The organism is Kitasatospora sp. NPDC058170, from assembly GCF_042883905.1.
Lineage (GTDB): Bacteria > Actinomycetota > Actinomycetes > Streptomycetales > Streptomycetaceae > Kitasatospora.
On sequence record NZ_JBHVUV010000035.1, the window covers coordinates 56,489 to 98,820 of the forward strand.

The 42,332-nt window shown below is 74.8% G+C and carries 23 protein-coding genes (1 of these 23 cut by a window edge); 11 read left to right on the forward strand and 12 right to left on the reverse strand.

Annotated elements, in window-relative coordinates:
- The 3 genes from ACFVVX_RS31830 to ACFVVX_RS31840 all read left to right on the forward strand — a co-directional run.
- Positions 1-1,403, forward strand: the 3' portion of a protein-coding gene (locus ACFVVX_RS31830) for an acyl-CoA dehydrogenase family protein (RefSeq protein WP_387950714.1). 412 nt of this gene lie to the left of the window's left edge; the window shows 1,403 of its 1,815 coding nt (coding positions 413-1,815); the start codon falls outside the window, past its left edge; the stop codon is at positions 1,401-1,403.
- 69 nt (positions 1,404-1,472) lie between these two features.
- Complete coding sequence (locus ACFVVX_RS31835) at positions 1,473-1,673, forward strand: acyl carrier protein (RefSeq protein WP_387950747.1); 201 nt, start codon at positions 1,473-1,475, stop codon at positions 1,671-1,673.
- On the forward strand, positions 1,670-4,207 hold the full coding sequence (locus ACFVVX_RS31840; protein ID WP_387950715.1) for an acyl-CoA dehydrogenase family protein: 2,538 nt from the start codon (positions 1,670-1,672) through the stop codon (positions 4,205-4,207). Before ACFVVX_RS31835 ends, ACFVVX_RS31840 begins: the two co-directional genes overlap by 4 nt.
- A 93-nt stretch (positions 4,208-4,300) precedes the next feature.
- Here ACFVVX_RS31840 and pyrB read toward each other — a convergent pair whose 3' ends face one another.
- On the reverse strand, positions 4,301-5,206 hold the full coding sequence (gene pyrB / locus ACFVVX_RS31845; protein ID WP_387950716.1) for an aspartate carbamoyltransferase: 906 nt from the start codon (positions 5,204-5,206) through the stop codon (positions 4,301-4,303).
- Positions 5,207-5,314: 108 nt separating this feature from the next.
- On the opposite strand from pyrB, the gene ACFVVX_RS31850 reads away from it, so the two are divergent.
- Positions 5,315-6,253, forward strand: coding sequence for a LysR family transcriptional regulator (locus ACFVVX_RS31850; RefSeq protein WP_387950717.1), 939 nt, complete (start codon positions 5,315-5,317; stop codon positions 6,251-6,253).
- A 211-nt stretch (positions 6,254-6,464) separates the two neighbouring features.
- On the opposite strand, the gene ACFVVX_RS31855 is transcribed toward ACFVVX_RS31850, so the two are convergent.
- The 8 genes from ACFVVX_RS31855 to ACFVVX_RS31890 form a co-directional block, all read right to left on the reverse strand.
- Entirely contained in the window at positions 6,465-7,733 is a 1,269-nt protein-coding gene (locus tag ACFVVX_RS31855; protein ID WP_387950748.1) for a sugar ABC transporter permease, read from the reverse strand.
- A 53-nt stretch (positions 7,734-7,786) separates the two neighbouring features.
- Positions 7,787-8,566: an ATP-binding cassette domain-containing protein gene (locus ACFVVX_RS31860; RefSeq protein ID WP_387950719.1), complete on the reverse strand. Its 780-nt coding sequence runs from the start codon at positions 8,564-8,566 to the stop codon at positions 7,787-7,789.
- 112 nt (positions 8,567-8,678) lie between these two features.
- Positions 8,679-9,785, reverse strand: coding sequence for a substrate-binding domain-containing protein (locus tag ACFVVX_RS31865; RefSeq protein ID WP_387950721.1), 1,107 nt, complete (start codon positions 9,783-9,785; stop codon positions 8,679-8,681).
- Positions 9,786-9,992: 207 nt separating this feature from the next.
- Positions 9,993-11,000: a LacI family DNA-binding transcriptional regulator gene (locus ACFVVX_RS31870; RefSeq protein WP_387950723.1), complete on the reverse strand. Its 1,008-nt coding sequence runs from the start codon at positions 10,998-11,000 to the stop codon at positions 9,993-9,995.
- Positions 10,997-12,775: a glycoside hydrolase family 36 protein gene (locus tag ACFVVX_RS31875; protein ID WP_387950724.1), complete on the reverse strand. Its 1,779-nt coding sequence runs from the start codon at positions 12,773-12,775 to the stop codon at positions 10,997-10,999. The genes ACFVVX_RS31870 and ACFVVX_RS31875 overlap by 4 nt, the downstream gene beginning before the upstream one ends.
- A gap of 2 nt (positions 12,776-12,777) precedes the next feature.
- Positions 12,778-13,605 carry a carbohydrate ABC transporter permease gene (locus tag ACFVVX_RS31880; RefSeq protein WP_387950725.1) on the reverse strand — a complete coding sequence of 276 codons (828 nt, stop codon included), beginning with the start codon at positions 13,603-13,605 and terminating at the stop codon, positions 12,778-12,780.
- On the reverse strand, positions 13,602-14,534 hold the full coding sequence (locus ACFVVX_RS31885) for a carbohydrate ABC transporter permease (RefSeq protein ID WP_387950727.1): 933 nt from the start codon (positions 14,532-14,534) through the stop codon (positions 13,602-13,604). The genes ACFVVX_RS31880 and ACFVVX_RS31885 overlap by 4 nt, the downstream gene beginning before the upstream one ends.
- The gene (locus ACFVVX_RS31890) at positions 14,531-15,877 is read right to left on the reverse strand and encodes an ABC transporter substrate-binding protein (RefSeq protein ID WP_387950728.1); all 1,347 of its coding nucleotides are present in this window, start codon (positions 15,875-15,877) and stop codon (positions 14,531-14,533) included. The genes ACFVVX_RS31885 and ACFVVX_RS31890 overlap by 4 nt, the downstream gene beginning before the upstream one ends.
- Before the next feature lie 217 nt (positions 15,878-16,094).
- Between ACFVVX_RS31890 and ACFVVX_RS31895 the strand changes: the two genes are divergently transcribed.
- Positions 16,095-18,083, forward strand: coding sequence for a hypothetical protein (locus tag ACFVVX_RS31895; protein ID WP_387950729.1), 1,989 nt, complete (start codon positions 16,095-16,097; stop codon positions 18,081-18,083).
- Between the two features lie 114 nt (positions 18,084-18,197).
- Here ACFVVX_RS31895 and ACFVVX_RS31900 read toward each other — a convergent pair whose 3' ends face one another.
- A complete protein-coding gene (locus ACFVVX_RS31900) occupies positions 18,198-19,643 on the reverse strand; it encodes a glyceraldehyde-3-phosphate dehydrogenase (RefSeq protein ID WP_387950731.1) in 1,446 nt (481 codons plus the stop codon).
- Positions 19,644-19,923: 280 nt separating this feature from the next.
- Positions 19,924-20,268 (reverse strand): acyl carrier protein, encoded by a 345-nt coding sequence (locus tag ACFVVX_RS31905; RefSeq protein ID WP_387950733.1) that lies wholly within the window; start codon positions 20,266-20,268, stop codon positions 19,924-19,926.
- A gap of 102 nt (positions 20,269-20,370) precedes the next feature.
- On the opposite strand from ACFVVX_RS31905, the gene ACFVVX_RS31910 reads away from it, so the two are divergent.
- The 6 genes from ACFVVX_RS31910 to ACFVVX_RS31935 all read left to right on the forward strand — a co-directional run bounded on the left by ACFVVX_RS31910 (position 20,371) and on the right by ACFVVX_RS31935 (position 38,400).
- Positions 20,371-23,538 (forward strand): amino acid adenylation domain-containing protein, encoded by a 3,168-nt coding sequence (locus ACFVVX_RS31910; RefSeq protein WP_387950735.1) that lies wholly within the window; start codon positions 20,371-20,373, stop codon positions 23,536-23,538.
- Positions 23,535-26,201, forward strand: coding sequence for a beta-ketoacyl synthase N-terminal-like domain-containing protein (locus ACFVVX_RS31915; protein WP_387950737.1), 2,667 nt, complete (start codon positions 23,535-23,537; stop codon positions 26,199-26,201). The genes ACFVVX_RS31910 and ACFVVX_RS31915 overlap by 4 nt, the downstream gene beginning before the upstream one ends.
- Complete coding sequence (locus ACFVVX_RS31920; RefSeq protein WP_387950739.1) at positions 26,198-29,686, forward strand: amino acid adenylation domain-containing protein; 3,489 nt, start codon at positions 26,198-26,200, stop codon at positions 29,684-29,686. The genes ACFVVX_RS31915 and ACFVVX_RS31920 overlap by 4 nt, the downstream gene beginning before the upstream one ends.
- A 5-nt stretch (positions 29,687-29,691) precedes the next feature.
- On the forward strand, positions 29,692-35,922 hold the full coding sequence (locus ACFVVX_RS31925; RefSeq protein WP_387950741.1) for an amino acid adenylation domain-containing protein: 6,231 nt from the start codon (positions 29,692-29,694) through the stop codon (positions 35,920-35,922).
- Positions 35,919-36,947 carry a MupA/Atu3671 family FMN-dependent luciferase-like monooxygenase gene (locus tag ACFVVX_RS31930; RefSeq protein WP_387950742.1) on the forward strand — a complete coding sequence of 343 codons (1,029 nt, stop codon included), beginning with the start codon at positions 35,919-35,921 and terminating at the stop codon, positions 36,945-36,947. Before ACFVVX_RS31925 ends, ACFVVX_RS31930 begins: the two co-directional genes overlap by 4 nt.
- 97 nt (positions 36,948-37,044) lie before the next feature.
- On the forward strand, positions 37,045-38,400 hold the full coding sequence (locus ACFVVX_RS31935; RefSeq protein WP_387950743.1) for an MATE family efflux transporter: 1,356 nt from the start codon (positions 37,045-37,047) through the stop codon (positions 38,398-38,400).
- Positions 38,401-38,487: 87 nt separating this feature from the next.
- On the opposite strand, the gene ACFVVX_RS31940 is transcribed toward ACFVVX_RS31935, so the two are convergent.
- Positions 38,488-42,012, reverse strand: coding sequence for an amino acid adenylation domain-containing protein (locus ACFVVX_RS31940; RefSeq protein ID WP_387950745.1), 3,525 nt, complete (start codon positions 42,010-42,012; stop codon positions 38,488-38,490).
- Positions 42,013-42,332 lie beyond the last annotated feature (320 nt).

The window sequence follows — 42,332 nt, forward strand, 5'->3', positions numbered from 1 at the left end:
TGGTGCTCGGCCGCGCCTGGGGCACCGCAGGCATCAGCGAGGAGGCGGCCGGCAGCGACCTGCTGGCCACCGCCACCCGCGCCGCACCGGTCGACGGCGGCTTCCTGCTGAACGGGCGGAAGTGGCTGGTCGGCAACGGCCGGCGATCCTCCTTCGCCACCGTGCTCGCGGCCTCCGACCCGTCCTTCGGCCTGTTCCTGCTCGACTTCGACGCCCTCGACTTCGACGCCCTCGGCTCCGACGCCCTCGGCTCCGACTCCCTCGGCTCCGGCGGGGTGCGGCGGCTGCCCAAGGTCCGCACCCACGGCCTGCGCGGCCACGACCTGAGCGGCTTCACCCTCGACGACTGCCCGGTCGGCCCCGACGCCGTGCTCGGCCGCCCCGGACGCGGCATCGAGATGGTCTCCGGCATGCTCCAGTACACCCGGACCCTGGTCGGCGGCATGGGCCTCGGCGCGGCCGACACCGCCCTGCGGATCGCCCTGCGGCACGCCCGCGAGCGGGTCCTGTACGGCGAACCGGCCCTGGAACTGGCCCCCGTCCGGGCGCTGCTGGCCCGCGGCTTCGCCGATCTGCTGGTCGCCGAGTGCACGGCGCTGTCCGCCGCCCGCGCGCTCGACGTGGCCCGGCAGCGGATGCCGCTGTGGTCCGCGGTGGCGAAGTACCTCGTCCCCGGGCTCTGCCTGGACAGCATCGGCGCCTGCGGCGAGGTGCTCAGCGCCCGCGCCTACCTGCGTGAGGGCGTGGCGGGCGGCGCGTTCCAGAAACTCAGCCGCGACGCCGCGATCACCCCGGTCTTCGAGGGCACCGAGCTCGTCCAACTGGACACCATCCGCGCCCAGTTGCTCAGCCGGGCCCGTCGCTCCGGCGGCTCCCCCGCACTTCCGCTGCCGCTGCTGTTCGGCTTCGGCGACCCGGTACCGCCGCTGGCGCCCCGGGAGCAGCGCCCCTCGCTCACCTACGGCGGCACCGACGAGGTGCTCGACCTCCTCGACGAGGCCGTGGCGGCGCTCGCGGACGATCCCGAACTCGCCTCGATGGCGCGGACGTTGCTGATGGTTCGGGACGAGACCCGGGAGACCTTCCGCACCCTGTCCGAGGTCCGCGGCGCCGATGCCTACGAGGCCGCCCGCCGGCACTGCCTGGTGCACGCGGGCGCCTGCTGCCTGCACACCTGGCTGCAGCGCCGGACCGCCCTCGGCGGCCTGGCCGCCGACCGCGCCTGGCTGAGCGTGGCACTGCGCCGCGTCCTCGCCCGACTGGGCCTGCCGGTCGGGCCGGACCGCGAGTCCGAGCACCGACTGGTCCACCGACTGCAGCAACTCGACGACGACGACCGCGCGTTCTCCCTCGTCCCCCTGCGGCTGGCCCCGCAGTACCGAGGCCCCGAACGAACAACCTAGGAGGACCCCATCACCACCGGACACCAGGACGCCGTCACCGGGTCCACCGACAGCTGGCTGCCGGGCCTGATCGGGGAGCTGCTCGGCGTCGATCCGCAGGAGATCCCGCTCGACCGCCCGCTCGGCGAGCTCGGCATCGACTCGCTCACCGCCGCCCAGCTCTCCGTCGAGGTCGAGGAACGCGCGGGCCTCACCATCCCGCTCGAACGCTTCCTCGGCGACGAGACCATCGGACAACTGCTCGCCCAGGCCGGGGAGTCCGCCGCATGACGCCGACCGGAGAACCGACCGCAGACCGGACGCCCCGCGCCCACGCCGTCGACGTGATGAACCGCGCCGGGGCCACCCACCGCACCCTCGACGCCGAGGTCGAGCTGGTCCGCCGCGAGGCCCGGCGCCGGTTCGGCGGCCTGGTCCTCGACACCGCCAACCCCGGCACCCACTTCCGCAACCGCGAGAACCGGCCGATCGACCGCCGGGTCTTCCGACAGGCGGGCGAACTCGGCCTGTTCGGCTTCTCCCTGCCGGTCGAGGCGGGCGGCGCCGGGCGCGACAAGCTGGCCTGGGGTGTGGTGGTCGAGGAGCTCTCCCGGCTCTCCCGCGACCCCGGCCTCGCCGTGCTGATCGACATCAGCGTCGAGATCACCGAGCTGATCCTGTCCAGCGGCAGCCCGGAGCTGATCGGGCGCTACGTCCCCGACCTGGTGGCCGGCCGGCGCTTCGGCGTCCAGGGCGCCTACGAGAACCGGGACCCGTACGACTACCGGTCCACCGCCCGGCTCGACGGCGACACCTGGGTGCTCAACGGCGCCAAGCGCTTCATCGCCGGTGCCTGCTTCGCCGACCTGTTCGTCCTCTTCCTGCGCGAGGAGGGGTCCAACGACATGCTCGCCTTCGCGGTCGAGAAGGACGACCCGGGCGTCAGCGCGGTGCCCCTGGACACCATGGGCCTGCACACCATGGGCCTGGGCCAGGTCCTGCTGGACGACGTCCGGCTGCCGCAGTGGCGGCTGGTCTGGCGCGCCGACGCGCTCAGCGAGCTCAACACCTATGCCCGCATCCGGCGGACCATGAGCGCCTGCGGCGTGCTCGGCGCCCTGGACGGCGTCACCGAGGCCTGCGTCGAGGCGCTCGCCGACCGCCGCCGCACCGGGCGCCGGGTGCTCGACCACACCAACGTCGAACGCTCCGTCGGCGAGCTGCGGATGCTGCTGCAGACCTCCCGCGCCGCCGTCCACCGGGCGCTGGACGGCACCCGCTCGCCCGACCGGGACCCGCACTTCGACGAGTTCGCCACCGTCGCCAAGCACCACGCCGCGGAGTGCGCACTGCGGGTCGGCCAGGTGGTGATGGGCCTGCAGGGCGGCGAGGCGTACATGTCCGCGTTCCCCTGGGAGCGGTTCATGCGCGACGTCCTGGGCCTGATCTCCGGCCAGGGCTCGCAGGAGATGCTGCTGGTCCAGCTCGGCCAGCGCACCATCGTGGGCCTGGAGGGCCGGCGGGTCCGCGAGGAGGCCGCCGAGCGGAACGTCGCCAAACTGGCCGACGCCTGGTGGGCGCTGCACGCCGCCACCACCGCCGAGCCCTCCGAGGCCACCCGGGCGGTGGTCGCGGCGGCCCGGCTCGACGACCTCGACGGCCTCGGCGCCGACGACCGCGCCCGCTGCGCCGCGTTCCTCGACCGCGCTCACGCCCTGGTGGCGGCCGTCCGGGCCGGCCGGGCCCCGGACGCACTTCCGCCCGGCCCGTCCGGCCTCGCCGGCGGGCGCCCGGCCGAACTGGCCGCCGGGGCCCGGGGCCTGCTCGCCTGCGCCCTCGCCCGGGAGACCGGCCTGCTGACCCGGCTGCTGGAACCCTGCACGGTGGCGGAGGCCGTCGGGGACCTGCCCACGGGCCTGACCAAGGGCCTGACCAAGGGCCTGACCGAGGACCTGCTCGACGTCCTGCTCGACGTCGGCGTCGTGCGCCGGGACACCGACGGCCGCCACCTCGTCGACCCCGGCCTCGAACGCGTCCTGATCGGCGGCCCGCGCACTGGCGCGTTCGCCGCCCGGCTGCGCCGCGCCCTGGCCGGGGGCGCCCGCCTGCACGCCCCGGCCGCCTCCGCACCGGGCCCTGCCGCCCCGGCCGCCTCCGGACCGGGCAGCCCTTCCCTCGGTGCCCGCGAAGCCGTGCCCGGCTGCGGCGACGAGGCCGCCGCCACGGCGGACGCCCTGGTCACCACCGCCCTCGGGCAACTGGAGGGCCTGACCGCCCTGCTGGAGCGCCCCGGCGCCCGGATCGGCTGCGCCGCGGCGGACGGCGGACGTTCCGCCGCCGCACTGGCCCGCCAGATCCCGTTCGTCCCGGTGCTCTCCCTGGAACCGGCCCGCCCGACCGACGGCACGACCGGCGACCCGGCCGCCACCCCGACGAAGGCCCCGACCGACGGCACGACCGGCGACCCGGCCGACGGCACGGTCGAATCCCGCCCCGGCAGCGCCGCCGACTTCACGCCGGACGACGGGCTCGCCCTCGCCTGGCTGCCCGCCGCCACGCTCGGCGCCGACGCCCTCGGCCCCGCCGTCGACGCCGCCGCCGGGGCGCTCCTCCCCGGCGGCTGGCTGCTGCTGCCCTGCCCGCTGCTGCCCAGGCGCCCCCTCGGCGCCGCCGCCGCCCGGCTCGACCTCGCCCTCACCGGCGGCCGCGCCCCCGCCCCCGCGGAGCTCGAGGCCGCCCTGCGCTCGGCCGGACTCACCCAGCTCCGCACCCCCTGGTCCGACCCCGCCCTGGGCCTCACCCTGCTCGCCGCCCGCCGCCCGTAGGCGGACAGCCGTGGACGGGCCCGTGGCCGGCGCTCCCCCGGGGGCGCCGGCCACCCCGACCGGCCCCCGACCAGCAACCCCGACCGCCCCGCGTCACCCCGACAGCAGCTGCCGCAGCACCGCCATCCGGACCGGCACCCCGTTGGCGACCTGCTGGAAGTACCCGGCCCGGGGGTCGGCATCGACGTCCACCGCCAACTCGCCGGTACGCGGCAGCGGATGCAGGACGAGAAGGTCCTCGGACGCCCGCCGGAGCAGCGCCCGGGTGACGGGCGGCAGCTCCGGCGCCAGTCCCGCCGGCCACCGCTCGCGCTGCGGCCGGGAGACGTAGAGGACGTCGAGGCCGGGCAGCACCTCCGCCGGTTCTTCGGCCCTCGCGGTCGGAACACCCCGCCCGTGCACGGCGGCCACCACCTCCTCGGCCGGCTGCAGGTCCGCGGGCGCGATCCAGGTCAGCTCGGCACCGAAGCGGGAGAGCGCGAGCGCCAGCGAGTTGGCGGCCCGTCCGAACCGGAGGTCGCCGTAGAACCCCACCCGCAGACCGTCGAGCCGCCCGAACCGCTCCCGCACGGTGAACAGGTCGTAGAGCGTCTGGGTGGGGTGCTCCCGCCCGCCGTCCCCGCCGTTCACCAGCGGAACGGCCGCGACGCCCGCCGCCTCGTGCGCCGCGCCCGCCCGCGGGTGGCGCAGCACGATCAGTTCCGCGTAGCTCTGCACCACCCGGACGGTGTCGGTCAGCGACTCGCCCTTCGCCGCGCCGGACAGCGCCGGATCGTCGAACCCGATGACCCCCATGCCGAGCCGCTGGGCCGCCGAGGCGAACGAGAGCCTGGTCCGGGTGCTCGGCTCGAAGAACAGCAGCGCGGCGATCCTCCCGGCGAGCTCGGTCCCGCGGACGCCCTCGCGCTTTATCCGGGCCGCGTTGTCGAGCACGGCGGATATCTCGTCGTTCGCCAGGTCGTCAATACTCAGAATATTTTTCACGATCATTCCACCCATTCCTGGAATCCCCGCAGATCGGCAGGATTGCACCCACTCCGACCTGCCCTTATGATCCTGTGGCCCGCCCAGGTGCCACCCGCTCCGCCATATCCGCTCGGGGGACCAGTGAATATCCGCAGACTCCAGGTCTTCCTGGAGATCCTGGAGGCCGGCAGCCTTTCCGCCGCGGCCCGGCGGCTGCGGGTGAGCCAGCCCACGGTCTCCCAGCACCTGCGCCAGCTGGAGGAGGACCTGGACACCGAACTCCTCCACCGCGGACCGGGCGGTCTGCGCCCCACCGACGCGGGCACGGTCCTGGCCGGCTACGCCCGCGACCTCGTCCGGCTCACCGCCGAGGCCCGCGAGGCCACCCGCGCGGCGGGCCGCGCCGACAGCGGGGTGCTCTCGGTCGGGGCGACGACCACCGTCGGCAGCTACCTGGTGCCCCCGCTGCTGCAGGCCTTCCGGCGGCGCTTCCCACAGGTCGCGGTGGACCTGCACATCGGCAACCAGGAGGACATCGCCCGGCGGCTGCTCTCCGGTTCCTGCTCGATCGCCCTGGTTGCCGGCCGGCTGCGGGAGGACCGGCTGGTCCAGCTCCCGCTCTCCCAGGAGGAACTGGTCCTGGCCGCCGGACGCGGCCACCGGCTGCACGGCCACCGGATCACCCCCGCGCAGCTGGCCGGTGAGGTGTTCCTGCTCCGCGAGGCCGGCTCCAGCGACCGCCGCGCCCAGGAGGAGACCCTCGCCCTGTGGGGCCTCCAGCAGGCCCGGACCGCCCAGGTCGGCTCGGCCGAGGCCATCAAGCGGCTGTTGGAGACCGGTCACGGCGTGGCACTGCTCTCCCGCCCCGCCGTCCACCGCGAGCTGGCCGGCGCCGAACTCACCCGGCTCGACGTGCACCCCGCCCCGCCGCGCCGCCTGATCTCGGCCGCCTACCGCGCCGACCACGCCCTCACCGTCACCGAGCGCGCCCTGCTCGCCCTGGCCCGCGAGGCCGCCCCGGCCACCCCTGCCACTCCCGCCTCCCCGTCCGCCCCGGCCTCCCCCCGCTCCGACAGCTGACCCCCACCGCCCGCGAAACCGCCCGCGACACCTCCGGCATCCGGTCCCCGCCTCCCCTCCGCACCCGGCCCGCCGACCGCGGGACCGTCCGGAGACGAGGCTGCCCGATCGGCGCGGCGCCCGGAACGGCCCATCGGCCGGGGCCTTCAGCCCATGTGTCAGCGGCTATGGCCCCGGCCGATCGGCCTCGACGCCCCTCGGTGCTGTCCGGTCAGGCCCGGCCGGCCGCCTTCTGGGTGCGGCGGGCGAGCGAGTCGACGACCACCGCGGCCAGCAGCACCGCACCGGTGATCATGAACTGGATGGCGTTGCTCAGCCCCTCGATGTTCATCCCGGACTGGATCGAGCCGATCACCAGCGCACCGAGCAGCGCCGACCAGGTGCTGCCGCGCCCGCCGAACAGGCTGGTCCCGCCGATGACGGCGGCCGCGATGGCGTTCATCAGCAGGTTGCCGCCGCCGGAGGTCTGGCTGGCCGACTGGATCTGCCCGGCCAGGAAGAGGCCGCCGATCCCGGCCATGGTCGAGCAGATGACGAAGACGCTGATCCTGATCCACGACACGTTGATACCGGCCCGGCGGGCGCCCTCGATGTTGCCGCCGAGCGCGAACACCTGCCGGCCGTAGGTGGTGCGGCGCAGCACGAAGTCCAGGATCACGATGAAGATCAGGAAGATCAGCAGCGCCAGCGGCAGCCCCTTGTACTGGTTGAGCGTGTACGCCGCCAGGAACGCGATGACCGCCAGTGCCACCGTGCGCAGCACGAGGTCGGTCGGCGGCCGGTACGGCACCCCCGCCGCCCGCCGCCGTCTGGCACCGACCAGCGAGGAGAGGACGAACAGCGCCACCCCGGCCAGTGCCACCCCGTACGCGGCGGCCTGCTGCCCGAAGATCGTGCTGTAGAGCCGCGAGACGATGTCGTTGCCGGGGAGGTTGACCGTGCCGCTGGAGCCGAGGATCTGCAGCATCGCGCCGTTCCAGCCGAGGTTGCCCGCGAGGGTGACCACGAAGGCGGGCACGCCGACCTTGGCGAAGAACACGCCCTGGATCAGGCCGACAACGGCGCCGCCGGCGACGGCGACGAGCAGCGCCACCCACTCGTTGACGCCGTGGGTGACGTTCAGGACGGCGAAGATCGCCGCGCACAGGCCGCTGACCGAGCCGACCGAGAGGTCGATCTCGCCGAGCAGCAGCACGAAGACCACGCCGATCGCGATCATCCCGGTGCCGACGATCTGCTGCGACAGGTTGGAGAGGTTCTGGGCGGAGAGGAAGCTGCTGTCCAGGCTGCCGAACACGGCCCAGATCACGATCAGCGCCAGCACCACGGGCACCGAGCCGAGTTCGCCGCTGCTCAGCCGCCGGCGGAACTCGATCAGGTAGCCCTTGACGCCCTCCTGGCGCACGATCAGCCGCGGGTCCACGGCCGGGGTCGCCGACGCGGCCACCGGGACGGGGGCGTTGACGCCGCCCTTGGGCATGCTGTCCTCGGGCAGGCTGTGCCGGCCCGGCTTCTCGCCGGGAGAGTTCTCGCTCACTGGGAGCCCTCCGTGCCGCGGGCCTGCCGGCGGGTCACGGCGTTGTCCGTGGCACCGGTGATGGCCGAGATGATCTGTTCCTGGTTGGTGTAGCGCCGGTCGAAGACGCCGTTGTTGCGGCCGAGGCGCAGTACCGCGACGGTGTCCGCGACCGCCATCACGTCCGCCATGTTGTGGCTGATCAGGATCACGCCGAGGCCGCGCTCGCGCAGCCGCTCGACCAGGTCCAGCACCTGGGCGGTCTGCTCGACGCCGAGCGCGGCGGTCGGCTCGTCCAGCATCACGACCTTGGGCGAGCCGATCAGCGCGCGGGCGATGGCCACCACCTGGCGCTGGCCGCCGGAGAGCGAGGCGATCGGGATCCGCACGCTGGGGATCCGGATGGACAGCGTGTCGAGCAGCTCGCGCGAGCGCTTCTCCATCTCGACCTCGTCGAGGACGGTGAAGCGCCGGATCTCGCGGCCCAGGAAGAGGTTCCCGACCACGTCGAGGTTGTCGCAGAGCGCGAGGTCCTGGTAGACGGTGGCCACGCCCAGGTGCTGGGCGTCCTGCGGGCGGTGGATGGAGACCGGCCGGCCCTCCCATTCGATGACGCCCTCGTCGGGCTGGTGCACCCCGGCGATCGCCTTGACCAGCGTCGACTTGCCGGCGCCGTTGTCGCCGACCAGCGCCAGCACCTCGCCGGTGTGCACCTCCAGCTCGATGTCGGTGAGCGCCTGCACGGCGCCGAACCGTTTGGAGACCCCGCGCAGGGCCAGTACGGTCTCACCTGCCACAGTGACCAACTCCCTTGCCCCGCCCGCCGGTCCGGGGGGCGGGGCGTGTTCCGCTACGGGCGTTCCGGCGCGTGCGCACGGGCCCTGACCGGGCCCGGGCACACGGGTCCGGTCAGGTGAGGCCGGCCTGGGCGCAGGCGGCGGCGTAGTCCGGCGTGCAGATCTGCGCGACGGTGTAGAGGCCGTCGGCGACCACCGTGCTCTTGATGTTGTCCTTGGTCAGCACGACCGGGGTGATCAGGTCGGCCGGCACCTTGTTGCCGCTGCCGTTGGTCACGGTCACCGGCAGCAGCTCGGGCTCCGGGGTCTTGCCCTCGGCGTACGCCACCGCCATCCGGGCGGCCGCGTCGGTCTCGGGCTTGAAGGGCTTGTAGATCGACATCGTCTGGGTGCCCGCCAGGATCCGCTGCACCGCGTCCAGCTGGGCGTCCTGGCCGGTCAGCGGCACGCTGAGGCCGGCCGCCTTGAGCGCGGTCGCGATACCGGCGGCCATGCCGTCGTTGGCCGAGTAGACGCCGACCACGTTCGGCCCGCCGATCGCGGTGATCGCCGCGGACGCCTCCTGGTTGGCGTTGTTCGGGTCCCAGTTCGGGGTGTCGTACTCCTTGCCGATCTTCAGCTTGCCGTCGATCGCACTGTGCGCGCCCGCCTTGAAGTCGGCCGCGTTGGGGTCGGTGGGCGACCCGTTGATCATGATGATCGACCCGGCGTCCGCCTTGCCGTCCACCGCCGCCACCAGGGCCTGGCCCTGGAGCTCGCCGACCTTCTTGTTGTCGAAGGACACGTAGGCATCCACCGGCCCCTGCGCCAGCCGGTCGTACGCGATCACCTTCACGCCCGCGTCGTGCGCCTTCTGCACGGAGGACTGGATCGACTTGGAGTCCACCGCGTCCAGGATCAGCACCTTGTCGCCCTTGGTCAACGCGGTGTCCACCTGGGTCTGCTGGGTGGTCGCGTTCTCGTTGGCGTTGTAGTAGTCGATCTGCGCGTTCGGCGCGAGCTCCTTGATCCTCTGCTCGATCAGCGGGCGGTCGAACTGCTCGTACCGGGTGGTCTTGGTCTCCGGGAGCAGCAGGCCGATCTTGATCGCCCCGCCTCCGCTCGCACTGCCCGAGGACGAGCTCCCGGTGGACTGCTTGGCGCTGCCGCACGACGCCAGTCCGAGCCCGACGGAAACCACTGCGGCCACCGCGACGGCGCGGCGAAGCCCGATGCTCATGAGGATGCCTCTCCAGTTGAGTCCACCCCCGCCTCCGAGTGTGCGAACCCGGGGCCGTCCCCACGATCCGGAGTGCGCCGAACGGGTAGTCGGCACTCCTCAGGGAGCTCTCAGCGACACCTCGGGCACCCCGGAGCACCCTCGAAGCAGCCCGGGCAGCCGAACGGCCCGCCGGATGGACCGGCGGGCCGTCGTGGTGGAGTGCGCTCAGGCCCGGTCCGCGGCCGGGGCCGGTCCGGTCGAGGAGCGGATGACCAGCTCGGGGTCGAAGAGCAGCTCGCCGGTCGGCACGTCCCGGTTGCTGACGAGCGCCAGGATGCTGCGGCCCACCTCCAGCGCCAGCCGGTCGGCCGGCTGGCGGACGGTGGTCAGCGGGGGGTCGGTGAACTCGGTGATGGCCGAGCCGTCGTAGCCGACCACCGAGACGTCGCCCGGGACGGTGCGGCCCTGGCGGCGGATGCCGCGGATCGCGCCCAGGGCCATGTAGTCGCTGGCCGCGACGATGGCGGTGGCCCCGCGGGCGAGCAGCGGGCCGACCGCGGCCTGGCCGCCCTCCACCGTGTAGGACTGGCGGATCACCCAGTCCTCGGCGCCGTCGATCCCCCGCCGGGCCATCGCGTCCAGGAAGCCCTGCACCCGCCGGTCCGCGGGGTGGTTGCCGGCCGGTCCGGAGGCCATCCCGATCCGCCGGTGCCCCAGGCGGTGGAGGTGGTCGACCGCCTGCTCGGCGGCGAGCGCGTCGTCGGTGGAGAAGACCGGGGTGGGCACGCCGTCCGCGAACTCGCCGTTGATCCCGACGAACGGCACCCGGCGCTGGCGCAGCAGCTCGTACGTCTCCAGGTCCGCGCCGTCGACGGTGTTGGAGGCGGAGAGGAAGACGACCGCCGCGATCCCCTTCTCCACCAGCGCGGCGATGAAGTCCCGCTCCTGCACCCCGCCGGGGAAGGCCGGGCAGAGCACCGTCTTCAGCCCGTGCGGCGCGAGCGCCGACTCGATCCGCTCCGCGACATCGGCGAAGAACGGGTTCGAAACGAACTCGGTTATCACGGCGACGAGTTGACCTTGGGTCTGGCGTTCGTAGCCGAGCTCGGCCATGGCCAGTTCGACGGCGTCCCGGGTCTTCTTCGAGACACCCTGGCGCCGGTTGATCACCCGGCTGACAGTCGCCTCGCTGACTCCCGCGCGGGCTGCCACGTCGGTGATCCCGACCTTCATCGTGGTCCTTCCGTGATGGTGAGCGTTGCCAGGCCTCCACGGGGGACGGCCAACGATCGGGGACCGTCCGGCATGAACTCCAGCGAGCCCTCCATGATACGGCCGTCGGGGCCGTGGATCACGCCCTGGACCCAGCCCCCGCCGCCGTGCACCTCCACCACCACGCGGTCCCGGGCCGAGCCGTTGACCAACTGGACCTGGCGGTGGGCGGCGAGGTCCAGCGGCACCACCAGGTCGCCGTGCACGCTCAGCAGCGCGCGGTCGCCCGCGGTCGCCCGCACCAGCGGGTACAACTCGTCGGGGCGGCCGGGCTCGACCTCGCCGTCCAGCAGCAGGTCGCTGTGCCGCTGCCACTGCCGCAGCCAGAACGCGATCGCGTCGCGGTGCGCCTGCGGGATCCGGTCGAGCCGGACCGAGATCTGCGGCACCGAGTGCAGGGCCCCGATCAGTTGGCGGGCCACCGCCTCGACGGGTGCGTCCGGGGACCACAGCAGCATGTCGGAGTGGACGGCCCCGCCGACGGCGAGCAGCGAGGTGTCGAGGGTGCGCACCCGGTTGGCGGGCGCGTCCGCCGGGCAGTCGAAGGACCGCAGCATGTTGCCGAACGGCGCCATGCCGGGGCCGACATAGGGCTGGCGCAGCTCCATCAGCAGGTCGGGGCGGGCGGCCTCCAGGGCGTCCCGGAGCTCCGTCAGCAGCGTGATCATGGCCTGGCCGACGTCCCCCGCGCCGTCGCCCGCGTACACCATGGCCTGGTCGAGGAAGTCGACCTTCAGCCCGTCGAGGCCCGACTCGCGGACCAGGCCGGCCAGTTGGTCGACGATGTGCCGCCGCACCTCGGGCCGGCGCGGGTCGAGGACGTACGCGCCCGGCACGCTGGCGGGGGTGGGGGCGAAGGGGGCCCAGTCGGCGAAGCACTCGGCGTCGGGGCCGAGCAGCAACGGCGCGATCCACGCCATGTACCGCAGCCCGGCCGCCTGGACGCGCGCCACGTGCCCGGCGAAGTCGGGGAACTTGGCCCGGTCGGGCCGCCAGTCCCCGCACCCCGCGTAGCCGCGCCCGTGGCCCTGCTCCTGCCATCCGTCGTCGAGGATCAGCACCCCGCAGCCGAGCCCGGCGGCCAGCTCGGCCTGGGTCTCGACGGCCTGCGCGGTGACGTTCTGGTTGAAGGCGTACCAGGTCGAGTAGACCGGGGTACGGGCCGAGTCGGGCACCTTCATCGAGGTGATCGAGCGGGCGAACCAGCCGCGCAGCAGCCGCATCGCGGTGGCCACCGACGGCGCCCGCGGGACCAGCAGCAGCCGGTGCGGCTGCGCGGAGGCGGGCAGGCTCAGGTGCACGACGTGGGTGTCGTCCTCCTCCGACACCCCGAAGCGGACCGCCGTCTCCGGGACGGGGTCGGTCGCCGCGAAGGCCAGCATGGTGGCGCCGGACTGGTCGTACAGGCAGCCCGCGGCGTGCCCGGCGACCAGCGAGACGTTGGCCTGGCCCTCCCAGTCGGCGAGCAGGGTGCGCCGCCAACCGCCCTGGGGGTGCCAGTAGCCGACGGCGTCGCCGAGCGGCACGGAGAAGCGGACCTCGACCGGGGAGCCCTCGGCCCGCACCTCCAGGATGCGCAGCCCGTCGGCCGCTTCGCCGAGCGTCCAGGCCGCCCGGGTGCCGGGGGCCGCGGCGAGCAGGGCGATCGACACCCCGTCGAGCAGCGGCTCCCAGGGGGCCTGCGGGAGCCCCGCGGTCGTCACGGCCTCGCCGGTCTTCACAGTCTGACTCTGCACGTTCACTCCTTGACAGCGCCGGCGAGCAGGCCGGAAACGAAGTGGCGCTGAAGCGCCAGGAAGACGGCGGCCATCGGCAGCGCGGCGATCGAGGTGCCGGCGAGGATCGCGCCGTAGTCGGTCTCGTCGAGGCCCTGCAGCGAGGCGAGGGCCACCGGGATGGTGAACGAGCCGCCGTCGCGCAGGACGAGCAGCGGCCAGAGGAAGTCGTTCCACTGGTACAGGAAGAGGAAGATCGCCAGCGCCGCGAGCGCGGGCTTCATCGGCGGCAGCGCCACCCGCAGGAACAGCCGCAGTTCGCCGCAGCCGTCCATCCGGCCGGAGTCGAGCAGCTCGTCCGGGAGCGCGCCCATCGACTGGCGCATCAGGAAGATCCCGAAGGGCAGCGCCAGGTTGGGCATGATCACGGCCTGGTAGGTGTTCAGCCACTCCAGGTCGGTCATCATCCGGAACAGCGGGACGAGCGTGACCTGGGCGGGGATCACCAGCCCGAGCATCAGCAGCCCGAAGACCGCCTCGCGGCCGCGGAAGCGGTACTTGGCGAAGCCGTAGCCGGCGAGCGTGCAGACGGTGCCCGCGCAGAGGGTGTAGACGGCGGCGATCAGCAGCGAGTTGAGCACGACCCGGCCGAACTGCGCGGACTCCTGGAGGGTGTTCAGGTTGTCCAGGAGGTGTCCGCCGGGCAGCATCGGCGGCGGGCTGTCGAAGATCTCCCGCGAGCTGTGCGTGGAGGCGACCACCAGCCAGTAGAAGGGGAGTCCGACGACGGCGAGCACGATGGCCAGGCCGGAGGTGAGCAGGATGCCCCTGCCGCGTTGACGTGTGGTCACGACTTGTCCCCCAGGACGCGGAACTGGATGACGCCGAGGATCCCGATCAGCACGGCGAGGGCGTAGGCGATGGCCGACGCGTAGCCGAAGTCGAAGAACTTGAAGGCGGTCTGGTACAGGTACACACCGATGGTCAGGGTCGCGTTGTCCGGACCGCCGCCGGTGAGGATGTACGGCTCGTCGAAGATCTGCAGGGTGCCGATGGTGGAGAGCACCGTGGTGAGCAGCAGCGCGGGCCGCAGGCCCGGCAGGGTGACGTGGACGAAGGACTTCCAGGCGCCGGCCCCGTCGACGGCCGCGGCGTCGTACAGCTCGGTCGGGACGGTCTGCAGCCGGGAGAGCAGGATCACCGCGTTGTAGCCGGTGTAGTGCCAGCTCAGCGCCAGGCCGAGGGAGATCTTCGCCCAGAGCGGGTCGGTCAGCCACGGCACGGCGTCGATGCCGGTCAGCCCGAGCAGCCAGTTGACCAGGCCGTACTCCTGGTTGAGCAGCACCGAGAAGATGATCCCGTAGGCCACCAGGCCGGTGACCATCGGCAGGAAGAACCCGAGCCGGAAGACGGTCCGGCCGCGCAGCAGCGTGGAGTTGAGCGCGACCGCGAGGCCGGTGGCGAGCGCCAGCATCACCGGCACCTGGACGGCGAGGATGACCGCGGTGTTCTTCAGGGCGGTCCAGAACAGCGGGTCGTCGATCAGCCGGGCGTAGTTGTCGGCGCCGACGAAGGTGTCCACGCCGCCGACCGTCCGGTGGAGGCTGAGGACGAAGGACCAGCCGATCGGGTAGAGCTTGAACCCGGCGAAGAGCAGCAGTGCGGGCAGCACGAAGAGGTAGGGGGCGAGCCGCCGCCCCCGCGGGGGGCGCGGCCGGCGGGCCGCGCCCCCGGTGGCGGGAGGCGCGGACGCCTTCCCGCCGAGGAGTGTCGCGGTCATCGGACGACCTTGCGTCCGGTCTGCTTCCCGAGCTGGTCGGCGGCCTCCTTGAGGACCTTCGCGGGGTCGGCGCCCTTGAGCAGGACCTTGGACTGGGCGTCGGTGACGACCTTGAGCGCGCGGGCGTAGTCGGCGGTGTAGTTGAACGCGGGCGAGGGCGCCTTGAGCGCCTCCAGGAAGATCTCGCCCTTCTTCTGGCCGCTGAAGAACGCCGACGGCTCGTGGAAGACCGAGTCGTCGTAGGCCTTGATCAGGGCCGGCGCGATGCCCTTGCCCTTGTAGATGCTGACCTGCGAGGCCGGGCGGGTCAGGACGAACTCGACGAAGCTCCAGGCGGCGGCCTGGTGCTTGCTGCTGCCCGCGACCGCGAGGTGGGTGGAGTTCACGGTGGCGGCGGTGGCCCCGCCCCGGCGCACGGCCGGCGGGAGGCGGACCTTCCACTTGCCGGCCTCCTCGGGCACCTGCTCCTCGATGATGCCGCCGAACCAGGTGGGCCACGGCAGGACGGCCGCGGTGCCCTTCTTGATGGAGCTCATCAGGGCGTTCCAGCCGCCGGCGAGGTCGCTGACCAGCTCGGCGTCGTTCATCGTCTTGATGAGCGTCATGGCCCGGACGGCCTCCGGGGAGTCGAGGGTGATCTCCCCGTCGAGGTTGAAGTAGAAGGCTCCCTGGAGCTGGAGCAGCATCTGGAAGAAGTTGGCGGCGTCCGGCTGCGAGGCGGGCTTGTCGATGCCGAGCAGGTAGGCGCCGGTCTTCTCCTTGATCTTCTTGCCGGCCTCGATCGCCTCGTCCCAGGTCTGCAGCGCGTCGGCGTCGACGCCGGCCTGCTCGAAGAGGTCGGCGCGGTAGTAGAAGCCGCCCGAGTTCGCCTCCCAGGGGAGCGCGTTGATCCGCTCGCCGCGCGGCGAGACGGTCTGCCACATGCCCTGGGCGAAGGCGTCCCGGTAGCTGTCGGCACCGAAGGCGCGCAGGTCCGCGAGGCTGTTCGGGAACTTCTCGACGTAGCCCGGGAGGTAGTCGACACCGATGTGCAGGACGTCGGCGAGGCCCTGGCCGCCCGCCGCCATCGCCGTGGTGATCTTGTCCCAGATCGCCGGGTTGCCGATGTCCTCGACGGTGACCGCGATGTCCGGGTACTTCTTGTTGAACTCCGGCAGGAGGGCCTTCATCTCGGCCGCCGGCCCCTGCCAGGACCAGACCGTGATCTTGCCCTTGTCGCGGTCGCCGGCCGCCCCGGACGTACCGCTGCCGCTGCCGCCCGAACAGGCCGTGAGACCGGTGAGGCCGGCCCCGGCCGCGATCGCGCCGCCGATCTGCAGAACTCTTCGACGTTCCAGCTCCATGACTGTTTCCACCCTGCTCGCACGCTGTTGCGGACCCTGACGAGCCGGGACTCTAACAACGCGTTCTTTAAACTTGCAAGACTCAGATGAAAACTTTCAGTTCGACCCGGCAGAAAATTCTGTCAGATCCATTGCAAGTCTTCGGGCTGGCTTGTTAGCGTGCCCCGGCCCTGGTCGACGAAGACCGGCCGCTTCCCCACAGCCCGGGAGAAACCCGATGAAACGTTCCCGCTTGTCGCTGCTGACCGCCTGCGCGCTGCTCGCGCCGCTCGTCCTCGGCGCCCCGGCCGCGGTCGCCGCACCCGACCGACCCGGTGACCCGCGCGCCGGGGCCGCCACCCCGGCACCGCTCACCGTCGTCAACCCCGGCTTCGAACAGGGCGACGCCGGCTGGCAGTTCACCGCCGGAACCGGCGTCGCCACCAACTACCCGCACGGCGGCAGGAAGCTGGTCTACCTGGACGACGGCGCCGGGAAGAAGGTCTCCCAGACCGTGACGGCCACCGGCCGCGGGACGTACGACATCTCGGCCTGGGTCGCCACCGGCGGCGCGGGCGGCCGCTACGTCGCCCGGGTCAACGGCGTGGTCGCCGCCTCCCAGGAGCTGCCCGCCGCCGCCAACTACCGGCGCTACACGCTCAGCCGGATCACCCTCGCCCGGGGCGACAGGCTGGAGATCGCCTTCGAGTCGGGCGACGCCTGGATCAACGCCGACGACCTGATGGTCTCGCCCTCCTCACCCGCCGACCCCCGGGTCAGCTCCTCGGACCCGCGGATCGTCGAGATGTTCGACTGGTCCAAGCGCAAGGCCAACAGCTGGGTCCAGCTGCCGGGCGTCTCCGGTCCGCTCAACGTCGACGAGCGCAACACCAGCGGCACCGGGACGGGCACCTACGGCGCCTCCTACTGGGCCGGCTACGCCAACCGCAGCGGCTACTACTCCCGCGACTTCGCCCACCAGCTGGCCGGCGCCGGCGTCCTCGGCCTGAGCGCCGCGAACAAGTCCATGCTCCGCTCGTACGCCGCCTCCGCCACCGCGGAGCACGCGTACTACCCGGTGTGGGCGGTGAACTTCGACACCACCACCTACCTCTCGATCGACTACCGCAGCCCCGCCAGCTTCGTCCGTGAGGTCCCCGCCACCTTCGAGCTGGTGCAGAAGGCCGCCGAGGCCTACCGGTGGAGCGGCGACCGCTCGTACGTCGAGGACCAGGCCCTGTGGGACTTCTACCGCCACGCCACGAACGAGTTCGTCGACCTGCACGACGGCCTCAAGGGCAACGGCGCCGTGAAGGTCGCCGAGGGCACCGGCAAGGGCATCTTCCAGGGCACCGCCAGCTACAACGAGCAGAGCGGCGAGCCGCTCGCCGAGGCCGGCGACGCGATCGGCTCCCAGTACCAGGCCTACCTGGCGATGGCCTCGCTCGCCCGCGCCAAGGGCGACTGCACGCTCGCCGACACCTACGACAAGAAGGCCCGGGACCTCAAGGCCTACTTCAACTCCACCTGGAGCGGAACCGGCTCGGGCGCGGACATGGTGCGCGGCTACACCACCGACGGGCGGGCGCTGACCGGCTGGGGCATGGAGAACAGCTGGTTCATGCCGCTGAAGCAGATCATCGAGCCCGGCGCCCGGCTGGACGCCTACCTCGACTTCATCGACCAGCAGGCCTCGGGCGACGGACAGCCCTCCAACATCGAGGCGCTCACCTACCTGCCCGACACCTTCTTCAGGAACAACCGCAACGACACCGCCTGGAAGTGGATGCAGCACGTCTACGACCAGAAGGACGTCCAGCACGTCAACGCCGCGCAGGGCACCAACGGCGACTACCCCGAGGTGTCCTTCACGCTGCTCGGCCAGACCGTCGAGGGCCTGATGGGCGTCGCCCCCGACGCCCCCGGGCGCACCCTCACCACCCAGTCCCGGCTGCCCTCCGGCATGGACTGGCTGAAGATCGACGACCTCCGGATCGGCGGCGAGGCCTTCTCACTGCGCCACGACGGGGCCACCAGGTCGACCCTGACCAACGTGTCCGGCGGGTCCGCCTACACCTGGGAGGCCCGCTTCCCCGGCGTCCACGCCACCGTCGAGGTCGACGGCGTGCCGCGCCGGGCGCGGACCAAGGTGGTGGACGGGGTGACGTACACCTACGTCACCCAGACGGTCGCCCCGGGCCGTACGGTGACGGCCCAGGTGCGCTGAGCACCGCGCCCAAATTCCGCGCCGACGGCGGAGCCGCCCCCGCACATGTGCGGGGGCGGCCCGGTGACCTGCGCCTTTGCAGGTCGGAGAAGCAGGGGCTTGTCTGGACCGAGGTCAGAGCGCCGGAGCCGGGTAGGTCGGGTACTCGACACCGGAGACGTGCTGGACGACCCGGATCACCTGGCAGGAGTAGCCGAACTCGTTGTCGTACCACAGGTAGAGGATCGCGTTGTCGCCCTCGACCTTGGTGGCACCGGCATCGACGATCGACGCGTGGCGCGAGCCGATGAAGTCGCTCGACACCGCGTCGGGAGCGCTGATGAAGTCGATCTGGCGCTTGAGCGGCGAGGTCAGCGACACGTTGCGCAGGTAGTCGAGGACCTCCTCGCGGTTGGTCTCACGCGCGAGCTGCAGGTTCAGGATCGCGATCGAGACGTCCGGCACCGGGACGCGGATCGAGCTACCGGTGATCTTCGCCTCGAGGTCGGGCAGCGCCTTCGCGACGGCGGAGGCGGCACCGGTCTCGGTGATGACCATGTTCAGCGGCGCCGAACGGCCACGGCGGTCCGAGCTGTGGTAGTTGTCCAGCAGGTTCTGGTCGTTGGTGAACGAGTGGACGGTCTCCACGTGGCCGCGCAGGACGCCGTACTCGTCCGCCATCGCCTTCAGCGGCGGGACGATCGCGTTGGTGGTGCAGGAGGCGCAGGACAGGATCTGCTCGTCCGGCTTGATCGTGTCGTGGTTGACCCCGTGCACGATGTTGGGGACGTCACCCTTGCCCGGCGCGGTCAGGACGACCTTGGCGACACCGGGGCGGAGGTGCTTCGAGAGGCCCTCGCGGTCGCGCCACCGGCCGGTGTTGTCGATCAGGATGGCGTTCTTGATCCCGTACTCGGTGTAGTCCACCGTCGTCGGGTCGTCGGAGTAGATCACCGTGATCTCGTGACCGTTGGCGATGATCTTGTTGCTCGACTCGTCCACGGTGATCGTGCCCTGGAACTGGCCGTGGATGGAGTCCCGGCGCAGCAGCGAGGCGCGCTTGACCAGGTCCTCGCCACCGCTGTTGCGGACGACGATGGCACGCAGCCGCAGGCCGTTGCCCGAGCCGGCCTTCTCGATGAGCAGGCGGGCCAGGAGCCGGCCGATCCGGCCGAAGCCGTACAGGACGACGTCGCGCGACTCCTGGCGCTCCAGCTTGTTGGGGCCGGTCGCGCCGGAGACCGCCTCCGCGGTGAAGTCCTCCACCGAGAGGCCGCGGTCGTCGGCCTTGTAGGTCGCGGCGAGCATGCCGATGTCGATCTGGGAAGGGCCGAGATCAAGAGCGGTGAGCGCCTGCAGGAACGGCAGCGTCTCGGTGACCGAGAGCTCCTCCCCGGCGATCTGGCGAGCGAACCGGTGGGTCTTGAGAATGCTGACCACCGACTTGTTCACCAAGGAGCGGCTGTGCAGCAGGACCGTGACGTCCCTCTCGCGGTGCAGTCTCCCGATGATCGGAATCATCGACTCCGCGATCTCCTCGCGGTTCATCCAGTTCGTGAACACGTCTTCGTTGACAGTCACAGGTCCATCTTTCGAGCTAGGCGATGCGTACATGCTAGCTTTGGGCCATTTTGCTCTCGCGGGGGGACCCGTCCGAGCACGGCCTTCCGGCTGCACAGGGTCGGTGGCCGGGTCCGCCGCCCGGCCCCGCCACGCTGGTCGGATCCGGCCAAACCTGGCCGCCGCGGCATACCGGAGCGGATCCCGACCCCTCTCGAGGCCGGGACCCTACCGTAGGGCGGCACCCTGCGGTTTCCCCCGCCCCCCGCCCCTACCCCGGCCCCGGCCCCGGCGGCCCGGCTCAGGCGACGGCGGCCGCCCGGGCCGCGAGCAGGTCGGTCAGGCCGCCCACGGTGGGGTGGTCGAAGAGGTCGCGGACGGTGATCCGGACCGGCGCCCCGCGGTTGATCCGGGCGACGACCCGGGCGGCGAGCAGGGAGTGGCCGCCCACCGTGAAGAAGCTCTCGTCGTCGCCGAACTCCCGGTGCCCGAGGGCCTGTTCCCAGACGCCGCGGACGTTCCCGTGCTGCTCCCGCCAGAGCTCGCCGACCGCGTCGGCCGGGCCCTGCGCGGCCGGGGCGCCCTGTTCGCCCGAAAGGCCCAGGTCGTCCAGAAAGCCCTGCTCATCCGGCTGTTGCTGGTTCATTCTCGTGTGCCCCCTGTTCCGTCTGTGGCGTACACCACAATCGCCAACGCCACTCCAACGTGACATCTGATGTGTGACATTGTATCGAGCTGGAGGTGGCCGATGCATGTCGCACATGGCGCCGGGATTCCCCTGACGCAGCAACAGGAGACCGTCTGGAAGGCCCAGTTGATGGCGCCGACCGCCGACTCCTACCACATCCCGCTGGCCTTCCGGCTGACCGGTCCGATCACCCCGCAGGTGCTCGACCAGGCCCTGCTGCACGTGGTCGCGCGCCATCCCGTGCTGCGCACCGCGATCGTCGACGGTCCGACCGACGAACCGACCGACGGCCCTGGGCCCGGTCCGCTCCAGTTCGTCCAGCCGCCGCCCGCCTCGGTGCTGGCCGTGCACGCGACCACCCGGGAGCAGGCGACGGCGCTGCTCGCCGAGACCGCCACCCTGCCGTTCGACCCGGCCGCGCCGCTGCGGCTCGCCGCCCACCTGTTCCGCTGGGCCCCCGACGAGGCGCTGCTGCTGCTGGTGTTCGACCACGTCGCGGTGGACGCCCCCTCGGTGGCCATGCTGCTGACCGAACTCTCCCGGCACTGCGCCGAGCCTCCCGCCCCGGGCGCCGGAGCGCCCCCGGAGGAGGGCTACTTCGCCTACGCCCTGGAGCAGCGGGACCGGTTCGCCCGGCCCGACGCCGAGACCGCCGAGGGCGCCGCGTTCTGGACGGCCCGGGTCACCGGACTGGACACCGGGGCGGCGGCGCGGACCGGCCGCGACACCGACGGCCCCGCCGGAGAGCTGGTGGTGGACCTGCCCGCCGGCCTCACCCCGGCCGTCACGGCCACCGGCGGCTCCCTGTTCACCGTGCTGATGACCGCCTACTGCCTGGCCCTGCGCCACCTCTCCCCGGCGGCCGACGTCCTGGTCTCCTACCCCGCCATCGACCCGTGGCGGGCCGACTACGAGGACGCGGTCGGCCTCTTCACCGACATGCTGCTGCTGCGCGCGCCCGACCTCGACGACCGCAGCCTCTCCGGCTACGCGGCCGAGGTGCGCGAGGAGCTGCTGGCCGGCTTCGAGCACCAGGGCGCACCGCTGGCCGGGATGCACCGGGCGCTGCGGATCGCCGGGACGGAGGTCCGGGCGATGCTCTCCGTCCACGACGTCGGCGCCGAGGAGCTCACGCTGCCCGGCACCGCCGTGGAGCGGGTGCCGATCCACCCGCGGACGGGCAAGATCGACCTGCTGCTGGCCGTCGAGGTGGCCGGCGAGCGGACCAGGGCCCGCCTCCAGTACCGCCGGGACCGGCACACCGACGAGCAGGCGGGCACGATCGCGGCGGCCTTCCGGGTGGTCCTCGAAGCGCTGGCCGGGATCGCGGCGGGCGTCGACCCGCCCGCCGCCCGGGTGGAGCTGCTGCCGCGGGCCGAGCGGGAGCGGGTGCTCGCGCTGGCCCACGGGCCGGCCGCCGCCGCGTTCGTCCCGGTGACCCGCGCCTTCCTGGAGCACGCCCGGCGATCCCCGCGGAGCACGGCCGTCCTGGCCGGCGGGGAGCGGCTCGACTACGGCGGGCTGGAGCGCGCCTCGGCCCGGATCGCCGACCGGCTGCACGCCCTCGGCCTGCCGCGCGGCAGCACCGTCGCCCTCTGCGTGCCGCGCTCCGCCGGGTACGTCACGGCCGCCCTCGGGGTGCTGCGCAGCGGGCACGCCTTCCTGCCCGTCGACCCCGAACTCCCGCGCACCAGGCTGGGCTTCGTCCTCGCCGACGCCGACGCCGCGGCCGTGGTGGTCGAGACCGCCGGGGACGCCGCCGCGCTCGGCGGACGGCTGCCGACGGTGGCCCTCGACGAACCTGTCCTCGACGCACCGGCCGCCGCGCCGTCCCCCGCCGGACCGGCGCCCGACGCCGAGGAGCCCGACGCCGAGGGGCCCGGGCCCGCGGACGCCGCCTATGTGATCACCACCTCGGGCAGCACCGGCCTGCCCAAGTCCGTCCGGGTGCCGCACCGGGCGCTGGCCAACAACCTGCGCTGGAAGGCCGACACCTTCGGCTTCACCGCCGCCGACCGGTTCCACTTCAAGACGCCGCCGGTCTTCGACGCCTCGGTGTGGGAGTACCTCGCCCCGCTCACCGTCGGCGCCTCGGTCGTCGTCGCCCCCGCCTGGGCGCACCGCGACCCGGCCGCCCTCGCCGCGGAGATCGCCGGACAGGGCGTCACCGTCGTCCAGTTCGTCCCGACCCTGCTCAAGGCGCTGCTCGCGGAGCCCGCGCCGACCGGGGGCAGCCGGGTGCGCGCGGTCTTCAGCGGCGGCGAGGCGCTGGACGCGGCGGTCGCCGAACGGGCGGCCCTGTGGTTCGGCGCACCGGTGGTCAACCTCTACGGACCGGCCGAGACCGCCATCGACGTCACCTCCCACACCGTCCCCGCCGACGGCCCCGCCGGCCGGGTCCCGATCGGCCGGCCGGCCGCCGGGGCGCAGGTCCACGTCCTCGGCCGGGGCGGCCAGCTGCTGCCCGCCGGGGTGCCCGGCGAGCTGTGGGTGGGCGGGGTCCCGCTGGCCGACGGCTACGTGAACCGCCGGGAGCTCACCGAGGAGCGCTTCGTCCCGCACCCCTTCGACCCCGATCCGCGGGCGCGGCTCTACCGCACCGGCGATCTGGGCGTGCGGCGCGCGGACGGCACCCTGGAGTTCCTCGGCCGGGTCGACGGGCAGGTCAAGCTGCGCGGGATCCGGCTGGAGCTGGACGAGATCCGGGCGGTGGCGCTGGACCACCCCGAGGTCCGCGACGCGGTGGCCCGGCTGGTCACGGCCGGCCGCGAGGAGGTGCTGGCGCTCTACTTCCTCGGCGAGCACCCCGACACCCGGGAGCGGCTGCGCGCGCACCTCGCGGAGCGGCTGCCCGCCGCGCTCCGGCCCGGCCCGCTGATCCCGCTGGACGCGTTCCCGCTCACCGGCAGCGGCAAGGTGGACATCCGGGCGCTGCCTGCGCCGCCGCCCGCCGCCCCGCCCGGCCCGGCCGACCTGCCGCGCTCCGAGACCGAGCGCCGGATCGCCGCCCGCTGGGCCGAGGCCCTGGGCACCGCGCCGGAGCAGGTGCCGAGGGACGTCAGCCTGTTCGAACTGGGCGGGAGCTCGCTCACCCTGATCCGCCTGCACCGTCTGCTCCGCACGGAGTTCGGCACCGTCCTGCCGATCACCGACCTGTTCTCCTCCCCCACCGTCGCCGCCGTCGCCGAGGCGCTGAAGGCAGCCGGCCAGCACGAAGGATCCTCATGAACGACCACGTGAACGGGCGGCCGGACGCCGCCCTCGATCCCGGCCCCGCGCCCGGCCCCGCCGTCGCGGTCATCGGCCTGGCCTGCCGGTTCCCGGGCGCCCGCGACCTGGGCGAGTACCGGGAGCTGCTGCTGCGCGACGGCAGCGCGGTCCAGCGCTTCACCGACGGCACCGATCTCACCGACCTCACCGGCGGACCGGACGGCGGACCGACCGACGGCCAGGCCGCCGACCCGCGGTACGTCCCGGTCGGCGGCGAGCTGGCGGACGTCGACCTCTTCGACGCCGAGTACTTCGGCATCGCCCCCGCCGAGGCCGCCGCGATGGACCCGCAGCAGCGGCTGCTGCTGCAGGAGGCCGTCCACGCCCTGGAGCACGCCGGGTGGGCCGGCGGCGCCGGCCTCGGCCGGGTGGGCGTGTTCTGCGGCAGCGGCGACAACCGCTACGGCACGCTGATCGCCGCCGGCGGCGCCGAGCCCGCCCCGGGCACCACCGCCGCCGCACTGCCCCTGCGGGTCTCCTACCACCTCGGGCTGACCGGCCCCAGCGTGTTCGTGGCCAGCCTCTGCTCCACCGCGCTCACCGCCCTGCACCTGGCCCGGCGCAGCCTGCTCGCCGGGGACTGCGACGCCGCCCTGGTCGGCGCGGTCACCGTGGCGCTGCCGCACGAGCGCGGCTACCTGGCGGTCGACGGCGGGGTGCTGTCGCCCAGCGGCGCCTGCCGTCCCTTCGACCGGCGGGCCGACGGCACGGTGCCGGGCAGCGGCGTGGCCGTGGTGGTGCTCAAGCTGCTCGCCGACGCCCTGCGGGACGGCGACACCGTGCACGCGGTGCTGCGCGGCTCGGCGCTCAACAACGACGGCGCCGCCCGGCTCAGCTTCGCCGCGCCCAGCGTGGACGGGCAGCGGGACGTCCTGCTGGCCGCCTGGGCCGAGTCCGGCGTGGATCCGGCGACGATCGGCTACCTGGAGGCGCACGGGACGGGCACCCCGCTCGGCGACCCGGTCGAGCTCGCCGCCCTGCTGGCCGCCCGCCGCCGGCTCGGGGTGACCGCGCCCTGCGCGGTGGGCAGTGCCAAGGCCGCGCTCGGGCACCTGGACGCGGCGGCCGGCATGGCCGGGCTGATCCGGGCGGTCCTCGCCGTCCGGGACGCGGTGGTGCCGGGCACCGCCGGCCACCGGGAGACCACCACGGCGGTCGACCTCGCGGGCAGCGGCCTGCACGTGCCGTCCGCCGCCGCCCCCTGGCCCGCCTCGGACGAGCCGCGCCGGGCCGCGGTGACCGCGCTCGGCGTGGGCGGCACCAACGCCCACGCCGTCCTGGAGCAGCCGCCCGCCCGCCCCGCCGCGCCCGCCGCCGCCGGGCCGCAGCTCCTCCCGCTCTCCGCCCGTTCGCCCTGGTCCTTCGAGCGGTCCGCCGCGGCCGTGCGGGGCCTGCTCGGCGAGGCGGGCACCGACCCGGCCGCGCTGGCCCGTGCCCTCCAGGTCGGCCGGGCCCCCGGCCGGCTGCGCCGCGCCTGGACCGCCGCCGACCCGGCCGGGCTCGCCGCGGCGCTGGCCGCCGGTCCGGCCACCCCGGTCGACGGGCCGCTGGTCCTCGGCCTCGCGGACGGCGACGACCCGGCGGACCTGAGCCCGGCGGACGCCACCGCGGACACCGCGCCGGCCGCCGCAGCGGACGCCACCGCAGGCACCACCCCGGAAGCCGCCGCCGGGCCCGGCCACCCGTCGGCCCCCGGCTTCGCCCGGCAGCTCGCCGCCCTGCGCGCGCTCGCCGCACTCGGCGTCGAACCCGCCGCCCTCGCCGCCTCCGGCGCGGGCGAGTTCGCCGCACTGGCCTTCGCCGGCGGGCTCGACGAGGACACCGCCCGGCGCTGCGCCGGGCACCACGCGACGGCCGTGGCCGCCGCCCGGACCGGCGGCGACCTCAGCGCCTGCGAGCGCGCGATGGCCGCGCTGGAGGCCGAGCTGGCGGCCGCCGAACCGGGTCTGCTCCAGGTCGAGGTCCGCTCGGCGACGCTGGGCACCGTCCTGCCCGCCGGGACGGCCCCCTCCCCCACCCACCTGCTGGACGTCACCGCCTCGGCCGTCCTCGGCGAGGAGCCGGCCGCGCTGCCGCCCGGGGCCCGCCCGGTGGTCCCGGTCGACGGCGACGCCGAGCGCTGGCTGCGGCTGGTCGCCGACTGCTGGGAGCGCGGCGCGGACATCCGCTGGGAGCGGCTGCGCCCGGCCGGCGGACGGACCGCGGCGCCGCCCTACCCCTTCCAGCCGGTACGGCACTGGCACCCCGCCGTCCCGGACGGCCGGACGCAGCGGCCCGCCCCGGCGGAACCGCCACCCGGCCCGCAGGACCCGCCGCCCGGGGCGACCACCCTGGAGACCGTCCTGGCCATCTGGTGCGAGGTGCTGGGCCTGCCCGAGGTCGCCCCCGCCGACGACTTCTTCGTGCTCGGCGGCCACTCGATCCTGGCCGCCCAGGTGCTCGCCCGGATCCGCGAGTCGTACGGCGTGCGGATCCCGCTGGGCGACCTGCTGGACGCGGAGACCGCCGAGGCCACCGCGGCCCTGATCGACACCGAACTGGCCTCGTCACAGCTGTACCGGACGCTGGTCGGCGCCCCGGACACCGCCGTCGGGGACGACTGGGAAGAGGTGGAGCTGTGACCGCGCAGGACGTCCTGGAGGAACTCGCCGAGCGCGGGGCCCGGCTGTCCCTCGCCGAGGGCCGGCTCGCCCTGTCCGCCCCGGAGGGCGCGCTGGACCAGGAGCTCACCGCCCGGGTGCGGCAGCACCGCGAGGCGATCGTGCAGTTCCTGCGCGAGCGGGCCGAGGAGGAGGCCCGTCGGCAGGTGCGGATCGGCCGGGCCGACCGCACCGCCGCCCTGCCCGCCACCTTCGCGCAGCAGCGGCTCTGGCTGGTCGAGCAGCTGGGCACCGAAGTCCCCGTCTACAACATGTACTTCGCGACCGAGCTGACCGGGCCGCTCGACGAGGCGGCGCTGCGCTGGGCCGCCGACCGGCTGATGGAGCGCCACGAGGTGCTGCGCACCGCGCTGCGGGAGGGCCCGGACGGGCTGTTCCAGGAGATCGCGCAGGACTGCCCGACGCCGTACACCGTGTTCGAGGCGGACGGCGCCGAGGAGGAGGAGCGGCTGATCCGCCTGGTCACCGAGACCAGGTTCGATTTGGCCGCGGCGCCGCTGATCCGCTTCGACCTGATCCGCTGCGGCGCCCGCCGGTGGATCTTCGTCATCACCCAGCACCACGTGATCTCGGACGGCTGGTCCACCGGCGTGATCCGCTCCGAGCTCTCCGAGCTGTACGCGGCCCGGACCGCCGGCCGCCCCGCCGACCTGCCCGAACCCACCGTGCAGTACGCCGACTTCGCGGTCTGGGAGCGGGAGTGGCTGGGCACCGAGCTGGCCGCGCGCCAGCGCCGGTTCTGGCGCGGGCAGCTGGCCGACCTGCCGCCGCTGGTCGACCTGGCCCCGGCCCGCACCCGGGAGGCCGTGCAGAGCTTCCGGGGCGACTCGCTGGACTTCCGGCTGGGACCGGAGGCCACCACCGCGGCGCTGGAGCGGCTCTGCTCCTCGGCCGCCGCGACGCCGTACAGCGTGTTCATGGCGGTGCTCACCCTGCTGCTGGCCAGGGTCTCCCGGTCGGCCGACATCGCGGTGGGCAGCCCGCTGGCCAACCGGCCCTACCCCGCGCTGGAGCGCACCCTCGGGCTGTTCTTCAACTCCATCACCGTCCGGACGGTGGTCGACGACGAGGAGAGCGTGCGGGAGTTCCTGGCCCGGGTCCGGCGGACCGCCTTCGACGCCTTCGCCCACCAGGACCTGCCGTTCGACCAGGTGGTCCAGGCGGTCGCGCCGGAGCGCAGCAGCTCGCACTCGCCGGTGTTCCAGTCGATCTTCATCTACCAGAGCTACCCGGACACCGATCTCGACCTCCCCGGGGTGCGCTCGGGCATCGCCCCGGAGCCGGTCTACGCGGCGCAGTACGACCTGATGCTGAAGCTGCGCCAGGAGACCGAGGGCTTCCTCGGCCAACTCATCTACAGCACCACGCTGTTCGACGAGGCGCAGGCCCGCCGCCTGGTCGTCTGGTTCGAGCGGCTGCTGGTGGCGATGGCGCAGGACCTGGACCAGCCGGTCGGCGGACTGTCGCTGGTCGGGGCACAGGACGTGCTGCGGCAGCAGGCCTGGGACGCCGAGGCGGAGCTGGGCGTCCCCTCGACGCCGGTGCACCGGCTGGTGCTGGCGCGGCTGGCCGGGCTGGCGGACACCGGGATGGTCACGTTCCGGGCCGAGACGCTCACCGGGGCGCAGCTGGTCGAGCGGGCGGCCGCGGTGGCGGCCGGGCTGCGGGCCGCGGGCCTGCGCCCGGGCGACCGGGTCGGACTGCTCGTGCCGCGCTCCCCCGCGCTGGTCGCGGTGCTGCTCGGCGTGCTGTCCGCCGGCCTCGCGTACGTGCCGCTCAACGGGGCGGACCCGCGCACCCGGCTGGAGGGCATGCTGGCCGACGCCGGCTGCGCGGCGCTGCTCACCGACGGGCCGTACGCCGGGCTGTGCCCGGACTTCACCGGCCTGCGGCTGCCGCTCGCCGGGCTGACGGGGCGTCCGCCGCAGGGCGGGCCGGTCGAGGACTCCGCCCCCGGGGACACCGCCTACGTCATCTTCACCTCCGGCTCCACCGGCCGGCCCAAGGGCGTCGAGGTCGCCCACCGCGGCCTGGCCAACCTCTTCGCCGCGCTGGACCGGGCCGTCGCCCCGGAGCCGGGCACCCGCTGGCTGTCCGTCACCTCGGTGACCTTCGACATCGCCGTGCTGGAACTGCTCTGGACGCTCTCCCGAGGCATCCCGGTGGTGCTCGCCGAGAACGCCGAGACGCTGGCGAGCGGGCCGGACGGCGCGAGCGCCGAGAGCCTGCCGGAGCTCGTCGAGCGCAGCGGCGCGAACGCGCTCCAGGCCACCCCGACCCTGCTGCGCAGCGTGCTGCGGCTGCCCGGCGGCGGCGACGCGCTGGCCCGGCTACGCCTGCTGCTGGTCGGCGGCGAGCCGCTGGACCCGGCGCTGGCCGCCCGGCTGAAGGCGCTGGGCATCCCCCGGGTGCTCAACCTGTACGGGCCGACCGAGACCACGGTCTGGTCGACCGCCTGGGAGGTGCCGGAGCAGCCCGCGGCGGTGCTGGTCGGCCGTCCGCTGGCCAACACCCGGGTGCGGATCCTGGACGCCGCGCTGCGCCCGCAGCCGGACGGCCTGTTCGGCGAGCTGGCGATCGCCGGGGCCGGCCTGGCCAAGGGCTACCTGGGCGACGCCGAGCTCACCGGACAGCGCTTCGTCACCGACGCCCGCGGGGAGCGGCTGTACCGCACCGGGGACCTCGCCCGGCGGCTGCCGGACGGCGCCCTGGAGCTGGCCGGGCGGCTGGACCACCAGGTCAAGGTGAACGGCTACCGGATCGAGCTCGCCGAGGTGGAGCGCGCGCTCGGCGCGGTGCCCGGGATCGCCGCCTGCGCGGTGGTGGTGCAGCGCACCGGCCCGGAGGCCGCGCTGGTCGCCCACTACGTGTCCCGGGACGGCCGGGACCACCCGGCCGGGGAGCTGCGCGCGGCCCTCGCGGACGGCCTCCCCGATCCGTACCTGCCGGCCGCCTTCCACCGCCTCCCGGCGCTGCCGACGACGGCGGGCGGCAAGACCGACCGGGCCGCGCTGCCCACGGTCGTGCTGCCCGGCGCCGGACCGGCACGGCCCGGCACGGCGGCGGCGCAGCCGGCGGACGAGCTGGAGGAACGGCTGCTGGCGGCCTGGCGCACGGTGCTGGACCAGCCGCTGGCCGGCGTGGACGACGACTTCTTCCAGCTCGGCGGCAACTCCATCCTGGTCGCCCGGCTGCTCACCGAGATCCGCGCGAAGGTCAGCGCCGAGGCCCGGATCGTCGACCTGTTCCGCTATCCGACGGCGCGGGCGTACGCCGCCCGGCTGCGCCGCCCGGCCTCGGCCGGTCCCGAGGCGCCCGTGACCGGGCCCGAGTCGCCGTCGGCCGGGCGGACGGTCGGCGACCGGCGCCGCGAGCAGGTGCTGCGCAAACGCCGGTCGCGCGCCGCCGGCGCCCCCGCCCCCGCCCGACCCGCGATCGAGGAGTGAGCGCCGTGTCCGCCGTACCCGAGGACGAGCAGCCGTACCAGGACCGGTACGAGGAGTACGAGGAGCCGCTCGACGACGACCTGTCCGCGATCGCGGTGACCGGGATGGCCTGCCGGTTCCCGGGGGCCGACTCCCCGGCGGAGTTCTGGGGGCTGCTGCGCGACGGGGCCGAGCCGCGCGAGGAGGTCCCGCTCCAGGAGCTGCGGCGGGCCGGGCTCGCCGAGCCGTCTCCCGGCGGCCCGGTCCACGTCCCGGTCCGCCGGCGCTTCGCCGACCCGGCGCTGTTCGACGCCGCCGCGTTCGGGATGACCCCCGCCGAGGCCGCGCTCACCGATCCGCAGCAGCGGGTCCTGCTGGAGCTCGCGGTGCACGCGCTGGAGGACGCGGGCATCGACCCCGCGGCCTTCCCCGGCGCGATCGGCACGGTGGTCGGCCTCAACCACTCGGAGTACCTGCTGCGCCATGTGCTCGGCCACCCCGAGGTGGTCGCCACGCACGGCTGGCACCGGGTGCTGATGGGCAACGACCGGGGGTTCACCGCCACCCAGATCGCCTACCGGCTGGGCCTGACCGGGCCCGCCTTCGCGGTGGACTGCGGCTGCTCCGCCAGCCTGGTGGCGGTGCACCAGGCGACCCGGATGCTGCTGGACTACGAGGCGGACGCGGTGCTGGCCGGCGGCGCCGCGGTCAACCCGCAGGACCTCGGCTACGAGTACACCGAGGGCGGCATCGTCTCGCCGGACGGCCGCTGCCGGCCGTTCTCGGCCGAGGCCGCCGGCACGGTGTTCGCCAGCGGGGCCGGGCTGGTGGTGCTGCGCCGGCTGGAGGACGCGCTGGCGGACGGCGACCGGGTGCTCGCGGTGATCCGGGCCGGTGCGGTGAACAACGACGGGCGCCGCAAGAGCGGGTACACCGCGCCCAGCGTGGCCGGCCAGGCCGAGCTGGTGGCCCGGGTGCACCGGCTGGCCGGGATCGGCGCGGACCGGGTGGGCCACCTGGAGGCGCACGGCACCGCGACCCTGCTCGGCGACCCGATCGAGGTCGCCGCGCTGACCGAGGCGTTCCGCCGGACGACCGCGGCCGTCGGCTCCTGCCGGCTCGGCTCGGTCAAGTCCAACATCGGGCACCTGGACTCGGCGGCCGGCATCGCCGGGCTGATCAAGACGGTGCTGATGCTGCGCCACCGGGAGTTCGTGCCCACCCTCGGCTGCGAGTCGACCAATCCGCACATCGACTTCGCCGACTCGCCGTTCAGGGTCTCCGGCGAGCTGCTGCCCTGGGAGTCCGAGCTGCCGAGGATGGCCGGGGTCAGCGCCTTCGGGGTCGGCGGCACCAATGCGCACCTGCTGCTGGAGGAGGGGCCGGTACGGCTGCCCGACGGCGACCCGCCGCGCCGGGTGTTCGACCGCCGGCGCCACTGGCTGGACGCCCGGCCTGTCGGCGCCACCGCCACCGCCACCGAGGCCTCGTCCGGCTCAGCCGGGGCGGGTGCCCCGGACGCGGGGGCCCTGGAGACCGGGGCGCTGGAGATCTTCCGCATCGCGCTCGGAACGCCCGAGATCGGCCCCGAGGACGACCTGTTCGTGCTCGACGGCGACTCGCTCACCGCCCAGCGGATCGCCGCGATGGCCCGGGCCCGCTGGGAGGTCCAGATCCCGCTGGGAACCTTCCTGGACGAACCGACCCCCGCCCGCCTCGCCGCCCTGGCGGCCGAGGCCCTGGCCCGCACCCCCGACCCGCTCCCGGTCCCCCGTCCCGAGCAGTCCGGACCGCTGCCGGTACCGGCCCTGCTGGAGCGGTTCCTCTTCCTGGACGAAGTCCCCGGCGCGGCCGAGGCCTACCACGTCCCCGTCCTCGCCGAGCTGGCCGGGCCGCTGGACCAGGCCGCCCTGACGGGCGCGCTCCAGGACGTGGTGGACCGCCACGACGGGCTGCGGCTGCGCTTCCACCGCTCCGAGCACGGCCCGCGGTTCGAGATCCTGCCGCAGGCCGGGACGGCCCTGCCGGTGGTGGACGTGCCCGACGAGGACGCCCTGCACCGGGCCGTCAACGACCTGCTCGGCACGGCGATCCCGCTGGATCCGGCACCCGCCCTGGTCGCCCGGCTGTTCCGGCGCTCCCCCGACCGCCATGTGCTGGCCCTCGTGGTGCACCACATCTGCGCGGACGCCCACTCCACCGAGGTCCTGCTGCGCGACCTGTACGCCTGCTACGCCCGCCGCACCGGCGCCGATGCACCGCAACTCCCCGATCTGACAGGCCTGTTCGCCGAGCACGCCCGGTCCGTCGCGGACTGGACGGACTCCGCCGAGGCCGAGCGGCAGGCCGCGTTCTGGCGGACCGAGCTGGCGGACCTGCCCGACCGGCTGGAGCTGCCCGGCCGGGCCCGCCGCGCCGAGCGCCGCTACCGGGGCGAGCTGCTGGAGTTCACCCTGCCCGAGCGGACCGCCGACCAGGTCCGCGCCCTGGCCGAACGCCGCCGGGTGACCCCGTTCACCGTGGTGCTCGCCGCCTTCACCGTGCTGCTCGGCCGGCTCGGCGCCAGCTCCGACCTGGTCGTCGGCACCCCGGTGGCCGGCCGCCAGCACCCGCGGACCCGCGACCTGGTCGGCAACCTCGTCAACACCCTGCCGCTGCGGCTGCGGCTCGACCCCGCCGAGGACTTCTCCGCGCTGGTCGACCGGGCCGCGGGCCGGCTGCGGGCCGCACTGGACCACCAGGACCTGCCCTACGAACTGCTGGTCCGCCGGCTCGGACACCCCGCCGACCAGCGCGAGGCACCGCTGTTCGACGTGCTGTTCAACATGCTCGGCGGCGAGTCCGGACCGCCCCCCGCACCGCCCGGGCTGACCGCCCACCCGGTGCCGTTCGACCGCGGCGGCAGCCCCTACGAGCTGTCGCTCGACTGGTGGTTCGACCCGGACGGCGGGCTCGGCGGGCGGTTCCGCTACGACACCGACCGCTTCGAGCGGGCCGCCGTCGAGGAGTGGCGGGACTGCTTCACCCACCTGCTGGACCGGCTCACCGGCGAGCCCGGGACGCCCGTCGCCGACTGGCCGGCCGAACCGCCCGCGCTCGCCCACCGGACGCGGCAGGCCCTGCGCGGCCCGGTCACCGAGGTGCCGGAGCCCCCCGTGCACGAGGTGTTCGCCCGCTGGGCCGACCGGGAGCCGGACCGGCTCGCCCTGGCCAGCGGCGGGACGGAGCTGACCTACGGGCAGCTCGCCGCCGTCTCCGCCGCCGTCGCCGGGCTGCTGGCCGGGCACGGGGTGCGCCCCGGCGACCGGGTCGGCCTCGCCCTGCCCAAGGGCGTGCCGGCGGTCGCCGCGCTGCTCGGGGTGGTCCGGGCCGGAGCCGTCGCCGTCCCCTTCGATCCGGGGCTGCCGCCCGCCCGGCTGGCCCTGATGGCCGCGGACTGCACACCGGCGGTGGTGCTCTGCGAGCAGCCGGAGGCGGCCGCCTTCGCACCCGACGCCGAAGCCCTCGTGCTGCCCCCGCTCGCCGAGCTGGCCGCGGCGCCCGCGCCCGCCGAGCTGCCCTCCGTCGGCGGCGCGGACCTCGTCTACCTGACCTACACCAGCGGCAGCACCGGCCGGCCCAAGGGCATCGCCTTCCCGCACCGGGCGCTGACCAACCTGATCCACTGGGAGACCGAGGGCTACCACCGGGGGCTGCGCTGGCTGCAGTTCGCCCCGCTCGGCTTCGACGCCGCCTTCCACGAGATCTTCGGCGCGCTCTGCGGCGGCGGCTCGCTGCACGTGGCGGACGAGGAGACCCGCTACGACCACGAGCTGCTCGCCGACCTGATCGCCGGGCACCGGGTGCAGAAGGCGATCTGGCCGGTCTCGCTGCTCAACTCGGTGGCGGCGGTCTTCGAGGACGACCCCGAGCCGTTCGCCTCGCTGTGCGAGATCGCCGCGACCGGCGAACAGCTGCGCCTGGGCGCCGGGGTGCTCGCCTTCTTCGACGGGCTGCCCGACTGCCGGCTGATCGACAACTACGGCCCCGCCGAGACCCATGTGGTCACCTCCTACCGCTTCCAGGGCCCGCCCGCCGACTGGCCCCGGTACGCGCCGATCGGCCGGCCGCTGCCCAACACGGTGCTGCGGCTGACCGACCCGGCGGGCCGGGACGTGCCGTACGGGACGGTGGGCGAGCTGCGGATCGGCGGGGTCTGCGTCGCCGAGGGCTACCTCGGTCTGCCCGGGCAGACCGCCGAGCGCTTCGAGCGGGCCGACGGGCTCGCCTGGTACCGCACCGGCGACCGGGCCCGGCTGCTGCCCGGCGGCGAGCTGGAGTTCCTCGGCCGCGAGGACGGCCAGGTGAAGATCCGCGGCCACCGGGTGGAGCTCGCCGAGGTGGACCTGGCGATCCGCAGGGTGCCCGGGGTGCGGGACGTGGCAGTGGTGGTGGCCGGCCAGGAGGGCGAACGGCGGCTCGACGCCTACCTGGTGGCCACCGTGCCGGTGGAGCGGGTCCGCGAGCGGCTGCTGGCCGAGCTGCCGTCGGCGCTGGTCCCGGCCACTTTCACGGTGCTGGACGCGCTGCCGGTCAACGCCAACGGCAAGGTCGTCCCGGCCCTGCTGCCCGCCCCCGGCCGCCCGGGCCCCGCCGCCTCCGCTGCTCCCACCGTCTCCACCGGACTGCCGGGGCCGACCGGCCCGGCCGGGGAGGTGCTGGCGCTGTTCCGCCGGGTCCTGGAGCGCCCCGACCTGGCGGCCGACGCGGACTTCTTCGCGGTCGGCGGGCACTCCCTGCTGGCCATCCGGGTGCTGTACGGGCTGCGCGAGCGCTTCCCGGCGGCGCACGGGCTCTCGGTGGCGGAGTTCTACCGCTGCCGCACCGCCGAGGAGGTGGCCCGCCGGCTGGCCCCGCACGGCGCCGAGCCGGGCCCCGGCCTGCCCCGGCCGAGGATTCAGCTGCCGGTGGGCGGACCGCCCCCGCGGCTCCCGGCGGGTCTGCGCCCGGCGGCCCGGCCCGAGGCCGCCGCGGGCGGCAAGAGCTTCGTCCTGGAGCTCGGCCCGCACCCCGACCCGCAGGCGCTGCGCCTGGCGTACCAGGCCCTGCTGCAACGCCACCCCGCGCTGCGGCTGTCGGTCGCACCGGACGGCGGCGAGCTGGCGGTCCGCCCGGCCGAGGCGCTCGACGACGCCGTACCGGTGCTGGATCCCGGCCCCGCCGTCCGCCCGGCCGACCGGCCCGACTGGCTGTACCGGGCCGCCCGCGCGCTGGCGCCCGACCCGCGCCGGGACCCGCTGCTGCGGCTGGTGCTCGCCACCCCGCCGGACGGACCCGCGCTGCTCGGCCTGAGCGTGCACCCGCTGGCACTGGACGGCCTGGGCCTGCTCACGCTGGTCCAGGAACTGGCCACCGCCTACCGGGATCCGGCGTCGCTCGGCCCGCAGGACGACGGCTTCCTGCGCCAGCTGGCCTGGCGGGACGGCCTGACGGACGGCCAGGAGGCCAAGCGCGCCGCCGAGATCTGGCACGAGCTGCTCGCCGGGCCCGCCTCCTGCGCATCCGCCCCGGACACCCAGGAGCCGGACACCCCGGCCGCGGACGCCCCGGACACCGAGGCCGAGTGGGCCCCGCACACCGGCCTGCACACCGCGGTCCGCGAGGCCGGCGCCCGGCTCGGGATCTCGCCGTACACCCTCCAGCTGACCGCCTTCGCCGTCGCCGCCGTCACCGTCGCCGCCGCACAGGCCTCCGGCCCCGGCGCGGCCCGCATCGCCCTGCCCTGGGACGGCCGGGCCGCCGCCGGCCTGGAGGACAGCGTCGGCGCCTTCGCCGAGGTGGTGCCGCTGCCGGTGACGGTCCACCCGGACGAGCCGGTCGCCGCCGCCCTGGCGACGGTCCGGGAGCTGCTGGCACGGATCGAGGAGGCACGACCGGTCCCGTTCGCCGACCTCGCGGCGGCCGATCCGCGGCTCGCCGCCGCCGGCCGGGCCGACCTGGTGTTCAACTACGCCTGGGACGACGGCGGCGAGCCGCTGTTCGCCGGGCACGCCGTCCGCTGGGTCGGCCCCGAGCCGCTGCAACCCGGGCAGCGGACGCGCTTCACCCTCGTGGACGGCCCCGACGGCTTCCTGGTCCGGGCGCGCTCCCGGGCAGGCGGACCGGACGCGCGGGCGCTCACGACCGCGTACCGGGAGGCGCTCTACGCGCTGCTCTTCGACCCGCAGGCCCGCCCCGACGGGCGGCCGTCGGCCACCACCCCGGATGAGGACTCATGAGGTTCGGCCTGTTCTTCTTCGCCAACGGGGACGACCCCGACGAGCAGTACCGGCTGCTGCTGGAGGCCGCGGCCTTCGCCGACGCCGAGGACTTCTCCGCGGTCTGGACCCCGGAGCGGCACTTCCACCCCTTCGGGGCGCCCTTCCCCAACCCCGCCGTCACCGGCGCGGCCGTCGCCGCCGTCACCCGCCGGATCTCGGTCCGGGCCGGCAGCGTGGTGCTGCCGCTGCACGACCCGCTGCGGGTCGCCGAGGAGTGGGCCGTGGTGGACCGGATCTCCGGGGGCCGGGCCGAGATCGCCCTCGCCTCCGGGTGGAACCCGCAGGACTTCGTGCTCGCCCCCGAGCGCTTCGCGGCGGCCAAGGCCGAACTGCGCAAGGGCCTCGACGAGGTGCGCCTGCTCTGGTCCGGCGGCGAGGTCGACCGGCCCGGGCCCGGCGGCGGCACCCACCGGGTCCGCACCTACCCGACGCCCCGCCGCGGCGAGCTGCCGCTGTGGATCACGGCGGCGGGCTCCCCGCAGACCTACGCCCTCGCGGGCGAGGCCGGCGCCGGGGTGCTGACCCACCTGCTCGGCCAGTCGTTGGAGCAGCTGGAGGACAACCTCGCCGGGTACGCCGACGCGCTGGCCGCCCACGGCCACGGACCGGAGCGCGAGCGGGTCGCCGTCATGGTCCACACCCACCTGGGCTCCGACCGCGACCAGGCGCTGGCCCGCGCCCGGGAGCCGCTGCTGGCGTACATGCGCTCCTCGCTCAGCCTGTTCGGGCTGAACACCCCGCCGGGCGCCGCCGACGCCTCGCCGGAGGCGATGGACGAGCTGCTGGAGCTGGCCTACCGGGACTTCTCCCGGGAGCGCTGCCTGCTCGGCTCGGTCGAGGACGCCCTGCCACTGGTCGAGGCGCTGGCCGAGATCGGGGTCGACGAGATCGCCTGCCTGATCGACTTCGGCATCGGCACCGACGCGGTGCTGGAGAGCCTGCGCAGCCTGGCCGAACTGCGCCGCCGCTGCGCGCTGCTGTGACCCCCGCCGCACCGGGGCCACGGCCCGGCACGACACGATGTCCGACCACGACCGACCACGACCGCCCGGACCACGACCGACCGACAGGAGCAACCCGGTGACAACGAACGACGGACCGCCGACCGCCGGGGAGCGGATCCGAAGGATCGCCGGCGCCGCGCTGCCGCTCTACCTGACGATGATCGCCGCCTCGGCCGGCGCCCTCGTGGACACCGCCGTCCTCGGCCACCACGGCACCGCGTCGCTGGCGGGCCTCGGGGTGACCATGGCCGTGTTCGGCCCGGCCACCGCCGCGATCGCGGGCGCCCAGCGCGGGGTGATGCCCTTCGTGACGGAGCACCAGGACGACCCCCGGAAGCTGCTGACGGTCCTGCGCAACAGCATGTGGCTCGCTGTGGCCACCGGCGGCCTCGGGGCACTCGCGGTCGCCGGGGTGCCGCTGATCGCCCGGCTCGGCGGGGTACCGGACGAGACCGTCGACGGCCTCGGCTACTTCCCCCTGCTGCTGGCGCTCGACACGCTGACGGTCGCCCTGTCGACCACCGCGGCCTCGGCGCTGATCGGGCTGGGCCGCAGCCGCGTGGTGATGCGCTCCGGGCTGGCCGGCACGGCCACCGCCGTGGTGCTGTCGCTGCTTCTGGTGGGCGGGCCCGGCCCGCTGCCTGCGCTCGGCCTGAACGGCGCCGGGATCGCGATGCTCGCCTCGGGCCTGATCAGCGCCGGGGTCGCGCAGGTGGCGCTGCGCCGGGTCCCGCAGCTGGACGGGCAGCCACTGCGGCTGGGCCGGCCGCAGCCGGCCGAGGTGCTCGGCCTGGCCCGGGTCGGGATCCCGCTGGCCGCGACCGTGCTGATCAAGTTCGCGGTGCTCGGGGTGCTGGCCTTCTCGGCCGCCCGGATCGGCACCGAGGACGCCGCCGTGCACAGCGTCGCGGTGTCGCTGGTGAACCTGGTCTTCACCGCCGCGGTCGCGGTGGGGCAGGCGGTCATCCCGGTGGTGGCCGACCGGTTGAAGGAGGAGGACCTGCCGGGCGTGCGGGCGGGGGTGGGCTCGGGTCTCGTCGTCGCGGCCGGGGCGGTGCTGTTGCTGGCCACCGTCCTGACGGTGCTGCGCGGCCCGGTGCTGGAGGTGTTCAGCAGCGACCCGCAGGTACGGACCGGTCTGGTGGACCTGCTGCCGCTGGTGCTGGCCGCGACCCTGGCGGACGCCCTGCAGGCGCTGTTCGGCTTCGGCCTGATCGGGGTCCGGCGGACGCTGCCCAGCATGCTCTGCTTCGCCACCGGGTACGGCGTGCTGGCCTTCGCGGCCGGCCCGGCGGCCGCCTACGGCGGGCTCACCGCGCTCTGGACCACCCTGGCCTGCGTCAATCTGGCCCTGGTCGCCGCCCAGGGCTGGTGCTTCCGCCGGTACAGCGCGATCGCGGTCGCCGGTCAGTCGGTCCCGGCCGCGGCCTGACCGACTCGGCCCCAGGCCGACAGCAGGCCGATAGCAGGCCGGCACCGGGCCCGCGCCCCCTCTCCCCGGGGCGCGGGCCCGGTCGTGTCACCACCCCGGCTCGACCGCCGACAGCGGGGTGTCGGGCTGCTCGACGGCGGCCCGCAGCAGTGTGAGCAGGCCGTCGGCGAGCCGCCGGGCGGTGGCCGGTGCGAAGAGCCCGGCCGCGTAGTCGAGCTCGCCGGTGATCCCGGCCGGGCGCCCGGTCACCGGGTCGGTGTGCTCGGTCAGGGTGAACAGCAGGTCGACCTTGGCGGTGCCGGTGCCCAGTTCGCGCGCCCGGACGGTCAGCCCCGGGCAGTCGGGCAGCCGCGCCGGCTCGACCTGGAACGCCAGCAGCACCTGGAACAGCGGGTGGTGGCCGTTCGCCCGGGGCGGCGCCGCCAGCGCCACCACCCGGTCGAACGGCGTGTCCTGGTGGTCCAGGAACTCCAGGTCCGCCTCCCGCACCCGGTCCAGCAGCCGCGCCGGGGACGGGTCGCCGGAGACGTCGGTACGCAGCACCAGGGTCTCGGCGAAGAAGCCGACCAGGTGCTCCAGGTCGCGCTCCGGCCGGCCCGCCACCACCGTGCCGATGGCCACGTCGGTGCCGGCGCCCGCCTGGGAGAGCAGTCCGGCCAGCGCCGCGTGCACCGCCATGAAGACCGTGCAGCCGTGCCTCCGGGCGAGGTCGGCCAACCCCGCGTGCAGGGCGGCCGGGACGTCCAGCGGGATCCGCCCGGTGCTCCCGTCGTCCTCGGTCCGGGGCCGGTCGGTGGGCAGGGCCGGCTCCGCCGGAAGTCCGGCCAGGGCGGTGCGCCAGAAGGCGTCGTGCGGCCCGGCGCCGGGCGGGTCCGTGTCAGGCCGATCCGTGTCGGGCCGCTCCGTGTCGGGCCGCTCCGCGCGGTGGCGGCGCAGGGCGTGGTCGGCGTACCGGAGCGGCAGCGGCGGGAGTTCGGGGGTCCGGCCGGCCAGCCGCTCCCGGTAGGCGGTGAAGAGGTCGCGCAGCAGCGGCCCGGTGGACCAGCCGTCGGCCGCGGTGTGGTGCATCAGGAGCAGCAGGGTCGCCCGGTCCGGCCCGGTGTGCCAGAGCGAGGCCCGCAGCGGGAGGTCGGTGGCCACGTCGAAGACCTCCTGGACGGCCTCCCGCAGCCGGTCCTCCAACAGCCGGTCCACCGGCGGCCGGTCCTCGGACGGCCGGTCCTCCGATCCGTCCGGGGCGAGGCGGTGCTCGACCGGCTCCGGGCGGGCCTGCTCGGCGGGCACGATCAGCTGGTACGGGTCGCCGTCCTCGTCGGGGAGCAGGGTGCGCAGTGGTTCGTGGCGGTCCGTCACATCGGCCAGCGCGGCCCACAGGGCGGCGGTGTCCAGCGGACCGGCCAGGTCGACGGCCAGCGGCAGGTTGTAGCGGGGGCTGGGGCCCTCCAGCAGGTCGATGAACCAGAGCCGGCGCTGGTTGGCGGTCAGCGGGAGGCGCTCCGGGTCCGGGCCGGGCCCGTCCCCGTTCCGCTCGCCGGGTTGCTCGCCGGGCCGGTCCCCGTCTCGCGCGCCGGGCCGGGCCGCCGGTCGTGCGGGGGCCTGGTCGGCGAGCACCGCCAGCCGCTGGGCCAGGTCGGCCACGGTGGGCGCGGCGAGCAGGTCGCGCAGGGTCGGTTCGAGCGACAGCCGCTCGTCGAGGCGGGCGATCAGACGGACGGCCAGCAGGGAGTTGCCGCCCAGCGCGAAGAAGTCGTCGTCGGCGCCGAGCGGCCCGGTGCCGAGCACCTCGGCGAACAGCTCGGCCACGGCGGGTTCGAGCGGCCCCTCGGCGGGGCGGCCCCCGGCGCGGGCGGCGAGGCGCGGGGCGTACCGCGGGCCGGCGAGCGCCTTGCGGTCCAACTTGCCCCCGGGGGTGGTGGGGAGGCGGTCCAGCCAGACGAAGGCGGCGGGGACCATGTAGCCGGGCAGCGCGCGCCGGGCCCGTTCGAGCAGCCGTCCGGTGGCCTCCTCCTGCTGCCCGGAGCCGGGCTCCGGGGTCAGGTAGGCGACCAGGCCGAGCCGTTCCGGGGCCGTCCCCCGGGCGACGACGGCCGCCTGGGCCACGGCCGGGTCGGCGAGCAGCGCCGCGGCGATCTCCCCGGGCTCCACCCGGTGGCCGCGGATCTTGATCTGGTCGTCGGCCCGCCCCCGGTACTCGGCGGTGCCGTCGGGGCCCAGGGCGACGCGGTCGCCGGTGCGGTACATCCGGCCGCCGGGTGCTCCGGCCGGGTCCGCGACGAAGCGGGTGGCGGTGAGTCCCGGTCGGCCGAGGTAGCCCCGGGCGAGGGTGGGGCCGGTGAGGTAGAGCTCGCCCTCGGTCCCCTCCGGGACGGGCCGAAGGTCCTCGTCGAGCACCCGCACGCCGGTGCCGGGCAGCGGGGTGCCGATCGAGGGCGCCCCCGTCCCGGCGTCGACCTCGGCGGTCAGCGACCAGATGGTGGTCTCGGTCGGCCCGTACAGGTTGGTGACACTCACCGCCACCGACCGCAGCCGGTCCGCGAGTTCACGGGTCAGCGCCTCTCCCCCGACCAGCGCCCGGACGCCCCGCAGCCGTTCGGGCCGGCCCGCCAGCAGGGCCTGCCAGAGCGAGGGGGTCGCCTGGACGACGTGCACGCCGGTGGCGGCGACCAGTTCGGCGAGCGCCACCGGGTCGCCGGCCTGGTCCGGGTCCGCGAGGACGACGGTGGCACCGGCCAGCAGGGTGCCGAAGAGTTCCAGCCCCGCGATGTCGAAGGCCACGGTGGTCGCGGCGAGCACGCGCTGCCCGGGGCCGATGCCCAGCCGGTCGACCAGGGTGCCCAGGGCGTGCGCGTAGGCCCCCCGGCTGATCACCACGCCCTTGGGGCGGCCGGTGGAGCCCGAGGTGTGCAACACGTAGGCGGGCAGGCCGGGTTCGGGGGCCGCCGACTCCCTCGGTGCGTAGGCCGGAGTGCCGGGGGAGGCGTCCGCGTCCGCCTCGTCGAGCAGCAGGGCGGCCAGGCCCTCCGGGGCGAGGCGACGGGCCCCCGCGCGGTCGGTGAGCAACAGCCGGGGGGCGGCGTCCTGGAGGGTGAGGGCGGTCCGGTCGGCCGGGAAGCCGGGGTCGACCGGCAGGTACGCGGCGCCGACCCGCAGGACGGCGAGCAGTGCGGCCACCAGCTCGGGACCGCGCGGAAGGGCGACGGCCACCAGATCCCGCGGCCCGACACCGTGCGCGACCAGCCGGGCCGCCAGCACGGCGGCCCGCCGGTCCAGCTGCCGGTACGTCAACTGCCGCACGGCACCGGCCCGGTGCCGGGTCAGCACCGCGATCTCCTGCGGCCGGTCGGCGGCGTGCCGGGCGACCGCCTCGACGGGGTCGAGCGCCCCGGTCCGGTCGGGGGTCTGGTTCCGGTCGGGGGCCTGGCCGGGGGCCTGGCCGGGGGGCGGCGCCGGCCAGGCGTCGATGGCGGCCAGCGCCTCGTCCCGGCCGACGTCCGTCAGCACGGCCCGCCATCCGCGCGGGACAGCCAGCTCCTCGGGCCACAGTGAGTACTCGGCGGTGTCGTTGCGCAGGACCTGGTAGCGCCGCTGCGGGTCGTCGAACGGATCGTGCACTGCTGCTGCCTCCTGGACGGCCGATCATCCCATCATCTGTGACATGTGAAATGCTACCTACGCTCCACCGCCACGTCAGCCGGAACCACAGGCACGCCCCACCGGCCGGCCCGGCCGCCTTCGCCCGGGCCCGATCGACACCCGCTCAGCATCCGCTCGGCCCGAGCAACTCCGCCCGGAAATCGCCGGCCGGAAATCACTGTCCGGACGTCATTGGCCGGAAATGCAGAGAAGCCCTGACCGGTGACCGGTCAGGGCTTCTCTGGAATGATTGTTCGGCGGCGTCCTACTCTCCCACAGGGTCCCCCCTGCAGTACCAT

Coding starts and splice junctions, on each gene's coding strand:
- ACFVVX_RS31885 (WP_387950727.1), bottom strand. CDS start 14,534: ATGACCGCGACACTCCTCGGCGGGAAGGCGTCCGCGCCTCCCGCCACC.
- ACFVVX_RS31840 (WP_387950715.1), top strand. CDS start 1,670: ATGACGCCGACCGGAGAACCGACCGCAGACCGGACGCCCCGCGCCCAC.
- ACFVVX_RS31890 (WP_387950728.1), bottom strand. CDS start 15,877: ATGGAGCTGGAACGTCGAAGAGTTCTGCAGATCGGCGGCGCGATCGCG.
- ACFVVX_RS31930 (WP_387950742.1), top strand. CDS start 35,919: ATGAGGTTCGGCCTGTTCTTCTTCGCCAACGGGGACGACCCCGACGAG.
- ACFVVX_RS31865 (WP_387950721.1), bottom strand. CDS start 9,785: ATGAGCATCGGGCTTCGCCGCGCCGTCGCGGTGGCCGCAGTGGTTTCC.
- ACFVVX_RS31855 (WP_387950748.1), bottom strand. CDS start 7,733: ATGCCCAAGGGCGGCGTCAACGCCCCCGTCCCGGTGGCCGCGTCGGCG.
- ACFVVX_RS31895 (WP_387950729.1), top strand. CDS start 16,095: ATGAAACGTTCCCGCTTGTCGCTGCTGACCGCCTGCGCGCTGCTCGCG.
- ACFVVX_RS31915 (WP_387950737.1), top strand. CDS start 23,535: ATGAACGACCACGTGAACGGGCGGCCGGACGCCGCCCTCGATCCCGGC.
- pyrB (WP_387950716.1), bottom strand. CDS start 5,206: ATGGGTGGAATGATCGTGAAAAATATTCTGAGTATTGACGACCTGGCG.
- ACFVVX_RS31905 (WP_387950733.1), bottom strand. CDS start 20,268: ATGAACCAGCAACAGCCGGATGAGCAGGGCTTTCTGGACGACCTGGGC.
- ACFVVX_RS31870 (WP_387950723.1), bottom strand. CDS start 11,000: ATGAAGGTCGGGATCACCGACGTGGCAGCCCGCGCGGGAGTCAGCGAG.
- ACFVVX_RS31910 (WP_387950735.1), top strand. CDS start 20,371: ATGCATGTCGCACATGGCGCCGGGATTCCCCTGACGCAGCAACAGGAG.